Genomic DNA, 57232 nt, shown 5'->3' with positions numbered 1-57232 from the left:
GATGACATGCTGTTCATCCATGCCGGCAGCGGCGAGCTGTTTTGCGACTACGGCCACCTGAGCTACCGCGATGGCGATTACATCCTGATTCCGCGTTCCACCAACTGGCGCATCGAACCGGCTGACACCACCACCATGCTGCTGATTGAAGCCAGCAACGGGGCTTACCAGCTGCCGGACAAGGGCATTGTCGGCCCGCATGCGATTTTCGACGAAGCCATGCTGGATGTCCCGGCCATCGACGATGCCTTCAGGGCGCAACAGACCGAAGACGAATGGCAGGTGGTGATCAAGCGCCACAATGTGCTGTCTACCGTCACCTACCCGTTCAATCCGCTGGATGCCATCGGCTGGCATGGCACGGTCGCGGTGGCGCGCATCAACTGGCGCGACATCCGGCCGCTGATGAGCCATCGTTATCACCTGCCGCCCTCGGCACACAGCACCTTTGTGGCCGACGGCTTTGTCATCTGCACTTTTGTGCCGCGCCCGATCGAATCCGACCCCGGTGCGCTCAAGGTGCCGTTCTATCACAACAACGACGACTACGATGAAGTCATCTTCTACCACGCTGGCGACTTTTTCAGCCGCGACAATATCAAGCCCGGCATGCTCACCTTCCACCCGGCGGGCTTCACCCATGGTCCGCATCCCAAAGCCTTTGCCAAGGCCATGAGCGAGCCGAAGAAATTCACCGACGAAGTGGCGGTGATGATTGATACCCGCAGCGCGCTGGAGCAAGGCCCCGGCCTGCCTGCCGTCGAGTGGACCGGCTACGTGGACAGCTGGAAGCCCAAGACCTGAACCTGACACAGGGCGGCTGGAGCGACACGCCATACCGCCCGTCAAGGAAAGCACACCGATGAAACTAGCCACCTACCGCAATCACACCCGCGATGGCCAGCTGATGGTTGTCAGCCGAGACCTCAGCCATGCCCTTGCGGTACCGCATATTGCCGCCAGCCTGCAGGCTGCGCTGGATGACTGGAGCCGCTGCGAGCCCGCCTTGCAGGAAGTCTATGCCGCCCTGAACCAGGGGACGGTCAACGGTGCCGTCCGCTTTGACCAGTCCGCCTGCCACAGCCCGCTGCCACGTGCCTATCAGTGGGCAGATGGCAGTGCTTACCTGAATCATGTGGAACTGGTACGCAAGGCGCGTGGTGCCGAAGTACCGGCCAGTTTTTATCAGGACCCGCTGATGTATCAGGGCGGCTCGGATACCTTTTTGCCGCCACATGCCGACATTCCGCTGGCCGATGTCAGCTGGGGGCTGGATTTTGAAGGCGAAGTGGCGGTGATTACCGACGATGTCCCGCTGGGCAGCCAGGCTGGCGACTGCGCCACGCATATCCGCCTGCTGATGCTGGTGAATGATGTCACGCTGCGCAACCTGATTCCGGCCGAGCTGGCCAAGGGCTTCGGCTTCTTCCAGAGCAAGCCTGCCACCGCCTTCTCGCCGGTGGCGGTGACCCCGGACGAGCTGGGCCGCGCCTGGCAGGACAGCAAGGTACACCTGCCGCTGCGGGTGGAATACAACGGCAAACTGTATGGCCAGCCGCAGTGCGGGGTGGAAATGCAGTTCAACTTTGCCCAGCTGGTGACGCATGTGGCCAAGACCCGCGCGCTGGCGGCCGGCTCCATTATCGGTTCCGGCACCATTTCCAATCACGACCGTGCCACCGGCTCCTGCTGCCTGGCCGAGCAGCGCATGATCGAGATCATCGAACAGGGCGCACCCGTCACGCCCTTCATGCAGCCGGGTGATCAGGTGCGGATAGAAATGCTGGATACCGATGGCCATTCCATTTTCGGTCGCATCGATCAGAAAGTGATCGCCCATGACTGAGCGTGTCCTGTATGGCTATTACCGCTCCAGTGCCGCTTACCGGGTGCGCATTGCGCTTAACCTGAAAGGCTTGGAATACCGGCAGCAGGCGGTCAACTTACTCAAGGGTGAGCAGCGCGATCCGGCCTATCTGGCGCTCAACCCGCAAGGGCTGGTGCCAGCCTTGCTGGATGGCGGCCAGTTGCTGACCCAGTCGTTGGCCATCTGCGAGTATCTGGACGAGGCCTATCCGGATACGCCAGCGCTGTTGCCGGCCGACCGTTTTGCCCGCGCACGGGTACGGGCGCTGGCCTTGAGCATATGTGCCGATATCCACCCGCTGCACAATGCCCGGGTGCTGAAATATCTGGAAAATGTACTGGCCCAGCCTGAAGCAGAAAAGCTGCAATGGATCCGTCACTGGATTGCCACCGGCTTTGGCGCACTGGAGCAGCAGTTGACGGCGCAGGTGACGCAATATGCCACAGGCGACGTGCCGGGTTTGCTGGATGCCTGCCTGGTGCCACAGGTATTTGCTGCGCGGCGCTTCGGGCTTGATCTGACGCCGTATCCCAATATTGTCCGGATCGATGCCGCGCTGGCGGCCTTGCCTGCCTTTGCCACTGCTCATCCGGCACGGCAGGCCGATGCGGTGTAGTGATCTTGACCCAGCCGGCCCTGAGCCGGCTTTTTTGCCTGCCAAGGCCAAGGCGGAAAATTCCCCCGCATTCTGGCTGTTTTTGAAAAATATCTTGACGCAGTGAGCCGGCTCTGATTTAATGCGTGGCTCTGATGACGCGAAAGCGTAGCAGCGATGGCCAGTTAGCTCAGTTGGTAGAGCAGCGGATTGAAAATCCGCGTGTCCGTGGTTCGATTCCGCGACTGGCCACCACTCACTGCCTTGTTCAGACGGCCAGTTAGCTCAGTTGGTAGAGCAGCGGATTGAAAATCCGCGTGTCCGTGGTTCGATTCCGCGACTGGCCACCAGAATTCACGCAAAAGCCAAGCTCAATGCTTGGCTTTTTGCATTTCTGCTCCCGCTGCAGTGTAGTCCTGCGGCTACATGGCAGTGGGTGTAAAATCGCTTGCTCCCACACTCAAGCGGAGTCCTGCCGTGTACCGTTTCATTGCCTCCGATCTGGACGGCACCTTGCTGGATGAACACCACTGCGTCAACGCGCTGACCGCACAAACCCTGCAACAACTGGAAGCACGCGGTCTGCGCTTTGCGCTGGCCACTGGCCGTCATTATCTGGATGTCAAAGGCATTCGTGATGCGCTTGGGATATCCGCCTATCTGATCAGCTCCAATGGCGCGCGGGTGCATGACCCGGACAATCGCCTGATCCACAGCAGCAATCTGGACCCCACCATCGTGCGCCGTATTGCCCAGCCGGAATTTGCGGCGGGAACCGTGCTGAATTTCTATCTGGACGATGCCTGGCTGATTGACCAACCCTACCAGTACCTGCTGGATTTGCACGCCGACTCCGGTCTGCACTACCAGATTGCGCCCTTGCATCAGCATGCTGGTACGGGCGTGGCCAAGGTGTTGTATATCGCCGACCACACCCATTTGCTGACGGTTGAAGCCAAGCTGCACAAGGCCTTGGGTGACCGTGCCTATATCACCTTCTCGGCAGACAATTGCCTGGAAGTGATGGCACCCGGCGTTTCCAAAGGCCATGCCCTGCAACTGGTGCTGGACGAACTGGCCATCGACACCGCTGATTGCCTGGCCTTTGGTGATGGCCAGAACGATATCGAACTTCTGCAAACCGCAGGCCATCCGCGCGTGATGGCCAATGCCCATCCGCGACTGGCGTCGCAGCTGCCGCTGGCACAAACCGTGGCCAGTAATGTGCAGTCCGGCGTGGCCTTGCATCTGCGGCAGTTGTTTGCTTTGTAGTACATCTGACTTGCCAGATGCATAAACATGAAAGGGCTGCCTCAGGCAGCCCTTTCATGTTTATGGGTTACTTATTGAAAATACAGGCTTGAATGATTGGTAGGATATGGATGGCATTTCCGGAAAATCATTGAGAATGGTACGATGTCGCCAACTTCGATGGTTACTCGATGCGTCTTGCTTGTTGAACGATATCTAATTCTCTTGCAGCGCATTGCTTTGTTTGATAAGTCGTCTTCTATTATATTCAGAGGCTGAAGGGTGCTTCGGTTTTTCATATTCTTAATGGGCTGATCGTGAAAAAATTAAGTAACAGATCCTGGCTATTGTCCCTGAGTGCGCTTGCTTTTATTGCAGTTGTTTATTCAACATACTTGGCATTGGCATATTCTGGGCAGGCACCTCTTGATTTGTATGCATTTAGACAGTCACAAACTGCATTGACTGCGTATTGGTTTTTGCAGGATGGATTCAGGATGTCTTATGAAACACCTGTCGCTGGATTTCCATGGTCAATACCATTTGAATTTCCGATTTATCAATTTATTGTTGCAGTTATATCTCATTGCTTCAGTGTGTCTCTGGATGCGACTGGGCGGATTGTGAGTTATTTGTTTTTCATTTGTTCGGTGGGTTCTGTTTATTCGATTACCAAAAAACTCAACTTGCCATTTGTTGTTTTTATTTTATTTGTTGCGATTGTATTCTCTATGCCCATTTATATATATTGGGGTAGAAGTTTCATGATTGAAACGGCGGCATTGTTTTTCTCACTGATGTCTGTCGTTTATTTTTTGGATTATTTTCAGGGGCGGAGTTCTCTAAAGGTAATTTCTTTGTTTTTGCTGTATGCAACGCTTGCGGTGCTACAGAAGGCAACGACTGCTTTGCCGGTTCTTTTTGTTCTTTCTTTGGTTTATTTTTTCAGGGAAGTGAAGCGTGATGAATCTCTTTTTCAGGTTGTTCTGGGAAAGAAAATGCTGCTGACGGGTGTGCTTTTTATTATTCCTATTCTAATTGGTTATGCATGGGTTTCTTATACGGATAGTGTCAAGATGCTCAATCCCTTGGGTGTTAAGTTGACTTCGGCAGCATTGGCAAAATGGAATTGGGGTACATTGGGGCAGCGCTTTTCCGGTGCGCTGTGGGGGGCTGTGTTCTGGAAACGTATATTTGTTATTAATATGTGCGGAGCACTTGGCCTTTTTATTTGCTTTGTTCCTTTTTTGCTCGGCGTTGGCCGGTATGTCAAAATGGTGATGTTGTGTGCATTGGGGATGGGGTTGGCTCCTTTGCTGCTTTTTACAAATTTGCATATTATTCATGACTATTACCAGTCGGCTAATATTTTGTTTTTTGCTTATGCATTGGCCGTTTCGCTGGGGGCTGGTCTGGCTCCATTACTGGGTGGTGAGGCTGTTCTATTTTCCCTCTTTCTGATTATGTTGTCTAATTATGCTGCTTTCAATTCAAGTTTTGTTCATAGTTTGAAGGCGGTGTTTGATAAAACTAATCGTGATGTTGCTGTTGGTGATGTTTTGAAGAGGGAGTTGCCGGTAGGTAAGGAATTTGTTGCATTTGGTAATGATTGGAGTTCGACATTTTCATATATGTCCGAGCGTAAATCATTTACGGTGCCGGACTGGTTTGATAAATATGGGGAAGTTGTCGAGAAGCCTGAAAATTTCATAAGAAATGGTCAGTTGGGTGGTGTCGTTTCTTGTGGTGGCGTGCGGCCAGATGTGTCTGAGCTTGTCAAGTGGTCTGGAGTGGGGCGCACATGGAAGGTTGGTATTGTGCAGGGCTGTGCAATTGCAACACCATCCCGAGAGTTGAATAACATGCAATGGAAGCCGGTTCATTGTGCCGGTGGGGTTGATTCTGCGGAAGTTATTAAAAAAGATGGCCAGAGATTTGTAAATATCTCAGGCTGGAGTATGTTGCCGGGTAAAAGTGGGCAGCAAGCGGATGATGTATATTTGGCTGTTAAGGATGAACGTGGAAGCGAATCCATATTTCAGGTTTTGTCTATTCCTCGCCCCGATGTGAATAAACATTTAGGAATTTCGGACGGCATTAATACAGGATTTTCCAGAGTATTGTCTGGTGAGATGAGTCCTGTCACATATCAAGTAAAAATTGTTCATGTTAAGGTGGGACAGTCTTATGTTTGTGATGCTGGAAATACAATTCATCTTGAATAATTAAGTTACAAGATAATGTATCTTGGTCAGTTAAGCGCATTTCCCCGGAAGCGGGAAGTGCGCTTTTTACATGCAAGGCCATGCTTTACAGGCTTGGGGACTCAGCCGCAATGTCGTGCTAACAAACTAGGGATGGCAAGTTGTAAAAGCAGGTTCAAGTGCTGACGAGCCCGAGTGTGATCAGCGGCCAGGTTCGGTCACTTTGCCATGGAGGCAGTGAGTTGTTAGCAGCTTGGTCAGCTTTTCCAAGGCCGGAAATATAAAACGCCCGATGTGTTGGATCGGGCGTTTGTGTATGAACTTGAACGATATATGCAGTACGTATCGGGCTGGCGTCAGGAGGTGAGTTGATATGCCACCAGGTAGTCCATTATCAGCCTTTCAGCGCCAGTGCCAGCGCTCCTGCCTTGTCGCCAACGATCAGATGCCAGGTGCCAGGCTGGGTCTGCACGCAGGCCATTACGCCAGCTTCTCGGGCGGCTGCTTCATTCAGGCTGTCGGCTTGCTTCAGCACCACGCGCACACGAGTGTGGGCAATGGCTTCCACCTGCTGCACATTGCCGCGGCCACCCAGTGCGGCCAGGATGGCGGCAGCCGTGGCGGCCAGTTGCGGGTCGGCCGGGCTGGCGGCTACCGCTGCCGGCGCAAGGACTGCCGCAGTGGCTGCGCTGGCAGCTGCAGCAGGCAGTTCGGCATCGTCACCGGCGGTTTTCAGGTAGATCTCCATATCGGTTTTCAGGTTTTCCGACTGCGGTCCGAAAATGGCCTGAATGCCGCTGCCCACTTGTACCACGCCGGATGCACCCATGGCCCTGAGCTTGGCCTGGTCCACCTGGGCCGGGTTTTTCACTGCAATGCGCAGACGGGTGATGCAGGCATCCAGATTGGTGATGTTGCTGCGACCGCCAAAGGCCAGTACCAGGGCGCGGGCGCGCTGGTCTTCGCTGACCGCATCTTGTGCAGCACCATCTTCGTCTTCACGACCCGGGGTTTTCAGGTTGAACTTGAGGATGACTAAGCGGAACACGCTGTAGTAGATGACGGCGTAGATCGGCCCCAGTATGAACACATACCAGGCATGGTGCGATTTGTTGCCGATCAGGTTGAACATCAAAAAGTCGATGCCACCTTGCGAGAAGGTGAAACCCATGTGCATGTCCAGCGAGTTGGCCACAAACTGGGCCGATGCTGCCAGGCAGGCATGGATGAAGTACAGCACCGGAGCCACGAACAGGAAGGCGAATTCGATGGGTTCGGTAATGCCGGTCAGGAAAGAAGTCAGTGCGGCGGAAATCATGATGCCGCCCACTTTCACCCGGTTTTCCGGCTTGGCGGTATGCCAGATGGCAATGGCAGCAGCCGGCAGGCCGAACATCTTGAACAGGAAGGCACCGGACAGCACGCCGGCAGTGGCATCGCCGGCAAAGAAGCGGTTGATGTCGCCGTGGATGTGCTTGCCGCTGGCATCGACAAAGTCGCCCATTTCAAAGAAGAAGGGTACGTTCCAGATGTGGTGCAGGCCAAACGGAATCAGTAGACGCTCGACAAAGCCATATACGGTGGCGGCGGTACGCGGGTCGCTGACCGCTGCCCATTGCGAGAAGGTCTTGATGGCGCCGCCGATGGGGGGCCATACGAAGGAAAGTACCGCGCCCAGCACGATGGCAGCCACGGCGGTGACGATGGGCACAAAGCGCTTGCCGGCAAAAAAGCCCAGATACTGTGGCAGATTGATGCGGTAGTACTTGTTGAACATGTATGCCGCCAGGCCACCGGCCAGAATGCCGCCGAACACACCGGTCTGGATGGATGGCATGCCCATGATGGTGTCGGGTTTCACGCCCAGCAGCCCGGCCATCACGCCCAGCGTGGTGGTCATCACCAGGAAGCCGATGGTGGCGGCAATGGCGGCCACGCCGTCGTTTTCGGTAAAGCCCAGCGCTACGCCCACGGCAAAGATCAGCGGCAGATTGCCGAAGATCACGTCGCCGGCGTTCTTCATCAGCGACAGCACGGCCAGCAGCACGGTGCTTTGGGTGTGGAAGTCGGTTGCACCAATACCCAGCAACAGGCCGGCAACCGGCAGCACGGCAACCGGCAGCATCAGTGCTTTGCCGATTTTCTGTAGAAAAGCGAAGGATTGATCAAACATGATAGTGATTCCTGCGTAATGCTCCCGTCCGGCTCAGCTGGCCGGGAGCCAGCACCGTCCGGGGAAAGCCGGACGGCAGGTTGGTCGCGCTTAGCGCGCCTGTTGTGCCAGATGGGCGCGTACTTCAGCCACCGTGCCCAGTGCTACTACTTGTTGGGCCAGTGCACGGCATTCGTCCATGCTCCAGCGTGCCAGTGTGGCCTTGACGCTAGCCACGGCCGGGGTGCTGACCGACAGCTCGGTCACGCCCAGGCCCACCAGCACCGGGGCCGCACGTTCGTCCGAGGCCAGGCCACCGCACACGCCCACCCACTTGCCGTGAGCGCGGGCACCATCGCAAGTCATGGCAATCATCGCCAGCACGCCCGGATGCAAGGCATCGGCCTGCTTGGCCAACTGCGGATGGCCACGGTCCATCGCCAGCACGTACTGGGTCAGGTCGTTGGTGCCGATGGAGAAGAAATCCACTTCCGGCGCAAAACGCGCAGCCAGGATGGCGGCAGACGGTACTTCCACCATGATGCCTACCTTGACGTCGGCGTGACCGCTGGCAGCTTGCTCTTCGGCCAGAATGGCCTTGGCGGCGCGCAGCTCGTCCAGCGAAGCCACCATGGGGAACATGATGTGCAGACGGGTCAGTGGTGCGGCTTGCAGGATGGCGCGCAGCTGGGTGCGCAGCAGGTCGGGGCGATCCAGGCTGACGCGGATGCCGCGCAGGCCGAGGAAGGGGTTGTCTTCCTTGGGCAGGGGCAGGTAGGACAGCGGCTTGTCGCCACCTACGTCCAGCGTGCGCACCACCAGCGGGCGATCGCTACCCAGCTCGCGGGCCACCGCGCAGTATTCGGCAGCCTGTTCAGCTTCGGACGGGGCGGTGTCGCGGTTGTCGAACAGGAATTCCGAACGCAGCAGGCCCACGCCCTCAGCACCGGCTTTCACGGCATCGCGGGCATCGGCGGCATTGCGGATATTGGCCACCACTTCGATACGGCTGCCGTCGCTAGTACGGCCCGGCTGTTGCGACATGGCCTGTTCGGCAGCACGACGTTCGGCCAGGCGGGCGATGGCGGCTTCGGCTTCGGCCTTCTCGGCGGCGGTCGGCGCAATGTTCAGGGTGCCGGCCGTGCCGTCCAGAATCACTTCACGGCCATCTTGCAGTGCCAGCGCAGCTTGCGAGATGCCGCAGATGGCGGGAATGCCCAGCGAGCGGGCCAGAATGGCCACGTGGCTGGTGGCACCACCGGTACGGGTGCAGAAACCCAGTACCTTGCTCGGGTCCAGTGCCGCGGTATCGGACGGTGCCAGGTCTTCGGCAATCAGGATGGAACCGGCAGGAACATCCAGCTCGCTTTGTTTGACGCCGGCCAGCAAGGCCAGCACGCGGCGGCCCACATCGCGGATGTCGTTGGCGCGTTCACGCAGCAGGGCGTTGTCCTGCGCTTCCAGGCGGGCAGAGTAGGCGCTGAAGGCGGCACGCCAGGCCCAGGCGGCGGATTTGCCATCGGCGAGGCCCGCATAGGTCAGTGCCAGCAGGTCCGGGTCTTGCAGCAGTTCCTGATGCATGGACAGGATGGCGCGCTTGGCCTGGTCTTGCAGCTGGGCCTTGATGGCTTCGATCTGCTCGGCGGCTTCTTCGGTCGCGCGGGTGAAGTTTTGCTGTTCCATCACGCCGGCGGCACCGGCTTCCACCACGTCAAATTCCTGCAGGCGGTGGTGGAAGATGCGGCCAATGGCGATGCCGGGCGAAGCGCCCACGCCAGCCAGCACGCCAGCGCTGTCCTGCTGCACCGGCTGGGTAGTAGCAGGAGCGGGAGCGGCCGGGGCTTCGTCCAGGCTTTCACCGCAGCGGTCCAGCAGCAGTTGGGATAGTTCAGCAATGGCGGCGGCGGCATCGCTGCCGGTGGCCACGACCTGTACCTGATCACCGTTTACCGTAGCCAGGCCCATAATGCCGACCACCGATTTGGCATTGGCCCGCTTGTCGCCCAGTTGCAGTTGGATGTCGGCGGCAAAGCGCTTGGCGGCACTGGCAAACACGGCTGCCGGACGGGCATGCAGGCCGGCCGGGTTGGTCAGGGTGATGGTTTCCGAACTCAGGGTATCGCCTTCCGCCTGGCTGGCGGCTTCTGCGCTGCCTTGCAGGTCCAGCGTCATGATGATGCTCTTGCCCGCCTCTACCAGGCCGCTGGCGCAGGTGAGCTTCTCCACCACTTCGCCATTGGTGATGATGATCTGGGTGAGCAGGCTGGGGGCAGTGCAGGCCACCAGGTCCAGGTCGAAGTCGATCAGCGGCTGACCAGCCTTCACCTGCTGGCCTTGTTCTACTAGCGGTACAAAGCCTTCGCCCTTGAGCATGACGGTGTCGATGCCGATATGCACCAGCACTTCGACACCATTGTCCGAGGTAATGGTCAGCGCATGATGTGCTGTATGGATATTGCTGACGATGCCGGTGACTGGGGCCAGCAGCGAGCAGGAAGTCGGGTCCAGGGAAATGCCGTCACCCACCATTTTGCCGGCGAAAACCGGATCGGGGACGGTATCCAGAGCGACCAGCCACCCGGAAAGGGGGGCCAGAATGTCCAGTCGTGGCGCGGGAGAGCCCATGTGAAACTCCTCAGGAGTTGATTGCAACAGTTATTTTATTACGAGCGATTGTTGGGGCAGGATTAAGCCGCAACTCGGCGCGTAAGGCAAGTGCCTAATCAGCCTGTTAAACGCAAGAATATTGTTATTTCAGGATTAAACCTGTTTTTGCCACTGGATGTGTAGGCAGATTGCAACGCCTGTATGATGCCAATATTGTAATTTAGCTACAGCTTTGATGTGAAACTGGCTTGATGGCCGTCAATAAAATGCATTCTTGCTTGAAGCCACCATGCCACAGTCGTGGCGTGGTGGCCGCAACCATTCAGCATAGCGGGATGCGGCGGTGGAGCAAGCGCGCAGCGCGGCGGGAAATGAAAACGCGACCCGTCTGGCTGGACGGATCGCGTGAAGTGTGGAATGGCGTGACAGATTACTGTTGCGCTGCCCGGCCCGGCTGCTCACCCATGAAGAACAGTGCCAGCGAGCTGGTGATCAGGAAGGCTGAGTATTCCCAGCCGCCCCCCTGATTGGTGAACATCCAGCCATTGGCGCCATGCACCAGTACGATGGTACCGGCCAGCAGCGGCACCAGCGCCAGCGCAACCCAGCGTGCTTTCAGTCCCAGGATCAGCAGCAGACCGCCACCGATTTCAGCTGCCATCGACAGGTAGCCGACAAAACCGGGCAGGCCAAGGCTGGAAAAGAACTGCGCGGTACCGGCCGGGCCAAATACAAACAGCTTGGTGGCACCATGTGCCAGATACATCAGGCCCAGGGATACGCGCAGAATCAGGGCAGAAAGGGCTGGAGAGGTGGTTTGCATGGTAAGGCTCCTGTAGCGGTTAAAGCCCGTATGGGGTGGGCTGTTGCAATGAGGGCATTTGACCATGAGCTGATGGTTGAATAAATATGCTATAAATGAAGAAATTATTTACTAATTGGAAATTATATGGACAGATTCTCGGAAATCCGCGCATTTGTCACCGTGGCGGAGCAGGGCAGCTTTGCCGCCGCGGCCGACAGGCTGGATCTCTCGCGCGCCATGGTCACCAAGCTGGTGTCGGCACTGGAGGCGCGCCTTGGCGTCCGGTTGATGCATAGGACAACCCGTCGCCTGTCGCTAACCGAGGCAGGTGAAACCTATCTGGCGCAGGGCGGGGCCCTGCTTGCCGAGCTGGAGGATCTGGATGCCCTGCTGTCGCAAGGTGCCAGTAAGGCTAGTGGCCGCTTGCGGGTGACGGCACCGGTTTCTTTCGGCATGCGCTTTCTGGGGCGGGCGATTGCCGGCTTCCAGCGCCAGCATCCGCAGGTTGAAGTGGAGCTGTCGCTGAACGATCGCAAGGTGGATCTGGTAGAAGAGGGATTTGACCTTGCAATCCGGGTGTCCAATCTGGCTGACTCCAGCCTGATTGCCCGTCCGCTGGCCAAAGTGCGCGACCGGCTGTGTGCGTCTCCGGATTATCTGCTGCGTCATGGCGTGCCGCAGCACCCGGACGAACTGGCGCAGCATGATTGTCTGATCTACACCCTGACCAGCCAGCCCAATCTGTGGGAATACCAGTGTCTGGACGGCAGCACTGGCAAGGTGCGGGTAAAAGGCAGCTTGCGTGCCAATAATGGCGATATCCTCACCGATGCCGCCATTCAGGGCATGGGGATTACCCGCCAGCCGGAATTCCTGCTGCAGCAGGCATTGGAGACCGGGCAGTTGCAAACCATTCTGGATGATTTCGGCCTGCTGTGTCTGGATGTCTCGGCGGTTTACCCAGTGCGCCGCCATGTGCCAGGCAAGGTACGGGTTTTTGTCGATTTCCTGGTGGAGTTCTTTGCCCAGCAAAAAAACAGCCCATCGTATGACGGGCCGTAAACTGACTGAAAGTGGGATCTGCTGCTGTATCAATGCTTGGCGGGTACGGCATCCGGTTCCGGCAGCACTTCACCGTTCAGCACGCGCTGCATGCGGTCCTGGTCCAGCGCTTTTTCCCAGCGGGCCACCACCACGGTGGCCACACCATTACCAATCAGGTTGGTGATGGCACGCGCCTCGGACATGAAGCGATCCACGCCGATCAGCAGAGCCAGGCCTTCTACCGGCAATTTGCCGCCCAGTGTGGCCAAGGTGGCGGCAAGGGTGATGAAACCGCCGCCGGTGACTGCCGCCGCACCCTTGGAGGTCAGTAACAGCACGCCGATGATGCCCAGCTCTTCACCCAGGCTCAGCTGCACATTGGTAGCCTGGGCAATGAAGATGGCGGCCATGGTCAGGTAGATGGAAGTACCATCCAGATTGAAGGAATAGCCGGTTGGTATCACCATGCCTACTACCGGTTTGGCGCAGCCCAGGTGTTCCATTTTCTTCATCATGCCCGGCAGGGCGGATTCGGACGAAGACGTACCCAGTACCAGCACGATTTCTTCCTTGATGTAGGCCAGAAACTTGAAGATGCTGAAGCCATTGAAGCGGGCGATGGCACCCAGTACCACAAAGACAAAGGCAAAGCAGGTCAGATAGACACAGGCCATCAGGAAGCCCAACTGCTTGAGCGAGCCCACGCCGTACTTGCCGATGGTGAAGGCCATGGCACCAAAAGCGCCGATCGGTGCCAGCTTCATCAGCATGTTGATCACGCCGAACAGGGCATGGGAAAACTCGTCCAGCATCGAAATGACGGTCTTGCCGCTGCTGCCCATGCGGGTAAGCGCCAGGCCCAGCAATACCGAGAACAGCAATACCTGCAGGATTTCACCGCTGGCAAAGGCACCCACCACCGTGTCCGGGATGATGTGCAGCAGGAAGTCCACGGTATTCATGTCCTTGGCTTCCGCCGTGTATTTGACGATTTCCTTGGCATGCAGAGTATGTGGGTCCACATTCAGGCCAGCACCCGGTTGCAGCAGGTTCACCACCACCAGGCCGATTACCAGCGCGAGTGTCGTGACGATTTCAAAATACAACAGGGACTTGACGCCGACGCGACCAACTTCCTTCATGTCGCCCATCTTGGCAATACCCACCACCACGGTGGAGAAGATGATGGGGGCAATCATCATCTTGATGAGCTTGATGAAAGCATCACCCAGCGGCTTCATTTTGGCGGCAGCTTCCGGATAGAAAGCCCCCATCAGTACGCCGATGGAAATGGCAACCAGCACCTGGAAGTACAGGCGCGAGTAGAGCGGAGTTCTGGCTTGCATGTCTGGTCTCTTGTTCTCGGATGTTCGGAGGTTGAGCGTTGTTCCGGACCCTGTCTGGATCCTGTTGTTGCCTACATCCTAGCAAGCGATTGGTTTTAGGCTAATTGCTGATATCCCTAAGCTGAATGGATTGAACGGATAGTCGGCCAAAAACAGTTGATAAGCATAGCGTTGGTGCTGAATGGGTAACTGTACTTTGTGCCTGCTTTGATCCGTTGTGCATTTCCGGGTAACGCGAAAAAATCACAGCTTTACTCAAAAGCATTCTTGGTTCTGGCTGCACAAGCGGGACTGACCGGCAACAGTGGCCGTGTCATCCGGGAGTTGTGGCAATGGATGCCGTCGTTGCTTGGTGGACTGCATGTTCACTGCCAGTTAAAGGAAAAACCCATGGTTAATGTCGACTCGATCCCTGTTGAAGTGCGCGAGCGCATCCATAATGTTGCATCAGACCTGTACGCCAAAAATGGTCACCAGTCATTTCCTGCGCTGGACGAAGTCCGCAAATGTGCAAATGTCGATATGAACGTGGCCAGCCTGGTACTCAGGGAATGGCGCAAGATCCAGCCTGTCAGCCCCGAGCCGCTGGGCAACAAGCTGCCCGTCCCTGTAGAAGAAGCAGGACTGGTGGCAATTCAGGCTGTCTGGATGCATGCCCAGCAGTTTGCAAATCAACATCTGCGTACTGCGCAAGCCGGCTGGCAGACTGAGCGGGATGAGCTGGATGCCCTGCGAGCCGAGCTGGCTGATGCATTTGAACGTCAGGCGGCCGAGCTGGAGGCCACCAGCCAGCAACTGAGCATGGTATTGGCACTGAATACACGGCAACAGCAAGAGCTGGAGCGTGCGGCTCCGCGCCTGGATGAATCGGCCAATCGTCTGGGGCAGACCGAATCGCGTCTGGTCGGGGTCGAGCGTGAGTTGAGCGAGACGCATGAGAAGCTGGCGCAGTCTTACGATGAGTTGCGCGCGCTACGTCAGCAATGTGATGAACTGCGCAAGGAGTGCGATGTGCTGCGCAAGCAGCAAACAGCACTGCAAGAAGAGCTGCGTGTACAGCGTTCTGACAAGGAAAGTGCACACCGTGCCGTGGCCAGCTTGCGCCAGCAATTGCAGGAGTTCACGACAGAGCGCGCTGGCGAATCTGCCTCCGCAGCATCCGCCCCTCCTGCTACTGCCACTGTTCCTGCTGCGGCAAAAGAACAAAGCGATCTTGAAGCTGCAGCATATGGTCAGTCAGTGACGGGGAGACTTGCAACGTCGTCACGTGCGGCAGACATGATTGTCCGATCGCGCTAGGGCGCATGCTTTGCATGCGCTTTCATTCATTCTTGGATATCAGGCTTGAACATCATTGTCTGATAGCCAGTGTCACCCCTGCACAGTTTAATGAAACTGGCGGATATACGACGCCACGCCACCCAGCAGCATTTCAATCGAAATCGCTGTCAAAACCAGGCCCATCAATCGTTCCAGTGCTGTGATGGCCTGCTCGCCCAGCAATTTTTGCAAGCGTCCGGAAAACAGGAACACCACGGTGGTTACCAGCATGCAGATGGTGAGTGCGCCTATCCACTCCAGCATGCGCGATGGCTCGCGGGTGGACATCAGCAATACCGTAGCCATGGCAGAAGGCCCGGCAATCAGCGGAATGGCAATCGGCACGATGAAGGGTTCGCCATGCATCTTGTCACTGCCGAACACGCTGCCGCCCTCGCTGGGGAAAATCATCTTCAGTGCAATCAGGAACAGGATCACCCCGCCCGCCACCTGCATCGACTGATCGGTCAGGTGCATCACGTCCAGAAAATTGCGGCCGAAAAACATGAAAGTCAGCAGAACCAGAAAGGCGATCATGCATTCGCGGTACACCACTTTCTTGCGGCGCTCCGGTTTTACCTGCTTGAGCGCGGAGATGAACAGCGGAATATTGCCTAGTGGATCGGTAATCAGGATCAGCAAGACCGTGGCGGAAATGAAAGAAGTTTGCATGGTGGTGTCGACGTGTTGGTAGAGGTGATGTTCTGTCTATAGTGACAGCTATTATCTTGATAGTTAGTTTTTGGGAAAAATGCTATTGCAATCAAGTGCTCATTGGGATATCTGAAATGGGTGGTGACCATAATTTTTCAAAGCTGTAGTTTGTTAACTTTGAAATATTTGTTTCACTGTTTCGTTTTGGGAGTTTTATGCCATGGCTCGTAATATGAATTCTAATTTTTATGTGATGCTAGGTATTGGTGCGAATGCCTTGTGGGGGGCGGCCTTTATTGTTCCGTATGCCTTGCATGACTTTCCTTCGGAGTTGATCACCATTTTTCGTTATTTTGTATATGGTGTTACTTCGATTGCTGTTTTGCTGTTGTTGGGTTTGGGTAATGTCAGAATTTCATTTCCCATTTTCATGGCGGCAAATGTAATCTCATTTTGTGGTAATGTGGGTTATTATCTTTTCTTGACCTTTGGTATCAAATATAGTGGTTTTGTCTATCCAGCGCTTATTATTGGCTTGTTGCCTGTTTCTGTCATCTTGTTTGGTGCATCTCAAGACAAGGGCCAGTCAGTGCTTGGCTTGCTGCCAGGTATTGGTTTGATTGTTTTTGGAATTGTATTGATTAATTTTTTGAGTGTGAATGATGCATCAGGCCTCACGCTGGATGCTGATCATGTTCGCGGCATTGTTTTTTCATTGATGGCTTTGTCGTTGCTTACAATATATTGCATTGCTAATGCCCGCTTTCTTAAGTCTAACATCGGTATTTCTTCATTGCGCTGGGCGGGTTTGTTGGGTATTTGCGCTTTATTGCAAAGTCTCCTGCTTACGCTCTTTGCCTATGTATTCGTCGGCCATGATATGTCAGTGTTCACAGCTTATTCTGCTGACAGGTTAATCGCCTTCATGCTTGGTGTGGTGTTCTTGGGTGTCTTTGTATCTTATGTGGCAATGTGGTTGTGGAATGTGTCGTCACGCCATATTTCCAGCATTGTGGCAGGGCGAGTGCTGTGTCTTGAGACCATTTTTGCGCTTGCCTACGGTTATATGCTGGATGCGCGCATGCCCCACTCATTCGAATTGCTTGGTATCTGCCTTATTGTGTCGGGTGGCTATCTTGTCCAGTGGTGTGCAGGGAAAGCAGGCCTGGAGGTGTGATGCATGACGGCAAGACAGGTAGCCTATTGCGATGTAAGCGAATATGAAGATGGACAAGGCCCGGCGATGCCGGGCCTTGTCCATTGTGGCTAATGCGTCTTATTCGGCAGCGCGGTCATCTGCGTTGGTATCATCTGCCGTCGGTTTCTCGCGGCGGGCACTGCCAGCCACCATGGGGATGGCAAACAGACGGCAGGGCAGCGAGCCGTTGAACAGCGGGGTGCGGCGCTTGACCGACAGGTGGATCAGGTCGGACAGGCGCAAGTCGCCGGTAAAGAAGTGGGCAGTCCAGCCGGCAAAGTAAGCCTTCAGCCAGTCGCCCAGTTGCGGGTACAACTCGGCCAGCGCGTCCTGTTCGTCCATGCGCACGCCATAGGGCGGGTTGGTGACGATAAAGCCGCTGTCGGCAAACGGGCGTGCTTCCAGGATGTCCTGTGCCTGCAATTCGATGGCATCGGCCAGGCCGGCGCGTTGCAGGTTGGCACGGGCAATCGGCAGCATGTTGCGGGCACGGTCGCTGCCCTTGATGGCGAGGTCGCGTACCGGCAGTTCGGCAGCGCGGGCTTCGCTCAGCAGCGCTTCCCAGGACAGGGCGTCAAATTCGCGCAGGCGCTGGAAACCAAAGCGGCGGTTGCGACCCGGCGCGCGTTTGAGCGCGATGTCGGCCGCTTCCACCAGGAAGGTGCCACTGCCGCACATCGGGTCCAGCAACGGCTGGCTGCCATCGTAACCGGCAATCAGCAGAATGCCGGCCGCCAGGTTTTCCCGCAGCGGTGCTTCGCCGGTTTCCTCGCGCCAGCCGCGCTTGAACAGCGGCTCGCCGCTGGTATCCAGGTAAATGGTGGCATGGTCGCGGGTGAGGAAGGCGTGGATGCGCATGTCCGGCGTGCGGGTGTCCACATTGGGACGACCAGCATTGGCCTGACGGAAGCGGTCGCACACGGCGTCCTTTACCTTGAGCGAAACAAAATCCAGGCTGCGCAGTTGTGCGCCAATGGCATCGGTTTTTACCTTGATGCTGCGCGATACGTCGAACCAGCGCGGCCAGTCAATCTGCATGGCCAGCTGGTAGATGTCGCTTTCCTGCTGGTAAGCGCCTTCGGCCAGCTTCAGCAGCACGCGGCTGGCAGTGCGGCTGTAGAGGTTGGCCTTCATCATGATGTCGGCGTCGCCACGGAAGGCCACCCCGCCGTCCACCTTGCTGACATCGTTGGCACCCATTGCGTTCAGCTCGGCCACCAGTGTCATTTCCAGGCCGCGCGGGCAGGGGGCGAACAAGGCCAGTTGCTTGTCGCGCAGGCCGGTCAGCGCATACACCGCTTGTGCGGCCAGCTTGTCGTTCCATGCCGGTTTGTCCGCACTTCTGGCTTGGCGGCTGTCGTGCTGGCGCGGGTCGCGCTCCATGCGTCGAGGGCTGTCAAAAGGCTTGAGGCTGGCCGGGGAGTTGCTGCGCTCGCGCGGCTCCCAGCTGCGTTCATGGCGGGCATCGCGACGCGGGCTGTCCTCGCGCTGGAAGCGCTCACGCGGTGCACTGTCTTCCCGGCGTTCGGCCGGTTTGGCGAACAGTTTGCGCGGTGCGTTTTCCTGCGCCGGTTCGTCGCGGCGGAAGCGGTTTTCCCGTTCGACAGCCGGTGCCGGCAGGATTTCCGGGTCGTAGTAGCTGGCTGCGTCATGGCGTTCGGCACGGCGCGGGGCTTGTTCGCGTGGTGCTTCCTCTCGGCGGAAGTGATTGTCACGCGGCGCACTGTCATCACGACGCTCGGCCGCTTTGGAGAACAGTTTGCGCGGTGCTTGTTCCTGCGCCGGTTCGTCACGGCGGAAGCGGTTTTCGCGCTCGGCAGTCGGTGCCGGCAGAATTTCCGGGTCGTAGTGACGGGTGGCATCATTGTGCTCGAAGCGGCGCGGAGCCTGTTCACGCGGCTGCTCGTCACGGCGGAAGTGCTTGTCACGCGGGGCGCTGTCTTCACGATGCCCGGCTGGTTTGGCGAACAGCTTGCGCGGGCTTTGCTCGCTGGCTGCCGGTGCGGCAGGGGCATGGTCACGTTCCGGCTGACGCTCCATATTATGGCGTGCCGGCTTGTGCTCGATCTGACGATCCGGTTGGCTGTTCAGCGGTTTGCGGCCAGACGGGCCGCGGTCACGCTGATAGCTGCGTTCGCCATCCGGGCGGCGCGATTCATGTAGATCGCCACGGTTGTCGGCCGGATGCAGGCTGCGCGGTGCCGAAGCATCGCGCTCGCGCGGCGGGTAAGGCTTGCGTTCGCGGTCATCACGGTTGAACGGTTTGCGTTCGCCGTCACGCTGTTCGAAACGGCGCGGCTCGCCATCGCGTGGCGGATAGGGCTTGCGTTCGCGGTCGTCACGGTTGAACGGCTTGCGCTCACCATCACGCGGCTCGAAACGGCGCGGCTCGCCATCGCGTGGCGGGTAAGGCTTGCGCTCGCGGTCGTCACGGTTGAACGGCTTGCGCTCACCATCACGCGGCTCGAAACGGCGCGGCTCGCCATCGCGCGGCGGGTAAGGCTTGCGCTCGCGGTCGTCGCGGTTGAACGGCTTGCGGTCACCGTCACGCGCATCGAAACGGCGCGGCTCGCCATCACGCGGCGGATAAGGCTTGCGCTCGCGGTCGTCACGGTTGAACGGCTTGCGGTCACCGTCACGCGCATCGAAACGGCGCGGCTCGCCATCGCGCGGCGGATAAGGCTTGCGTTCGCGGTCGTCACGGTTGAACGGCTTGCGTTCACCGTCACGCGCATCAAAGCGGCGCTGTTCTCCTTGGCGTGGCGGCTGGCCGGCGGCCGGACGGCGGGAGGAGTAAGGATCACGCGGGCCATCGGCCGACGGTGCTTTTTTCTGGATGATAGGTCCCTTGGCCGTGCCATCGGCGGGTGCGGCGGCACTACCAGCGGCAGGCTGAGCGGGGGAGGTGTCGCTGCTGCTGACATCGCGGCGCAGATTGGCGCGCTGGCGTGAACGGAAAGTGGCCATGGGTACATCCTTCAGATAAGCAAGCTTTAAGCAATCTTCCATTTTACCTTATTTGCAGGCGCACTGCTTGGTGCTGCTCCGTCTTTCAGGTAGCATGTCCGGTTCCCTTTTGTTTTGGCGCGGCTTTGCCATGTTGCAGGATTCATTTGCCACCCGTCTGGTGGCCTGGCAGGAACAGCAGGGCCGGCACGATCTGCCCTGGCAGGTGAGTGACCCATACCGGATCTGGTTGTCCGAGATCATGCTGCAGCAAACGCAGGTTACTGCGGTGCTGGGCTACTACGCGCGCTTTTTGCAGCATTTTCCTGATATTTCCAGCCTGGCGGCAGCGTCCGTCGATGAGGTGCTGGCCTTGTGGAGCGGCCTGGGTTATTACAGCCGGGCACGCAATCTGCACAAGGCGGCGCGCATGGTGATGGAGGAGTTTGGCGGCAGCTTTCCCTCCCGGCGCGAGGAAATCCAGCGCCTGCCTGGTGTCGGGCGTTCCACGGCGGCTGCAATTGCCGCCTTTGCCTTTGGTCAGCGCGAAACCATTCTGGATGGCAATGTCAAACGTGTGCTGACACGTTGCTTCGGCATCAGCGGTTTTCCGGGCGAGAAGGCAGTGGAAAACCGGCTGTGGACGCTGGCAGAATCTTTGCTGCCGTCAGATGGTGCACAGATGACTGCCTACACCCAGGGTTTGATGGATCTGGGTGCCACCGTGTGCGGTCGCAAACCGGCCTGTACCGTCTGCCCGATGGTGGACGGTTGCATGGCCGCACAGCAGGGGCGTACCCATGAGCTGCCCACGCCGCGTCCGAAGAAGGCCGTGCCCACCCGTCACACCGTCATGTTGCTGGCACAGCATGGCGACAAGGTGTGGCTGGAGCGTCGCCCGCCCAGCGGTATCTGGGGCGGCCTGCTGTCGCTGCCTGAATTTGCCGACTCCATGGCGGTGGAAAGCTGGCTGGCCGAGCAGGGCAGTGGTGATGTGCTGCCCTCCTGGCCAGAACTGGAGCATGTGTTTACCCATTTTCGCTTGATCATTACCCCGGTGCCGGTGCGGCTGGATACGCTGACCAGCAACCGGGTGCAAGAGACCGCCGGGCAGTGGCTGCCTGTGGCCCAGGCGCTGGATGCCGGCTTGCCGGCACCGGTAAAGCGCCTGCTGCAGCGCCTGTCGGCCTGAGCAGCGGTCTGTCGGTGTTCATTTTTTGCGCAGCATGGCTGCCCAGGTGTGAGATATGGTTTCCGTAGTGCGTTCAATGGCCGATACCCTGGCCGATGCGGCCGACCCTAAACGGTGGCTGGAGCAGATGTCAGCTTCCTTGCCCGAGGCCGAAGCCAGCTTGCTGGCACGCGCCTTTGATGCCGCGCGCGAGCTGTACCGCGGCAAAGGGCTGGTGAGCACCGGTGAGGACCTGTTCAGCCATGCGGTTTCTGCCGCGGCCATTGTGGCCGACCTTAACCTGCTGACCGACGCCATTGTCGCCACCCTGCTGTTTGCCGTGCCGGACCACAAGCCGGACTGGCAGGGCTGGATGACGGAAAACTTCGGCCAGACCGTGACCGTGCTGGTGGACGGCGTGGGCGGTGTGCGCCGCATTACCGAGCTGGCGCGCATCGACAAGCTGGAAACCCCGGAAGAGCGCGCCCGCCAGGCAGAAACCATGCGCAAGATGCTGCTGGCCATGGTGGCCGACATCCGTGTGGTGCTGATCAAGCTGGCCTGGCGTACCCAGACCATGCACTACCTGCCCCATGTGCACGATGAGGCGGTGCGCCGTGCCATCGCCATTGAAACGCTGGAACTGTTTGCCCCGCTGGCCAACCGCCTGGGTGTATGGCAGATCAAATGGGAGCTGGAAGACCTGGGCTTCCGCCATACCGAGCCGGACAGCTACAAGAAAATTGCCAAACTGCTGGACGAGCGCAGGCTGGAGCGCATCGACTATATCGGCCGCGTGCTGGACACCCTGCGCGCGGAACTGAAAGCAGCAGGGGTCAAGGCCGATGTTGCCGGGCGGCCCAAACACATCTTCTCCATCTGGAAAAAGATGAAGAAGAAAAAGCTGGATTTCAGCGAGCTGTACGACATCCGCGCCGTGCGCATCCTGGTGGACAAGCTGCCGGACTGCTACACCGCGCTTGGCATCATCCACGGCATGTGGCAGCCGATTCCCGGTGAGTTCGACGACTACATCTCCCATCCCAAGGCCAACAACTACCGCAGCTTGCACACAGCGGTGATCGGTCCGGAGGACAAGGCGCTGGAAGTGCAGATCCGCACTTTCGAAATGCACGAACATGCCGAATTCGGCGTGGCCGCGCACTGGCGCTACAAGGAAGGCGGCAAGGGCGATGCGCAGTACGAGGAAAAGATTTCCTGGCTGCGCCAGCTGCTGGACTGGCGCGAGGAAATGTCCGACCGCGAAGGCCTGGCCGAAGCCTTCAAGACCGAGTTGTTCTCCGACACCATCTACGTACTGACGCCGCAAGGCCGGGTGCTGGCGCTGCCGCATGGCGCCACCCCCATCGACTTTGCCTATGCCATTCACACCGGCCTGGGCAACCGTTGCCGGGGTGCCAAGGTGGAAGGGCAGATCGTGCCCTTGTCCACGCCGCTGCAAAACGGCCAGCGCGTGGAAGTGCTGACCGCCAAGGAAGGCGGCCCTTCGGTCAACTGGCTGCACGATGGCTGGGTGAAAAGCCACCGCGCCATTTCCAAGATTCGCCAGTATATCCGCATGCAGAATGCGGACACGGTGCGCGAAACCGGCAAGCAGCTGTTCGAGCGCGAGCTGGCCCGCCACCCGCACCAGCAGCCTAATCTCACCCTGCTGGCAGAAAAACTGGGTTACGCCAAGCTGGACGAGGTGTACGGCGCGATGGGGCATGGTGAACTGAGCACCCGCGCTGTCGCCAACGCCATTGCCAGCTTTGCCCCGCCACCGCCGGTGGATGTGGAACCGGAAAGCATCATCCGCGCCAGTCGCGGCGGTCATGACGCTGGCGGCATCCTGATCGAAGGGGTGGACAACCTGATGACGGTACTGGCCAAGTGCTGCAAGCCGGCACCGCCGGATGCCGTGGTGGGCTTTGTCACCAAGGGCCGTGGCATTTCCATTCACCGCACCAATTGCCTCACCCTCAAGCGGCTGTCGGCTGATGTGCCGGAGCGGTTGATTGCCGCCGGCTGGGGCGATCAGAAAAGCAGTGTGTTTCCGATTGATATCGAAGTGGTGTCACTGGATCGCGGTGGCCTGCTACGCGATATTTCCGACGTGCTGTCTCGCGAAAAGCTCAACCTGATTGCGGTGCACACCCTGTCGCGTGATATGCGCGCCAAGATGCGCTTTACCGTGGAAGTACGCCAGGTGCAGGACATCAGCCGTGTGCTGGCGCGCATGATGGAGTTGCCTGGCGTCACCGATGCGCGTCGGGTGTAATCCCCAGTCATGAGCGAACCGTTTTGCGGTGCCAAGGCAGCGTTGTTTTATCAGGACAGCCTGCTGGTGTATCTGCGGGATGACAAAGCGGGGCTGCCCTTTGCCGCCTGCTGGGATTTTCCCGGCGGCGGGCGCGAAGGGCAGGAGAGCCCGTTTGCCTGCCTGCAACGCGAAACGCGGGAAGAATTCGGTATCCTGTTACGGCCTGTACAAATTCTCTGGCAGCGCAGTTATCTCAGCTGGCACCAGCCGGGGGTGGTCAGCTTTTTCATGGCTGGCCAGTTGAATGCCAATCAGGTGCAAGCTATCCGTTTTGGTGACGAAGGTCAGTGCTGGGGCTGGATGAGTGCGGCAGACTATCTGGCGCAAACTGCCGCCGTGCCGTATTTGCAGCAGCGCCTGCGGGATTTTCAGGTCGCCGGGCAAGGTTAGTGCAGCCTGATGCACTGCACATTGCTTTCAGCTGAAGATATTTCCATAATCTAGCCCTTGCTCCGCCGGCATGGCCAGCCTGCCATTGCCGCCGTACGGATGCCCAACCGAGCCGGAACCCATGTCAGAACTCACAATCGCGGCACGCCGTGCCCTGTCCATGATGGACCTCACCACCCTTAACGATGACGACACCGATGACCGGGTGATTACCCTGTGCCAGCAAGCCGGCAGCAGCGCCGGCACGGTGGCGGCAGTCTGCGTCTATCCCCGTTTTGTCGCACTGGCGCGCCGTACGCTGGATGAGCTAGGCCTGTCGCAGGTTAAGGTGGCCACGGTGACCAACTTCCCGGCCGGTGGCGATGATATTGCCGTGGCTGTGGCCGAAACCGAGGCTGCCATTGCCGCCGGGGCGGATGAAGTAGACGTGGTGTTTCCGTATCGTGCCTTGCTGGCCGGCAAGGCCGATGTCGGTGCGGAGCTGGTGGCCGCTTGCAAGGAAGCCTGTGGCGACAAGCTGCTCAAGGTCATCATCGAAAGCGGTGAACTCAAGGATGCACGGCTGATCCGCGAGGCCAGCCTGATTGCCATCGCTGCCGGTGCCGACTTCATCAAGACCTCCACCGGCAAGGTAGCGGTGAATGCCACGCTGGAAGCCGCCGGCATCATGCTGGCCGCCATCCGTTCCACGGGTGCCCGTTGTGGTTTCAAGGCAGCCGGGGGCGTGCGCACTGCCGCAGAAGCCGCCGAATACATCGATCTGGCTGAGCATCTGCTGGGCGAACCGTGGGTGACGGCGCAGCATTTCCGCTTTGGTGCCTCCAGCCTGCTGGCCAATCTGCAGGCCGAAATCGGCGGAACGGCAGCGGCAGCAGGCAGTGGCTACTGAGTACTGAGCTGCCGCCGATCCATATCATTCTGGCCGAAGCCCGTCTTCGGCCTTGTCTTTTCGGGGCCAGTTTTCAGCCCCTTTCTTGCAGGAGTGCAGCATGTTTTTGCCGCAGGAAGTGATACGCAAGAAGCGCGATGGACAAACACTGTCTGACCAGGACATTCAGCAGTTTGTCGCCGGCATTACCGACAACAGCGTAGCCGACAGCCAGATTGCCGCCCTGGCCATGGCGGTGTATTTCCGCGGCATGGAGCTGGAAGAAAACGTCGCCCTGGCCATGGCCATGCGTGACTCGGGACGCTGTCTGCACTGGGACGACCTGCACCTGCCCGGGCCGGTGCTGGACAAGCACTCCACCGGTGGCGTGGGGGATGTGGTGTCGCTGATGCTGGGCCCGCTGATTGCCGCCTGTGGCGGCTTTGTGCCGATGATCTCCGGCCGTGGCCTCGGTCATACCGGCGGCACGCTGGACAAGCTGTCGGCCATTCCCGGCTACAACCCGTTTCCCACACCGGAGCGCCTGCGTCAGGTGGTGCGCGAGGTCGGCGTGGCCATCATCGGCCAGACCGCTGACCTGGCCCCGGCAGACCGCCGCTTTTACGCCACGCGTGACATTACCGCCACGGTGGAATCCATCGCCCTGATCACCGCCTCCATCCTGTCGAAAAAGCTGGCAGCCGGGCTGGATGTGCTGGTGATGGACGTCAAGGCTGGTAGCGGGGCCTTCATGCCGAGCATGGAAGCCTCCATCGCGCTGGCCGAACGCATTGTCCATGTCGGCAATGGCGCTGGTGTGCGCACCAGCGCACTGATTACCGACATGAGTCAGCCGCTGGCCTCCACGGCAGGTAATAGTCTGGAAACGCTGGAAGCGCTGCGCTATCTGCGCGGAGATGCCCGCAACCCGCGCCTGCACGCCGTCACCATGGCCTTGTGCAGTGAAATGCTATTAGCCGGAGGGCTGGCCACCAACGAAAATGATGCGCGCCAGCGACTGGAGCAGGTTCTGGACTCTGGCCATGCTGCAGAGATTTTTGCGCGCATGGTGGCCGAGCTGGGTGGGCCGGCAGATTTTGTCGAGCACCATCAGCGTTATCTGCCGGCAGCACCGGTGCTGCGCCCGGTCTATGCTGAGCGCAGCGGCTTTGTCGCCGCCATGGACACCCGAGCCCTGGGCATGGCGGTTTGTGCGCTGGGTGGCGGTCGTCGCCTGGCCAGCGACCAGTTGGACTACCGGGTCGGCCTGACACAGTTTGTCGAACTGGGACAGTGGGTGGCAGCCGATCAGCCTTTGTTGTTGATTCATGCTGCCGATGAATGTGGAGCCGACGAAGCCGCCCGCCGCATCCGCAGTGCCATTCGCCTGAGCGAGGCAGCACCAGCGACCTTGCCACTGGTCTATCAGACCATCCACTGCCGCTGAGCGCAGGAGACTACATCATGCAACGCGCCATCATCCTGATACTGGATTCGCTGGGCATCGGTGCTGCTGCCGATGCGCCGCAATTCGGCGATGCCGGCAGCAATACCCTGGGCCATATCGCCATGGAAGCTGCTGCTGGCCGTGCCGACAAGGGCCGCAGCGGCCCGCTATACCTACCCAATCTATCAAGGATGGGGCTGGGCCATGCCTGCCAGCTGTCATCCGGCTACTTCCCGGCAGGTATGGACCAGACCGCACCGATAGCCGCTTACGGCTATGCCCGCGAGCTGTCCAGCGGCAAGGACACCCCGTCCGGTCACTGGGAAATCGCCGGAGTGCCAGTACTGTTCGACTGGGGTTATTTCACGGACAAGGACAACAGCTTTCCCGCCGTCTTGCTGGATGAAATTGTCAGCAAGGCCGGGCTGGCCGGTTATCTGGGCAACTGCCATGCCTCCGGCACGGAAATTCTCGATCTTCTGGGCGAAGAGCATATGCGCACCGGCAAGCCGATTTTCTATACCTCGGCCGACTCGGTATTCCAGATTGCCTGCCACGAAGAAAGCTTTGGCCTGGAGCGGTTATACCAGCTGTGCCAGATCGCTCGTGCGGCGCTGGAACCCTACAATATCGGCCGCGTCATTGCCCGTCCGTTTGTGGGGGAAGGCAAGGGGGGCTTCGTGCGTACCGGTAACCGCAAGGACCTGGCACTGCCGCCGCCTGCTGCCACGGTGCTGCAAAAGGCGGCTGAGGCCGGCGGGCAGGTGGTATCCATTGGCAAGATCGCCGACATCTACGCCCATGTCGGCATTACCGAACAGCACAAGGCCACCGGTTTCGACCAGATCTGGGATGCCACGCTGGCGGCCATGCGTGATACCTCAGGGCGTGCCATCATCATGGCCAATTTCGTTGATTTCGATTCCAGCTACGGCCACCGCCGCGACATTGCCGGTTACGCCCGGGCGCTGGAGGAGTTTGATCGACGCCTGCCTGAGGTGATGGCTGCCTTGCAAGCAGACGATATCCTGATTCTTTCCGCCGATCACGGTTGTGATCCCACCTGGCCTGGCAGTGATCATACCCGTGAGCATATTCCGGTGCTGTGCTACGGCCATACGGTTAGGCCTGGCAACATCGGTGTCCGCACCACCTTTGCCGATATCGGCCAGAGCGTGGCCAGCCATCTGGGCCTGTCTGCCATGGATTACGGCATCTCATTCCTGAACTGAACCCCGCCACAAGGAGACACACCATGGCTACCCCGCATATCAATGCCCACAAAGGCGATTTTGCCGAAACCGTGCTGATGCCCGGCGACCCACTGCGCGCCAGGATGATTGCCGAAACCTTTCTGGACGATGCCAAGGAGGTCACCAGCGTGCGCAATATGCTGGGCTACACTGGCAGCTACAAGGGCAAGCGCTTGTCAGTGATGGCGCACGGCATGGGCATTCCCTCGGCCAGCATCTACACCACCGAACTGATTCAGCACTATGGGGTGAAGAACATCATCCGGGTTGGTTCCTGCGGTGCCGTTACCGCCAAAACCCAGCTGCGCGAGCTGTATATCGCCATGGGCGCCTGTACCGATAGCAAGGTTAACCGCATGCGCTTCAATAACCACGATTTTGCCGCCATTGCCGATTACACCTTGCTGCGCACGGCAGTGGATACCGCGGCCCAGCTGGGGCGCAGCGTATCGGTGGGCAATGTGTTTTCCGCCGACCTGTTCTACGGAGTGGAACCCACCATGCTGGAAGTGCTGGAACGGATGAACGTGCAGGTGATGGAAATGGAGCTGGCCGGCATCTATAGCGTGGCGGCACAGTATGGTGCCCGTGCGCTGGGCATTCTTACCGTGTCAGACATCATCCCCACTGGCGAAGCCGCCACTGCGGAAGAGCGGCAAACCACCTTTCACGAAATGATGGAACTGGCGCTGGAAACAGCCATCAAGTTGTAAGTAATTAGTAATGCTGCGGTGCGTCATCCGGCAGCCCCCAAACAGGGTTTTCTGGCTGTAAACTGCAGCGGAAAGCAACTTTTCTGCTTGATCTTCAGAGTGGAAACTACGTTTTCATTAAAAAATTCATTGAATATCAATGTGTTGTGATGTTGTTGTATCTGATGCGATTTTTTTAGTGCAGTGCACAAAAAATACTTGCCAAACTACTGATCGGTACTGATAATGAAACCTGCATCAGGACGTGGCATGCAATGTGTGCGTTTTGGTGTTGTCTCCTCCATCCTCCTTCTTTTAGGTGGAACTTGGCGCAATCAAAATGGATTGCGCTTTTTTTTTGCCCTGCGCATGCACAACCCGGTGCAATCAAGTATCTTCCTGCGCTGTATGGCGTTTTTTTGCTGCTGCTGTGGCAAAAAAGGCCGCATTCCTGCCCCGTTTCAGCATTGTCATTTGCTTTGTTACACAATGGTTTGACAGTGGGAAGGGCACTGCATTAGAATCCGTAACTTTCAAGAATTACGATGGAAGAGTTCCATGAAGACCTTTTCTGCCAAGCCGCATGAGGTTAAGCGCGAGTGGTTCGTGGTCGACGCCGAAGACAAGGTGCTGGGTCGCCTCGCCGCCGAAATCGCTCACCGCCTGCGTGGCAAGCACAAGCCGGAATACACTCCGCACGTTGATACCGGTGACTACATTGTTGTAGTCAACGTTGACAAACTGCGTGTTACTGGTACCAAAGCGCTGGACAAGAAGTACTACCGTCACTCCGGTTACCCGGGCGGTATCTACGAACGCAACTTCACCGAACTGCAAAACCAGTTCCCGGAGCGCGTTCTGGAAAAAGCCGTTAAAGGCATGCTGCCGAAGGGTCCGCTGGGCTACGCCATGATCAAGAAGCTCAAGGTGTACGCTGGTACCGAACATCCGCACACTGCCCAGCAGCCCAAAGTGCTGGAATTTCGTTTTTAAGGCATAGAGAATGAACGGTAAATACTACTACGGCACCGGCCGTCGCAAGAGCTCCGTAGCTCGCGTGTTCATGCAAAAGGGTAGCGGCCAGATCATCGTTAACGGCAAGCCGGTTGACGAATACTTCTCCCGCGAAACCGGTCGCATGGTTATCCGCCAGCCGCTGGTTCTGACCGAAAACACCGAATCCTTCGACATTAAGGTTAATGTTGTTGGTGGTGGTGAAACCGGCCAGGCAGGTGCTATCCGTCACGGTATCACCCGCGCTCTGATCGACTTCGACGCAGTTCTGAAGCCGGCTCTGTCCGCTGCAGGCTACGTAACCCGCGATGCGCGTGAAGTTGAACGTAAAAAAGTCGGCCTGCGCAAAGCTCGCCGCGCCAAGCAGTTCTCCAAGCGTTAATCGCCGGATTCCTGTTTATGCAAAAGCCGCCTCCGGGCGGCTTTTTCTATTTCTGTCGTTGCACTTTCCCCAGCACAGATGCCCTGTCTGTTGCCTTGCTAAATTCTGACTGTCGTCTTTTCCCCGCACTTTCGCAATTGCTGTTCATGAAAATATCACCCTATTAACAGCAATGTCTTTAAGCTGTCATTTAAATTGATTAGTTTACAAAGAAAATGCCAGAGAGTTTAACGGGTTTACCCCCGTGCTTACACCGTGTATGGTGGCCCCCTTTTGTCTTTGTGGCCTGCCCTTCCGGGCGGGCTGGTAGCAGCGTGAAACCGCTGTTGCCAATCTGCTGATCTACAGGAAACTCCGATGTCTTTGAAGCAACGTTTGCTGGCTTTTGTCGCTATTTTGCTGGTGGTGGTCATTACCGTGCTGGCGGTACTGTCCTATCAGCGCATGCGCACGGAAATCATCGAAGGCATCCGGCATGAGCTGGATGCCGCCATGCAAGGAAGCCGCAGCGCACTGGGCAACTGGCTGGCCCAGCGCAAGGATGCCGTAGAGGCTACTGCCTCTGCGCTGGTGAGCAACGGCGATATCCTGCCCCAGTTGCAGGAGGGCAAGACGGCTGGCAGGTTTGATCAGCTGTTTGCCGGTTATGCCGACAAGCGCATGATTTACCATCTGGCAGAAAAACATGCACCGGAAGGTTACGACCCGACATCACGTCCCTGGTACAAGCAGGCTGCAAGTGCCAGCTCCGGCATTGTTACCGAGCCCTATGTGTTTGCCAGTACCAAAAAACTGGGGGTGACGGTGGCATATCCCTTGCTGCGTAATCAACAGCTGCAAGGCGTGGTGGGCGGTGATATTTCGCTGGAAGGCATTATTGGCCTGGTACAGGGGATCAAGCTGCGTGGCGATGGCTATGCTTTCCTGGCAACCCGCAACGGTAAGATCGTTGCCCATCCCGCTGCGGACAGTGCGCTCAAGCCGGTGGCTGAGGTGATGCCAGGCCTGGATGCGGCTTTGCTGCAGCAGGCGGATGAGCATGGCAAGCTGGAGGAGCTGGAAATCGGCGGCCGTGCTGTTTTCCTGCAGTTGACGCCGGTGCCTGGATCGGACTGGGTGCTGGGCAGTGTAGTGGACAAGTCGGCCATTCTGGCTCCGCTGCAGGGCTTGTTGATCACGCTGGTAGTGGCCGGTCTGCTGTGTAGTATTCTGGCCATTGTGTTGGCGCAATTGGCACTTACCCGCCTGCTGCGTGGCCTGGTGCGCTTGCGTGATGCCTTGCTGGAAATCTCCAGCGGCCATGCTGATCTGACCCACCAGCTGCAAGTGGAGCAGCAGGATGAAATCGGCCAGACCGCCGAGGCATTCAACCGCTTTGTGGCCAGTCTGCGCCGCATGTTCATTGATGTGCGCGAGCATGCCGTTTCGCTGAATGGCGAACTGGATAGCCTGAAACAGGTGACCGATACCGTGGCCAGCCAGTCGGAGCGGCAGTCGGAGGTTTCCAGTGCTGCCGCAGCCACCATCGAGCAGATCACGGTCAGCATCAATCACATTGCCGACAATGCGGCGATGGCAGAGCAGGCAGCCAGCGACACCGGCACCACCTCGGCCCATTCCGCCCAGGCGGTAAGCAGGCTGGCGGACGATATTGCCAATATTGCCGAGGAAGTCGGTCATCTGGATGGAGCACTCAATGCTTTGGGTGAACGTTCCGGGCAGATGAATACCATTATTGGGGTAATCCGCGACATTGCCGACCAAACCAATCTGTTGGCGCTCAATGCGGCGATCGAGGCGGCTCGCGCCGGCGAGGCCGGTCGCGGCTTTGCCGTAGTGGCGGATGAAGTACGCAAGCTGGCCGAGCGCACGGCCAAGGCGACCGTGGAAATTGGCCAACTGATTGATGCTACCCATGGCGATATCAACACTGCGCTGGATGATATGGCTGGCACGCAGCGCTCGGTGGCCAGCGGCGTGGAGGCATCCCGCATGGTGGCGCAGGATATGTCCGGCATTCAGGGCCGGATTGCCCAGGTTGTCGGTGCCATTCACGATATTGCCGATTCCACGCGCGAGCAGTCAGTGGCCACCAACGAGATGGCACGGGCGTCGGAGCAGGCCAACCGGGCCACCATCGAAACCGATCAGGCGGTACAGGGTGCGATGCAGACCGTGGCTGAATTGCATCGGCTGTCGTCCGATCTGCAAGCCATGGTAGCCCAGTTCCGCCTGTAAATATCCGGCCTGCGCCGAGCGGGCCAGATCAATGTTGCATCGCGCCAGCATAGTCCTTAGACTGTCGCTTTTGCGACGTTTATTTACACAAGGAAGTACAGCATGATCAAGGTGGGCATCGTCGGCGGTACCGGTTATACCGGTGTCGAACTGTTGCGTCTTCTGGCCGGGCATCCCGGTGCCGAGGTGGTGGCCGTTACCTCGCGCAAGGAAGCGGGCATGAAAGTGGCCGAGATGTTCCCCAGCCTGCGCGGTCGCGTGGATGTGGCCTTCTCTGCACCGGATGAAACCGCGCTGGAGCAATGCGATGTGGTGTTTTTTGCCACCCCGCACGGCGTCGCCATGGCGCAGGCGCGCGAGCTGCTGGCCGCTGGTGTAAAAGTGATCGACCTGGCTGCCGACTTCCGCCTGAAAGACCCTGCCGTATTCCAGCAATGGTATGCGATGGAGCACAGCTGCAGCGACCTGCTGGCCGAGGCCGTATACGGCCTGCCGGAAGTCAACCGTGATGCCATTCGCGCCGCCCGCCTGATTGGCATGGCCGGCTGCTATCCCACTTCTGTACAGCTGGGCTTGCTGCCGCTGCTGGAAGGCGGCAAGCAGCTGATTGATACTCAAACCCTGATCGCCGACTGCAAGTCCGGTGTGTCCGGTGCCGGTCGCAAGGCTGAAGTCGGTGCCCTGCTGGCCGAAGCAGGCGACAACTTCAAGGCCTATGCCGTGAAGGGCCATCGTCATTCCCCGGAAATCGAGCAAGGCTTGTCGGCCATTCACGGCGGCCCGGTCAAACTGACTTTTGTGCCACACCTAACCCCGATGATCCGTGGCATCCACTCCACCATCTACGCCCGCATCAAGCCGGAGGCGCTGGACACCGACTTCCAGACCCTGTTTGAACAGCGCTATGCCGGTGAGCATTTTGTCGATGTGCTGCCGGCTGGCAGCCACCCGGAAACCCGTAGTGTACGTGGCTCCAATACGGCGCGCATTGCCGTGCATCGGCCGGGCAATGGCGATCTGCTGATCATTCTGGTGGTGGAAGACAATCTGGTGAAAGGTGCATCCGGCCAGGCGGTGCAGACCATGAACCTGATGTTCGGCCAGCCGGAAAACGCCGGTCTGGACATTGTTCCCCTGCTGCCTTGATCGCGCTGGTGATTGAATATTGGCCATTCGCCCTGATATCCGACTAAAATAGTAGGTGAATGGCCGCAAGGCCGAAATCGATTTGCGAGGTGAACCATGTCCGAGACTACCGAAATGCCGACCCCGATCAACTTTACCGACAGCGCCTGCAACAAGGTGCTGGACCTGATCGCGGAAGAGGGCAATCCTGATCTGAAACTGCGCGTGTTCGTGACCGGCGGTGGCTGCTCCGGCTTCCAGTACGGTTTTACATTTGACGAAATCGCCAATGAAGACGATACCGCTATAGAGAGAGACGGTGTCACTTTCCTGGTTGACCCGATGAGCTACCAGTATCTGGTGGGTGCCGAGATTGACTATCAGGAAAGCCTGGAAGGCTCCCAGTTTGTCATTCGCAACCCGAATGCCACCACTACCTGCGGTTGTGGTTCTTCCTTCTCGGTGTAAACCGGCGGGACGACAAACAGGAGTAGAATGAAAACCCGGGCTCAGGTCCGGGTTTTTTTGTATCGGGGGAAACAAGATGAATAAACTGCCGCCACTGGTATTACCCAAGGTCGAATTCAATCGCGAATTCAATTTCAGCGACGCCGATTTCGAGCGTATTCGCAAGCTGATCTACAAAGAGGCCGGCATCTCGCTGAACCCGTCCAAGAAGGACATGGTGTACGGCCGCTTGGTAAGACGCATCCGCGAGCTGAAACTGGCCACCTTTGCCGCCTATGTGGATTTTCTTGAGTCGGTAGCGGGCAAGCGCGAATTCGAGCAGTTTGTGAATGCCCTCACCACCAATCTCACCTTCTTCTTCCGGGAAGAACATCACTTCCCCATTCTGGCGGATCAACTAAAGCAAAGGGCGGCCGCCGGTGCCAGCGAGCTATCCATCTGGTGCGCGGCATCTTCCACCGGCGAAGAACCGTATTCGCTGGCCATTACCGCGCTGGAAGCCTTTCCGCATACTAGCAAGCCGGCAATCAGCATCATGGCCACCGATCTGGATACCAGCGTGCTGGAAACCGGCCGCAAAGGCATTTATCCGGAAGACAAGATTGCCCGCCTGCCGCCCGGTCATGCCCACAAGTATTTCGACAAATTGCCGGATGGCACCTATCAGGCCAAGGCGGTGTTGCGCAATATGATTACCTTCCAGCGGCTGAACCTGATCGAAAACAACTGGGCGCTGCGCAAGCAGTTTGATGCCATTTTCTGTCGCAATGTGATGATTTACTTCGACCGCGATACCCAGTTTGCCGTGCTGAAGAAATTTGCGCCGCTGCTCAAGCCCGATGGCCTGCTGTTTGTCGGCCACTCGGAAAACTTCTATTTTGCCTCGGACTATTTCCAGCTGCGTGGCAAGACGGTTTATCAGCACGCACCGAAAAAGTAGCGTTTCCCCCATTGAGCCCTGCTGCGCTGCGGCGTAGTATCCGGGGTCTCAATCGGCTTAGCCGGACGGGCAAGCATGGCTTGCCCGTTGTCACGTCTGCTGGAGTCAACATGAAGGTAGCAGTGCTGGGGTCGGGTGTAGTGGGAGTATCCACTGCCTGGTTTCTGGCCCGTGCAGGGCATGAGGTAGTGGTGTTGGACCGTGCCAGCGGACCGGCGCGGGAAACCAGTTTTGCCAATGGCGGCCAGATATCTGTCAGCCAGTCCGAACCCTGGGCCAACCCGGCCGCCCCCTGGCAAATCCTGCAATGGTTGCTGCGCGACGATGCTCCGCTATTGTTCCGCCTGCGGCTGGATCCGGCCCAGTGGCGCTGGTGCTGGCAGTTTCTGCTGGAGTGCCGCGGCAGCCGTGCCGAACGCAATATGCGCCAGATGCTGGCGCTGGGCCGCTACAGCCGCGATACCCTGCAGCTGCTGCGCGCCGAACTAAATCTGGATTACCAGCAGCAGACCCGTGGCATCGTGTCGCTGTTTCACACTCAGCGCCAGCTCGACGAAGCCGCCCATGTGGCCGCGCAAATGCGCGAGCTGGGCATGGACAAGCACATCATCAGCCGTGAAGAACTGGCACGCATCGAACCGGCGCTGGCCGGCATTGCTCCCGCCCTGGCCGGTGCCAGCTACTGTCCGTCGGACGAATCCGGCGATGTCCATTTGTATACCTGCGCCATGGCCGAGCATGCCGCCCGTGCCGGGGTGGAGTTCCGCTTCAATACCCGCATCAATGCGCTGGAAACTGACAATGGCCGTATCAGCGGCGTGTCGGTCAATCTGCCGGAGGGCAATTACCGCCGCGTAACAGCAGATGCCTATGTGCTGGCGCTGGGCAGTTATTCGCCCTTGCTGGCGGCACCCTTGGGGCTGCGCCTGCCCATCTACCCGTGGAAGGGCTATTCCGCCACCTTGCCCTTGCGCGACCCTGCCACGGCCCCGCTGGCCAGCATTACCGATGAAGCCTACAAGGTGGTGATCTCCCGTCTGGGCACGCGGCTGCGCATTGCCGGGACGGCAGAGCTGGCAGGTTACTCCAGCAGCCTGAATGCGGTGCGCTGTCAGGCCTTGATCAAGCGTGGCCAGGCCTTGATGCCCGAGGTGGCCGACTGGGATGCCGCCGAGTTCTGGAGCGGCTTGCGCCCGGCCACACCGGGCAATGTGCCGCTGATTGGCCGCAGCCGCTATGCCAATCTTTACTTCAATACCGGTCACGGCACGCTGGGCTGGACCGAAGGAGCGGGCAGCGGCAGGGCGCTGGCGGAAATCATCAGCGGCTGCACCCCGCCGATTGACTTTGCCTTTCAGGGCATTTGATCCGGCGCAGCGGGTAGCATGGCAGCAATGCTAAAATGCCGGCCTGGATTATCCCATTTTCTAACTGGAGTCGGACCATGCGTATCGGAACCCCGCACAGCGCCACTGCGCTGCGTGTCATGCTGCTGGGCAGCGGCGAGCTGGGCAAGGAAGTTGTCATTGCATTGCAGCGCCTGGGGGTGGAAACCATCGCGGTGGACCGCTATGCCGGCGCCCCAGCCATGCAGGTGGCACATAGCAGCCATGTCATCAATATGTCGGATGCCGCCGCGCTACGCGCGCTGGTGGAACAGGTGCGCCCGCATCTGATCGTGCCGGAAATCGAAGCCATTGCCACCGAAGAGCTGCTGCGCATCGAGGCTGATGGTCTGGCTGAGGTAATCCCCACCGCACGTGCCACCAACCTCACCATGAACCGCGAAGGCATCCGCTGTCTGGCGGCGGACGAGCTGGGCCTGCCCACTTCGCCGTTTGCCTTTGCTTCCTCGCTGGACGAATTGCAGCAGGCCATCGACGCTGGCATCGGCTACCCCTGCCTGGTGAAGCCGGTGATGTCCTCCAGCGGCAAGGGTCAGTCCCTGTTGCGTGGGCCGGATGATGTGGCCAAAGCCTGGGAATATGCCGTCAGTGCCGGCCGTGTGGACAAGGGCCGGGTGATTGTCGAAGGTTTCATCGACTTCGATTACGAAATCACCCAGCTCACCGTACGTGCCAGCGATGGTCAGGGCGGTATTGCCACCCACTTCTGCGACCCCATCGGCCATCTGCAAAAGAACGGCGACTACGTGGAGAGCTGGCAGCCACAGCCGATGAGCGAACTGGCACTGCTGCGCGCGCGTGAAATGGCCAAGGCCGTGACCGATGCACTGGGCGGACGTGGCCTGTTCGGGGTGGAGCTGTTCGTCAAGGGCGATCAGGTATGGTTTTCCGAAGTCAGCCCGCGCCCGCACGATACCGGGCTGGTGACACTGGCCACCCAGCGCTTCTCCGAATTCGAACTGCATGCGCGCGCCATTCTGGGCTTGCCGGTGGATGCCAGCCTGCGCAGTGCCGGTGCCTCTGCAGTGATTTACGGTGGCATGGAAGAGCAGGGCATTGCCTTTGAAGGCGTGGCCGAAGCACTGGCGGTGCCGGGTGCCGACCTGCGCCTGTTCGGCAAGCCGGAAAGCTTTGTCCGCCGCCGCATGGGCGTGGCGGTGGCCCAGGCCGATGATGTGGCCACTGCGCGTGAGCGTGCCTTGCTGGCCGCTTCGCTGGTCAAGCCGGTAAAGGACTGAGCCATGCAGGAAATGACGCCATACGAGCTGATGGGTGGTGAAGGCGTGGTGCGCTGGCTCACCAACCGCTTCTACGACATCATGGACAGCGACCCTTCGGTCAAGGTGCTGCGCGACATGCACCCGGCTGATCTGGCCGGTTCGCGGGAAAAGCTGTTCATGTTCCTGTCCGGCTGGCTGGGCGGGCCTGGCTTGTACATGGAAAAGTTTGGTCATCCGCGCCTGCGCATGCGCCACATGCCGTTTGCCGTGGACGGGGAAATGCGCGACCAGTGGATGCAGTGCATGACCCAGGCAGTGAATGAACTGCTGGTGGAGGACTGGCTCAAGGCCAAGCTGCTGGAAGCCTTCTATAACACCGCAGACTTCATGCGCAATCAGGAAGAGTAAGCGCCGGTCTGATTCAGCGTAACCGGATAACCCTCTGCACGGTCATTGCCGGCAGAGGGTTTTTGTTTATCTGTTGTCGGGCAACGGCGGAATGGAATAAGTACCGGTGACATGGGCCACCGGCTCGTCACTGCCCGCGGAGTACAACAGCACCTCGCCCACGGCCAGGCGCTTGCCTAGCTTGAGGATGCGGCCTTCGGCAATCACATCTTCCTGCGGTGGCTTGCGCAGGAAATTGATATTCAGGCTGGTCGTCACTGCCAGTTCCACCTTGCCTATCATGCCCAGCACCACGGCATACAGGGTGGCATCGGCCAGCGCCATCAGGGCCGGGCCGGCAATGGTGCCACCGGGGCGGATCAGGTCGGGGTTGAAGTGCATGCGCATGCGGGCGGTGCCATGGGCAATGTCCTCGGTACGCATGCCGAACAGTTTGACCAGCGGCAGTTCGCTGTCGATCAAGGCCTGGAACTCTGCAACGCTGATCTGGCTCATGGTTGGCTCTGGTGATGGCAGGGCACCATGGTGCATGACCATTACGTCAACGTCAATTTGCCGTCATCATCCATGACTGCGATGGCGGCCAGGACAATCCGTGGTGAAATTCTCAGCGCGGACGGTGACCACGCTCGATCAGCACGCCAACGCGGCGCACACCGGGCAGAATGCCCAGCTTGGTGACGGAAACCTGTACCCAGGGCGCGCCAAAGTCTTCGCGAATCACTTTGGCGATATATTCGGCCAGCGCTTCGAGCAGCAGGAAGTGCTGTTCGGACAGTGCCTTGCGCAAGCGTTCCACCACCACGCCATAGTGAATGGTGTCGCCGATATTGTCGGTGTGGCAGGGCACTTCACTGGGAATGCCGATTTCCAGGTCGATTTCGATGGTTTGCGGATTTTTCCGCTCCCACTCATAAACACCGATAATGGTGTCGGCGCGTACTTCGCGCAGGAAAATGATGTCCATTGCTATGCCGGGAGTTGGGCTTTGTCGCCCGATACCGTAAAATCCGAAGCCTTCTATTCTAATGGATACACCATGACCACGACAGCATTTGCCTTCATTGTTGCGGCCTACCTGCTGGGCTCGCTGTCTTTTGCCGTGATCGTGAGCAAGGCCATGGGCATGGCCGACCCGCGCAGCTACGGCTCCGGTAATCCCGGTGCCACCAATGTCCTGCGTTCCGGCAAAAAGATTGCCGCTGTGCTTACCCTGCTGGGTGATGGGGCCAAGGGCTGGGTGGCGGTGGCGCTGACGGCCTGGTTCGGCCCGCGTTATGGCCTGGGTGAACAGGCCATTGCCATGTCGGCACTGGCGGTGCTGATCGGCCATATGTGGCCGGTATTCTTCGGCTTCAAGGGCGGCAAGGGGGTGGCTACAGCGGTGGGCGTGCTGTTCGGTTTCAATATCTGGCTGGCGCTGGCCGCCATTGCCACCTGGCTGTTCATGGCCTTTGTGGTGAAGATCTCCTCACTGTCCGCCATCGTCGCCTGCGTAATGGTGCCGGTCTACGCCTATTTCATCACCGGCCCGTCTTCACCTTATTTTGGTACCTGCATCATCATCGCCATTCTGGTGATTCACCGTCACAAGTCCAACCTGATCAAGCTGTTGACCGGGCAGGAAGGCCGGATAGGCGAGAAAGCTGCTGGCAAAGGCGACAAGCAGGCCTGAGTCCTGTCTCGACCCGGATGCAAAAAGCCCGCACATGCGGGCTTTTTTATTTGTACTGCCTGCTGCGGGCTAACCGTCCGACAACACCTTGACGTGGGCCGTCACGCTGCGTGCCAGCGAGGACAAATCATAGCCGCCCTCCAGCACCGAGACGATGCGGCCATCGGCGTACTGGTCGGCAATCTGCATCAGGTGGCGGGTCACCCACTCGTAGTCAGCCTCCACCAGTCCCAGTGAGCCCATGTCATCCTCGCGGTGGGCATCAAAACCGGCAGAGATGAAAATCATCTGCGGCTTGAAGTCGTGCAGGCTGGGCAGCCACACGTTTTCCACCACTTCGCGGAATTCCCGCCCGGTGCTGCCAGCCTTGAGCGGCACGTTCACCATGTTCGGCCCCTCCGGGTTGTCACCGCAGTAAGGGTAGAAGGGGTGCTGGAAGATGGACACCATCATCACGCGCGGGTCGTCACGGAAGATGTCTTCGGTGCCATTGCCGTGATGCACGTCGAAGTCGATCACGGCAATCCGCTCGAACTTGTAGGTGGACAGCGCATGGGCAATGCCGACGGCGATATTGTTGAAGAAGCAAAAGCCCATCGCCTTGTCGTGTTCGGCATGATGGCCCGGCGGGCGAATGGCACAGAAGGCATTGGGAGCCTTGTCCTCGCACACCAGTTCCACTGCCTTGATCACCGCACCGGCGGCGCGACGTGCGGCAGGCAGGGTGCCCGGTGCCATGGCGGTATCCGGGTCCATGCGGAAGGTACCGACACTGGGCGCACAGGCTTCGATGTATTCCACATAGCGTGGCGGGTGCACCCGGGCCAACTGCTGCTCGGTGACTTCCGGCGCTTCCACCTCATGTAGGCTGTCGTAAATCTGTGCTGCCATCAGTTGATCCTTGATGGCAACCAGGCGCTCCGGGCATTCCGGGTGGCCTACCCCCATATTGTGCTGCAGGCAGACAGGATGGGTGATGTAGGCAGTGAGTCCATTTCTCTGTAGACGGTTTTTTAGCCAAGTTAACACGAGCGTTTCCTTGTTGCGTACGATTGTTTGCGTACAATGGACGCGAGTTTTATCTTTATGTATTTTCGATAAATACTGCGCGCAACCGGGTCCAAATGCAATCACTCAGCCTTGCCTATCGTCAACTCAACACGCTTATTCTGGGCAAGCCCCGCGCTATCCGGCTGGCGCTGGCCTGTCTGATTGCCCGTGGCCATCTGCTCATCGAGGATCTGCCCGGGGTGGGCAAAACCACGCTGGCGCATGGCCTGGCTGCAGTACTTGGCCTGCATTACCAACGCGTGCAGTTCACCAGCGATCTGCTGCCAGCCGATATTCTGGGCGTAAACATCTACCAGCGTGAAACCGGCAGCTTCCGCTTTCATCCGGGGCCGGTGTTCAGCCAACTGCTACTGGCCGACGAAATCAATCGTGCCTCGCCCAAGGTGCAATCAGCCTTGCTGGAGGCCATGGAGGAGCGCCAAGTCTCCATTGATGGCGAGAGTCATCCGTTGCCAACACCGTTTATTGTGATCGCCACCCAGAATCCTTCCGAGCAACTGGGGACTTTTCCACTGCCCGAGTCGCAGCTGGATCGTTTCCTGATGCGTATTGCGCTGGGCTATCCGGCGGCAGAGGCCGAGCGCGCATTACTCTTGGGCCAGGACCGTCGAACCTTGCTGGATGACATCACCCCTTGCCTGAGTGACGATGGCTTGTTGCAGTTGCAACAAAAGGCTGCTGCACTGACCGTGACGTCAGATCTGGCCGACTATGTGCTGGCCCTGTTGCAGGCAACGCGTCAGGACCGTAGCTATCTGGCAGGTCTCAGTCCGCGCGCAGGGCTGGCCCTGCTGGCCGCAGCCCGTGCCTGGGCCTTGCTGGAAGGGCGTGATCATGTGCTGCCGGAGGATGTGAAAGCCATTTTTCCGGCTGTGGCCGGACACCGGCTAGGTTTGAGCGGAGACGCTTCTGCCAGCCTGACTGCACTGCTGGAACATGTTGCCATTCCGTAAGCCATTGCGCGGCTGGTGGTTGCGCCGTCTGCCGAAGGAATCCGTTTGCCGCTTGGGGCAGCGGCGTATCTATTTGCTACCCACCCGCTTTGGCCTGTTGCTATTGCTGGTGGCTGCTGCGGTATGGGTGGGTGCGTTGAACTACGCGGTCAGCCTGGCTTATGTGCTGGCCTTCTGGTTGCTTGGTTTATTGCTGGTGGCTGTGCTGATGGCTTATCGTCAGCTGTCCGGCCTGCAACTGCAGGTGCAGGAGAGTGAAGGGGCGTTTGTTGGGCAGTTTGCCGACTGCCGTCTGCGTCTGCTCAATACCACGGCAATCACTCGCCAGCTGCTATTGCAGTCCGAGCAGGGTGGAGAGTGTGTGCCCTGTACGCTGGCGGCCATGGCCGAACAGTCGGTGACCGTTGTGCAGCTGCTCAAGCGGCGTGGCCGCCATGCCTATCCCGCTATCCAGCTGTGGAGCACTGCCCCTTTTGGGCTAATCCGGGCATTTTCATGGTGGCGGCCGGATGCGTCCTTGCTGGCCTATCCGCTTCCCTTGCCTGATCGCGAACATCAGGACTGCCATCATGAAAATGGGCGGGGCCGTAATCGTGGTGATGACGAGGAGGATTTTTCCCATCTGGGAGAATACCGTCAGGGGGATACACCGCGGCAGATTGCCTGGAGTGTGCTGGCCCGGCGTGATGTATTGGCCAGCAAACGTTTTGCCAGCCAGCCACGCGGTCAGGCATTGCATCAACTGGCATGGCAGGACTATCCGGCGACGCTGGATGTGGAAAGCCGGCTTTCACGATTGTGCTGGAGGGTGTTGCAGTGTGAGAAAGCCGGCCAGCATTACCGCTTGCACTTGCCCGGTTGCATGGTGGAGCCATGGCCGGGACAGCGCGAGCAGGCATTGGCGGCATTGGCCGAATTCAGGTTGCCCGTATGAGGCTGGCCCAGTTCCGGCAAGGTGAAATGGCGGTATTGCTGGCCCTGGCGCTGGTGATGCTGCCGTTATTGCTGCATCTCCCCTCTTGGTTGCCCATGCTGGTACTGACCATGCTGCTGGTTCGTGGCTTCTTGCTGCAGCGCCAGAACCAATTGCCATCGCTGTGGCTGTTATTGCCGCTGCTGGGTTTATCAGTATTTGGCTTGTGGCTTAACCTGAATACCCTGATCGGGCGTGAGGGCGGGGCGGCCTTGCTGGTTCTGTTGCTGGGATTCAAGAGTTTCGAATCACGCCAGCAACGGGATTGGCAGGTGCTGCTGGCACTGGGTTTTTTTCTGGCAGCAATTCCACTGCTGTTTGACCAGTCCCCACCGTCTGCGCTGTGGCTGATTGTCAGTCTATTGGCACTGACCTGGGCCATGCTGCGGCTGGCTGGAGGTGCAGTACAAGGGGCTGCTGGTATGGCAGCTCAGGCCTTGTTGTTGTCCCTGCCGTTGATGCTGGTCCTGTTTGTGGTGATGCCGCGCCTGCCTGGGCCGCTGTGGAGCATGCCGCATGAACAGCATGTTGCCAGCACCGGGCTGTCTGACAGCATGGAGCCCGGCAGTATCAGCCAGTTGGTGCAGCAGCAAGAGCCAGCGTTCTCGGTTGTGTTTGACGGCCAGCCACCCGCACATGAGCAGCTGTACTGGCGCATCATGATTTTTGATGATTTTGATGGCCGGCGCTGGCAAAGCGTACACGGCCAGACGCGGGAGCAAATACAGCTGGCAGGGGGCGAAAAGGTGCGTTATCGCCTTACCGGCAAGCCTTCCAGATCACGATTGCCCCTGCTGGATTACCCGCTGGCCGCACCAGCAGAAGGAAGACTGGAGCCGGGGGGGCTGTTCAAGCTGGCTAGTGATCAGGACGATGTACTGCGCATCTCGGGTGAGAGCCTGGTTGGCAGTCATTATCTGAGTGAGCTAAGTCGCAGCGATCAGGACTTCTACCGTCACCTTCCGCCCGGAAATCCTGCCAGCCGCCAACTTGCCATGCAGTGGCGTAGCCAAAGTAGTGACAGTGCCGGTTTTGTGCGCGAGGCCCTGTTGCACCTCCGCCTGGGCGGTTTTGCCTATACGTTGAGGCCGCCTTTGCTGGAGGGAGACAACAGTATCGATGCTTTTATGTTTTCCACGCGGCAGGGCTTTTGCGAACACTATGCATCGGCCTTTGCTTTCATGGCGCGGGCTGCCGGTATTCCTGCCCGGGTAGTAACCGGCTATCAGGGAGGTCAGTTCAACCCGCTTGGCCGTTTCTGGCAGGTACGTTCTTCCGATGCGCATGCCTGGGTTGAAGTCTGGCTGGCTGAAAGCAGAGAGTGGTTACGGGTTGACCCAACCGCGGCCGTTGCGCCGGAACGGGTCAGCCAGGATCTCGGGCAGAGCATTCCTGCAATGCAGGCCCAATTACCGGTATTCGGTAGTCGCATGCCAGCATGGATGGTGCGTGTGCAGCAGGGCTGGCAAGCCGCCGGTTTTGCCTGGCAGCAGTGGGTTGTCGGTTACGATGCCTCGCGGCAATTGAGTCTTTACCGCTGGTTGGGGCTGGGCGAGATCGTCGACAGTGCATCTGTTGTGCGAGCGCTGTTATGTGGAGTGGTGCTTGCTGGCTTGCCATTGCTGTGGTGGTGGTGGCGGAGCACGGAAAGTGTGCCTTTGCAGGAAGGGCGTTCGCGGCTGGAACGTGCTCTACAGCAGCAGGGTATCATCCTGTTACCCAGCGATGGCCCGCTGGATATGCTGAACAAGGCCAGAGGTTTGCCTGCTCCTGCCTATCGCGAACTCAAGCAGTTGTGCAAGGACTACGCTGCAATGCGCTACCAGAACACGGCATTGTCACAACAGCAGGCGCGCTTATGGTTGCGCAGGGTCAAGATTTTCTCTACCGATCTGGCGAGAGGGAAGTTGCGCTAGGGGGGCTGAGGTATTGGTGGTCCGGCGTACTTTTGCTATTGCCTGCTGGCTGCTACATGACCTGCCTAAAGTATCTAAACAGAAACCCCGCCATGGCGGGGTTTCTCCTTGTATCACCGTTTTCGGTGCTATAGCAGGAAGTCGCGGGAGATACCCTTGCGACGCAGGATACGACGCAGTTGTTCCAGGCCTTCAATCTGGATCTGGCGTACTCGCTCCCGCGTCAGGTTCAGCGCAGCTGCCAGTTCTTCCAGCGTGCAGATTTCATGACCATTCAAACCATAACGGCGCTCGATCACCATGCACTGCTTGTCATTCAACTGGGCCAGCCAGTCTTTGACAAACATTTCCAGCTGGTTGTTGTGGAGCTGAATTTCCGGTTCTTCATGCTGCTCATCCGGAATCGATTCACCAATCGACAGCATGGGGTCGATATCCAGCGGTGCGTCCAGCGAAGCCATGCGTTCGTTCAGGTTCATCACCTTGCGGACATCTTCCACCGGCTTGCCTACCTGATGGGCAATTTCATCCAGAGTAGGCTCACGTCCCATCTGGCTTTCCAGATAGCGTGATGCCCGCAGATAGACGTTCAGTTCCTTGATGACATGGACTGGCAGGCGGATGGTGCGCGACTGGTTCATGATGGCACGTTCGATGCTCTGGCGAATCCACCACGTGGCGTAGGTAGAGAAGCGAAAGCCACGCTCGGGGTCGAACTTTTCCAGCGCATGCATCAGACCGATATTACCTTCTTCGATCAGATCGAGCAGGGCAAGGCCACGGTTGATGTAATGCTTGGCAATGTTCACGACCAAGCGCAGATTGTGCTCGATCATTTTTTGCCGGGCGTCGAAGTCACCTGCGACAACACGGCGAGCCAGTTCCAGTTCCTGGGCTGGGGTCAGCAGCGCATTGTTTCCGATATCGTTCAGATAAATCTGGGTGACATCAGCAACTTCTTCTGTAACGCTCTGGCGCTCGGCTGCCTCTTCGGTTTCGGCTTCGGCAGCAGCTTCTTCGGCAACTTCTTGTTCAAGAGCTTCCTCTTCTTCGAGGATATCGCTGTCTTGGTTCATAACTCCCCCCGCTACGGTGGCTCCTGGCAGGGGAAGATACCCCTGGTCAGGACTTGTGGTCTAGGTACTGCATCGGATCAACCGGTTTCCCGAAGCGGCGGATCTCGAAGTGCAGTTTTACCTGATCGGCATCGGTATTGCCCATTTCGGCAATCTTCTGCCCTTTCTTGACACTCTGTCCCTCCTTAACAAGCAACTGACTGTTGTGGGCATACGCTGAAAGGAATGTCTTGTTGTGCTTGATGATGATCAGCTTGCCATATCCCCTCAAGCCATTCCCGCTATAAACAACTTTGCCATCTCCGGCGGCAATCACGCTTTGACCTGCGCGACCGCTGATATCAACCCCTTTGTTGCTGTCCGAATAACCGCGGATCAGCTTGCCTTCAGTTGGCCAAGCCCAGGCGACTGCGTCTTCACTGACTGCTGGCTGGGATTTTTCTTCAATTTTGTTTTTATTTTCCGATATTGCAGCAGGTGTACTACTGTCCTTTTTGTCGGACTGAACTGCCGGAGCCGATGCATTGCCCATTTTCACCGGGACAGTTTTTTTTGCCGTGCTGCCTTCGCTTTGCTGTGCCAGCGTTTTCGCAGCTTCTTCCGTGTATGGCAGCTTCAGTGCTTTCGGGTAGTTCTTGCTGCTGGCTACCGGGGTGCCACTTTCAACGACAACTTTCTGTTGCGGTTGCGCCACCGCAGTGCTTTCCTGAGGCGTTGCTGCCGCTGGCGGCGTCTGGCTGTCCTGCGTACCCGGAGGTGTCAGGCGCAATACCTGACCCACCTTGATACCGGTGTCCGGCAGATTGTTCCAGGCGGCGACATCCTTGTATTTCAGCCCGTTATTGAGCGAAATACGGAACAGGTTTTCGCCTGGCTGCACAATATGCGTCTTCTCACCAGCACCGCTTGTTGCCGGTTTGGCAACAATGCTGCCACTACTTTTGTACGGGGTCGCCACCGCCACATCTGCGGGTGGCGTTATCGCGGCCTTGTTTGCCGTGGTGACTGCGGCAACGGGTGCCGGGCGGGCGGACTCAACCGGTGCTGCCTGTTGTGCCATGCTGCTGCAGCCAGCCAGAACGGCTGTTGTCAACGTTGCGGCAAACCAGTGCTTTGAATGCTGTTTATGCATGCCTGTAGATTTTATATGTCAGTTAGTTGGGTTTTGTAAATTGTCAGACCGGGTATGTGTTGTGTTTTTGCAAGACTTAGTTACGACCGGGCAAGAGTGGTACGAATTTCACCGGATCAAGCCGTGTTTTCTGCAAGCCCTGGGGTGTTTTTTCCAGCAGCCACAAATACTGTTCTGTTTCACCGACCGGCATGATCAATCTGCCACCTTCTGCCAGTTGTTCAACTAGCGCTTCCGGGATATTGCGTGCCGCTGCCGTCATGATGATGCCTTCGAACGGGGCCGCTTCTGGCAGGCCAAAGTGGCCATCTCCATGGACAAGCCGGGCATGGACTAGCTTGGCTGCACGCAAATTGCGTCTTGCTTTGTCCAGTAGCGCACCGAGTCGTTCAATGGAATAAACTTCGGCTCCAGTCTTCAGTAGTACGGCTGTCTGATAACCACATCCGGTTCCGATTTCCAGCACCTTGCCCGGTTTGCGGCCTGTCAGCAGGATTTCTGTCATCTTGGCGACTGTAAGCGGCTGGGAAATGGTTTGGGCATGGCCGATGGGTAGTGACACATCGTCATAGGCACGGGTGGCCAGTGCCTGATCGACAAACAGATGACGCGGCACGTCTGACATGGCGGTCAGCACACGTTCATCCTGTACGCCGGCCTGGCGCAGGCGTTCTACCATGCGCTTGCGGGTTCGGTCAGACAGCATGCCGTAAGCCTGGTTGTCTTGTGTCACGGATGAAGCCATGTAGTGATTCCGTCCAATTGGCCGTATGCGGTTAAATCCAGCATCAGCGGGGTGACCGAAACATGTTTGCCTGCAATGGCGGCAAAGTCGGTGCCGGGGCCTGCATCCTGTGCGCAGCCGACCGGGCCTACCCAGTATATCGTTTCCCCGCGAGGATTCTTGGCTTTGATAACCGGTTCGGCATGATGTCTGCGTCCCAGTCGTGTGACTTGCATGGATTGCAGCTGATCGACTGGGATGTCTGGAACGTTGACATTCAGCAGCACTGGCTGGATCAGCGGCTGCGCCTGATGGCGTGCCAGCAATGCCTCAATCACGTGGGCCGCTGTGCCGAAGTGCTGGCCACTGTAGCCGGCCAGCGAGATGGCAATGGACGGAATGCCAAGCAGGAAGCCTTCAGTAGCGGCAGCTACGGTGCCTGAGTAGATGGTGTCATCTCCCATATTGGGGCCATGGTTGATGCCGCTGAATATCATGTCCGGACGAAAATCCAGCAAACCGGTTACCGCCAGATGGACGCAGTCGGTTGGCGTACCGTTGACATAATGAAAGCCGTTGGCAGCCTGACGTACGGTCAACGGTCGATCCAGGGTCAGCGAGTTGCTGGCACCACTGCGATCGCGTTCGGGTGCCACGACGACGACTTCACCATGACGTGCCAGCGTTTCCGCCAGGGTGCGGATGCCGGGAGAGAAATAGCCATCGTCATTGCTGATCAGGAACTTCATGCTGTGCTTCCAGGTTGGACGCATGATTGTATCGCTGCCGCGCTGTGGTGGAAAACCTTCATGGCATGACAGGTAAAGAAAAACCCGCCGTAGCGGGTTGGTTTGATCAGGCGTAATAGCGCTGGCTGAATTCCAGCATCCGTTCGATGGGAATGCGGGCTGCATCCATCTGTTCGGCGCTCAGGTAATCGATATGCAGGCCTTCGCCCTGCTGGGCGCGCTTTACGGCATCGATGGTGTTCATCTTCATATAGGGACAGGAATTGCACTGGCAACCGGCATAGATTGGTGCCTGGCGCAGGTCCAGATCGGGGCGGGCCAGTCCCATGTTGTACAGGATGCCATCTTCAGTGGCGACGAAGATAACCGCCTTGCTGTCTCCCTGGAAGGCCTTCACCCAGTTCAGCATGCCGGAAGTGGAGCCGACATAATCGGCTTTCTTCAGCACCGGCAGTGGGCTTTCCGGGTGGGCAATCAGGTATTTCTCACCGGAAGCTGCAGCGAAAGCCTCTTCCAGCGCAGCTTCGTTGAATTTGTCGTGTACTTCGCACACGGCAGACCACAAGGGCATGTCGTAGCCGTACTGGTCGTTCAGGTAGCCACCCATATTGCGGTCGGGCGAGAAGATGACTTTTTTGCCTTCCGCATACAGGTGGGCAATGATGTCGTCCACATTGCGGCTGGTGACGATCCAGTCAGACAGTGCCTTGTGTTCTGCACTGGAGTTGATGTACGACACATGAACGTGGTCCGGGTGGCTTTCGCGCCATGCCTTGAGTGCCGTGACGTCGGTCTGGGTGACCAGCGAACAGGTGGATCCTGCATCCGGCAGGATCACCTCTGCCTGTGGGTTGAGGATTTTGGCGGTTTCGGCCATAAAACGCACGCCGGCAAACACGATGATGTCGGCATTGGCTTCTTTGGCAAACAGCGACAATTCCAGGCTATCGCCCACCTTGTCGGCCATTTGCTGGATTTCAGGCTGGGTATAGTAGTGGGCAAGGGTGACGACACGCTTCGTCATGATGAGCTGACTCCTGCTCGCCCTGCATCAGGTTGCAGGCGGCTGAATGAATATATTGCAATGCAACGTACTAGGGTTGCCAAATCGCAAGATTAGCAATATTGCAGTGCGATTACCACCTGCAAGCATGGTTACTCCCAATGGTGGCCAATCGGCTTTGCTATAAAATTCATTTGGTACAGGCTTGCCCGAGGTCAACATGACAATATGATGGCTGCGGCAGCATGGAGATGGCTTGCAGGTGGGTATGCAATTGCAGCAGAAATCCTGTCCATGGGAAGACTGAGAGTTTCACCTTGTTGTGCATTGCACAATACTGTCGCAACATGCCGGAATGAAAATGAATTTTCCGTGGCAAGTACGCATTTGCCATACAGAATGCAGCCAGCAGGCCGATGCTTGTGCAGGTTGCCGGCATCTGCCGACCTCTTGTCACTTGAATTAACAGAACGGGAACCGCTTCCATGAGGCCTCATTACCTAACTCCGCTGTTTTCGCCGCGCACTGTTGCGGTTGTTGGTGCCAGCGATACGCCGGGGTCGATCGGCCAGGCCGTGTTTGCCAATCTGCTGGCTGGCAATTTTCAAGGCAAGCTGTTCCCGGTCAATCTGAATCACAAGGTGGTGGGGGGAATTCCTGCCGTTCCTTCGGTACGCCTGATCGAACCCGCAGTTGACATGGCTGTAGTGTGTACTGCCATTCGCACATTGCCGGCCATCATCAAGGACTGTGGCAAGAAGGGCATCAAGGCAGTATTGCTGGCCAAGGAGTTTTCCGACAGCGAACAGCTGGAACGGGAAATCCTCAACGAATCGGTATCGATTGCCCGCCATTACGGCATCCGTGTACTGGGGCCGAATGTATTGGGCCTGATGCGACCGGTGGCCGGTTTCAACGCCACCAATTACACCAGCAAGGTACGGCCGGGAAACATGGCGCTGGTGTCGCAGTCCTCCGCCTTGTGCACGGCCATGCTGGATTGGGCGGATAGCAAGGGCATCGGATTTTCCAGTGTTATTTCGGTTGGGGAGGCTTTGGATGTCGATTTCGGCGAGATTCTGGATTACCTGGTAGCAGATAACTTTACCCAGGGCATTTTGTTGCATGTACACCACATTCACCACGCCCGCCGCTTTATGAGCGCACTGCGGGCTGCCGCCCGTACCAAGCCGGTAGTGGTGATCAAGTCCGGTCGCTACCAGGATGATGTCACTGGGGTGACGCATTCGAGCAATCTGATTGAAAGTGGTGACGTATTTGATGCCGCACTGTCCAGAGCCGGTGTGCTGCGTGTGTCATCCATTGCCCAACTGTTTACCGCAGCCAAGGTGTTGGCAGCCAATTTCCGGGTGAATGGCAAGCGACTGGCCATTGTCACCAACGGCATCGGCCCGGGTGTGCTGGCGGCTGATAGCGCCTACACCAACGGGGTGGAGCTGGCCAAGCTTAGCGACACCACCATGGAGCTGCTCAACAATGCCTTGCCGCGCAACTGGTCGCATGGCAACCCGATCGACCTGATCGGTGATGCCAGCCCGGTTCGTTTCCGTACCGCGGTAAAAGCCTGTATTGATGACCCCAATGTCGATGGCGTGCTGGTGATCTTTACCCCGCAGGCCGGTACTGATCATTTGACTACCGCACAGTTGATGATTGGTTTGCAGCGCGAGTCCAGCAAGCCGATGTTCCTGTCCTGGCTGGGCGATGCCAAGGTATCGGAAAGCCGTGATCTGTTTTCCAAGGCCAAATGTGCCCACTTCCGTGCTCCAGAATATGGCATCGAAGTATTCCGCAACCTGGCGTCCTATCACTACAACCAGCAATTGCTGCTACAGACGCCCGGACCTCTGGAAGGCAAACGTGCCGCACCGGACTTGCTGCGGGCCCGAGCGGTAATTGCCGGTGCCATGGCCGAGGGGCGGACCATCCTTTCCGAGCGGGAGTCCAAAGAGGTACTGGCTGCCTTCCGTATCCCGGTTAATCCTACCTTGCTGGCACGTACTGAAGACGAAGCCGTGGTGCTGGCTGAACAGATCCACTATCCGGTGGTGTTGAAGATCGATTCCGCAGACATCATTTACAAATCCGATGTTGGTGGTGTGGAACTCAACATCAGTAATGAGGCCACATTGCGGGCAGCCTTCCGCGGTATTCTGGAGCGTGCGCGCCAAGCCATGCCGGAAGCGCGTATCGACGGCATTTCGGTACAGCCGATGCGTAAACGCCGCTTTGCGCGCGAGGTGATGGTGGGCGTGACGCATGACAGCTCTTTTGGCCCGGTGATTACCTTTGGTGCCGGCGGTATTGCGGTGGAAGTGATGCATGACCGCGCGCTGTCCTTGCCACCACTGAACCAGTACCTGGTGGGCAGCATGATACGCAAGACCCGTATCGGCCAGTTGCTGGGTGCCTTCAAGAACCTGCCAGCGGTGGATATGGATGAGCTGGTTGATGTGCTGCTGCATGTGTCGGAGATGGTGTGCGAGCTGCCAGAGCTGCGCGAGATGGACATCAACCCGCTGGTGGCCGACGAAAAAGGCGTCATCGCACTGGATGCGCGCATCATCGTCGAACCCTTGAAGCCGGATGTTAAACGCTACGGCCACATGGCCATCATGCCTTACCCGACGCATATGGTACGCAGCGCCACGCTGACTGACGGCATGAAGGTGACTATTCGTCCGGTGCGGCCGGAAGATGCCGAAATGCAGCAGGAATTCGTGCGTATGCTGTCGGACGAAAGCCGTTACAACCGCTACATGTCCAGCATCAAGCAGCTGTCGCAAACAATGCTGGTGCGTTTTACCCAGCTGGACTACGACCGCGAAATGGCTCTGGCCATGACTTGCGAGACAGAGAACGGTGAAGAACAGCAAGCCGTGGCCCGTTTCATTACCGATCCGGACAATGAAGGCTGCGAGTTCGCCCTGGAAGTGGCGGACAAATGGCAGGGCAAGGGCATTGGCTACATCCTGATGAACGCCTTGTTCGATGCCGCTCGCGAGCAAGGATTGACGGTAATGCGCGGGGAAGTGCTGGCCGGCAACAAGGGCATGCTCAAACTGATGCACAAGCTGGGCTTTACCGTGGAAACCCATCCGGAAGACCGGGCGCTGACCATCGTCACCAAAATCCTCTAAGCCATCAGGATGCTTGTTGCAGGCAGATTGCAGACTCGTGGTGTGGTTTTTTTCGTCAAAGCAGGGGTCTTCTGCTGACCGATAACGGGCGGCAGGACTGGCAGGCGTATTAAGCGCTTGCAAGATAAGGGAAAAGTGCCATAGAATCGTGGGCTTTTCTACGATACCGTTTTTATCTAAGGACAATCGACAATGGTAGTGATTCGTCTGGCACGTGGCGGCGCCAAGAACCGTCCGTTCTACAACATCGTGGTGACCGATTCCCGTAACCGTCGTGACGGTCGCTTCATCGAGCGCGTTGGCTTCTACAACCCGGTAGCTAACGAGAAGGAAGAGCGCGTGCGCCTGACTTCCGATCGTCTGAACTACTGGATTGGCGTTGGTGCTCAGGTTACCGACGCTGTAGCCAAGCTGCTGAAAGAGCAGAAGGTTGCTGCCTAATCGTTCGTTGACTCAACTAACGGACTAAGGCGCATGCGCAAAGAAGATCTCGCCTTGATGGGGTTTGTGCGTGGCGCCTTCGGTATCAAGGGCTGGATCAAGGTTCAGGCCGATACCGAATACGCTGACGGTCTGTTTGACTACCCGGTCTGGTGGCTGGGCAAGGATGACAGCTGGAAGCCGTACACATTTGAAAACGGGGCGGTGCAGCCCAAGGGCTTGTCCGTAAAGCTGCAAGGCATTGAAGATCGCGACACGGCGGAAGCCCTGCGTGGTCTGCAAGTTGCCGTTCCCCGTAGTGAATTGCCGGAAGCTGGCGCTGACGAATATTACTGGTCCGATCTGATCGGCTTGTCTGTCGTCAATCAGCAGGGTGTGGTGCTTGGCAAGGTGACCGAATTGATGGAAACCGGTGCCAACGACGTATTGGTGGTAGAAGGCGAACACGGCCAGCGGCTGATTCCCTTCGTCGGCCAGTTTGTACTGGATGTCAGTCTGGCTGAGGCCCGCATTTCGGTGGACTGGGGTCTGGACTACTGATGCATATCGATGCCATCACGCTGTTTCCGGAAATGTTCGATGCCATCGCCCGCTTCGGTGTAAGCCAGCGGGCGCTTGATTTGGGCATTTGGGATTTCCAGAAATGGAATCCACGCGATTTCACCCATGACAACTATCGCCGTGTGGACGATCGTCCCTACGGTGGTGGGCCTGGCATGCTGATGCTGATCGAACCGCTGGAAGCTGCCATTACGGCGGCCAAGGCTCGTCAGCAGGCAGCAGGTGTCAATGAGAGCCATGTTATTTACCTGTCACCGCAAGGACGTGCCTTGACGCACGAAAAAGCGGTGGAGCTGTCCCAACGTCCTGGCCTGATTGTGTTGTGTGGCCGTTATGAAGGGGTGGACGAGCGCTTGATCGAGCGCCAGGTGGACGAGGAAGTTTCCATTGGCGACTACGTGTTGTCCGGTGGCGAGCTACCGGCCATGGTGCTGATGGATGCGGTCATCCGGCTGCTTCCTGGCGTTCTCAATGATGCCCAGTCTGCTTATGAAGACTCATTTGTGAACGGACTCCTTGATTGTCCGCACTATACCCGACCCGAAGACTATCAGGGCATGCGGGTGCCGGATGTACTCATGTCCGGAAATCATGCACTGATTGCTAAATGGCGACTCAAGCAGGCGCTGGGAAGGACGTGGCAACGTCGACCAGAGCTATTGCAGGGCCGCTCTTTGACAAAACAGGAATCTCGGCTGCTGGCAGAGTACCAGCAGGAACAAGATATCCGTAAAAAACCGGAGTAACACATGGATCTGATCCAGAAACTCGAGCAAGAAGAAATCGCCCGCCTGGGCAAAACCATCCCGGAATTCGCTCCTGGCGATACCGTCGTGGTGAATGTCAAGGTAAAGGAAGGTAACCGCGAACGTCTGCAGGCTTACGAAGGCGTTGTTATCGCCAAGCGTAACCGCGGCCTGAACAGCTCTTTCATCGTGCGCAAGATGTCCGCCGGTGAAGGTGTTGAGCGTACTTTCCAGACTTACTCCCCGCTGGTGGCTTCCGTTGAAGTGAAGCGCCGTGGTGACGTACGTCGCGCCAAGCTGTACTACCTGCGTGGTCGTACCGGCAAGTCCGCACGTATCAAGGAAAAACTGCCGGCTCGCAAGCAAGGCTGATCCTGATACCGTCAGGTATGATGAAAGCGCAAGGTTTACACCTTGCGCTTTTTTTATGTCTTCTGCCAGGAAACCCTGCATGACTACGGAAAGCATAGACCGGTTTCTGGATCATCTGTGGCTGACCGATGGCTTGTCCGCCAATACCCTGGCGGCTTATCGCCGCGATCTGGCCAAAATGCAAAAGCAGCTGCAAAGCCAGGACAGCACGCTGGAGTCAGCCAGCCACGCCCAGCTACAGCAGGCGCTGCTGGCAGGTGTGGAGCGGGAGAAACCTGCGACGCGAGCCAGGCAGCTGTCCTGTCTGCGGCGCTATTACCAGTACCTGCTCGGAACGGGGCAGCGGAATGACGACCCCAGCTTGCATCTGGATAACCCCAGGCTGGGGCAGCGGCTGCCCAAAACCCTGTCTGAAGCGCAGGTCGAGCTATTGTTGCAGGCACCCGACGTGGAAACGCCGCTGGGACTGCGCGACCGGGCCATGTTCGAGGTGCTGTACGCAACCGGTTTGCGCGTGTCCGAACTGGTGGGGCTGACGCTGCAGCAACTGGACATGGTGACGGGCCTGATCATCACCCGTGGCAAGGGCAACAAGGAGCGTATGGTGCCCTTGGGAGAGATTGCACTGGAATGGCTGGAGCGCTACTTCAGGGAAGCCCGTGTGCTGCTGTTGGGTGGAGCACAGTGCGATGCCGTATTTGTCACCCAGCGCAAGGCGAGGATGAGCCGGCAGATGGCCTGGCATCTGATTGCCAGCTATGCCAGTGCGCAAGGTTTGCCACCGGTGGGGCCGCATATGCTGCGACACGCTTTTGCCACGCACCTGGTGAACCATGGGGCCGACCTGCGTGTTGTCCAGTTGTTACTGGGGCATTCGGATATTTCCACCACGCAGATCTACACCCATGTTGCCCGTGAGCGGCTCAAGCAGCTACATGCCCAGCATCACCCGCGTGGTTGACGGTCGTGCTCAGTAAAAGAAAACGCCCGCATCTGCGGGCGTTGTGCGGTAAGGCGCAATATCCGCCTTATGCCGGCTCTGCAGCCAGGGGCTCGGTATCAAACTGAAGCTCGACGACATCCTGATCATTGATGTCGACCGTGACTTCGCCACCATTGGTCAGACGGCCAAACAGCAGCTCGTCTGCCAATGCTTTGCGGATGGTGTCCTGAATCAGCCGTGCCATCGGACGCGCACCCATCATCGGGTCAAAACCTCGCTTGGCCAGGTGGGTGCGCAGCGCATCGGTAAAGTGGATTTCCACTTTCTTGTCGCTGAGCTGGTGCTCAAGCTGCATCAGGAACTTGTCCACCACCTGCATGATGATCTGCTCATCCAGCATCTTGAAGGATATGGTGGCATCCAGCCGGTTACGGAATTCCGGGCTGAACAGGCGCTTGATGTCTGCCATTTCATCACCGGTTTCCTTGGACTGGGTAAAGCCTAGTGTCGGCTTGGACATAGTCTCGGCCCCGGCGTTGGTGGTCATGATGATCACCACATTGCGGAAATCGGCCTTGCGCCCGTTGTTGTCCGTCAGGGTGCCGTGATCCATCACCTGCAACAGTACATTGTAGATGTCAGGATGAGCCTTTTCGATTTCGTCCAGCAGCAAGATCGCATACGGATGCTTGTTGATGGCCTCGGTCATTTGGCCACCCTGCTCGAAACCGACATAGCCCGGCGGTGCGCCGATCAGCCGGCTTACAGCATGGCGTTCCATGTACTCCGACATGTCGAAGCGGATCAGTTCCACGCCCAGCACATAGGCGAGCTGTTTCGCGACCTCGGTCTTACCCACACCGGTGGGGCCGGAGAATAGGAAGGAGCCGATCGGCTTGTGCGGATTGCCCAGTCCGGAACGTGTCATCTTGATGGCTGTGGCCAGGCTTTCGATTGCCTTGTCCTGACCGAATACCACATTCTTCAGATCGCGCTCCAGATTCTTCAGCACATTCTTGTCATCGCTGGAGACGGTTTTAGGCGGAATGCGCGCGATCTTGGCCACGATCTCTTCGATTTCGGACTTGTTGATTACCTTTTTCTGCCTGGACTTGGGCAGAATCTTCTGTGCTGCTCCAGCTTCATCAATCACGTCAATTGCCTTGTCCGGCAGATGGCGGTCATTGATGTAGCGGGCGGACAGCTCGGCTGCGGTAGTCAGCGCCGACTGGGTGTACTTCACGCCATGGTGTGCCTCGAAACGTGATTTCAGACCCTTGAGAATTTCGATGGTCTGCTCCACGGTTGGCTCGGCAACGTCTATTTTCTGGAAGCGCCGGGACAGGGCGTTGTCCTTCTCGAAAATGCCGCGGTATTCGTTATACGTGGTGGCACCAATGCAGCGCAGGCTGCCGTTGGACAGCGCCGGCTTCAGCAGGTTGGACGCATCCAGTGTGCCACCGGAGGCGGCACCAGCACCGATGAGGGTGTGAATCTCGTCAATGAACAGGATGGCGTGCTCGTCCTCGGTCAGCTGCTTGATGACGGCTTTCAGGCGCTGCTCGAAGTCGCCACGGTACTTGGTGCCGGCCAGCAGGGCACCCATGTCCAGTGCATACACGGTGGCCTTGGACAGCACGTCCGGCACCTCGTTGTTGACGATGCGCCGCGCCAGACCTTCGGCAATGGCCGTCTTGCCCACGCCGGCTTCACCCACCAGTAGCGGGTTGTTCTTGCGGCGGCGGCACAGGATCTGCACGGTACGTTCCAGCTCGTGCTCACGACCGATCAGTGGGTCGATCTTGCCGTCGCGGGCTTGCTGGTTGAGATTCTGGGTGTAGTTTTCCAGAGCTCCGCCCGGGCCGGTAGCCTGTTCCTCTCCATCGGACTCGTTATGCTGGTCACGCGGCTCCGGTGGGTGTTGTGGCGAGCGCTGCTTGGTGATGCCATGCGAAATGAAATTGACCACATCCAGCCGCGAAATACCCTGCTGATGCAGGTAGTAGACAGCATGAGAGTCTTTTTCGCCGAAAATGGCCACCAGAATGTTGGCACCGGTCACTTCCTTCTTGCCGGAAGACTGGACATGCAGAATGGCACGCTGAATGACACGCTGGAATCCCAGTGTGGGCTGGGTTTCAACCTCGGTTTCCCCCGGAACGGTCGGCGTGTGTTCGTCAATAAAGTCGCCCAGCTGTTTTTTCAGCTGGTCGAGGTTGGCCCCGCAGGCCCTCAAGACATCGGCGGCGGAGGGATTGTCTATCATGGCAAGCAGCAGATGCTCCACGCTGATGAACTCGTGGCGCTTGCGCCTGGCGTCCATGAATGCCATATGCAGGCTTACTTCAAGCTCCTGGGCAATCATCAGTTTTCCTCCATTACGCACTGAAGCGGATGCTGGT

At 58.1% G+C, this 57232-nt stretch carries 51 protein-coding genes and 2 tRNA genes (1 of these 53 cut by a window edge); 37 read left to right on the top strand and 16 right to left on the bottom strand.

Features of this window, described 5'->3' with window-relative positions:
• From QVF59_RS04470 to QVF59_RS04440, 7 genes are all read left to right on the top strand, one after another.
• Positions 1-804 carry the 3' portion of a homogentisate 1,2-dioxygenase gene (locus tag QVF59_RS04470; RefSeq protein WP_287877608.1) on the top strand. Its footprint begins 327 nt before the window's first position, so the window shows 804 of its 1131 coding nt (coding positions 328-1131); its start codon lies beyond the left edge, outside the window; it ends in the stop codon at positions 802-804.
• A gap of 58 nt (positions 805-862) precedes the next feature.
• A complete protein-coding gene (locus QVF59_RS04465; RefSeq protein ID WP_287877606.1) occupies positions 863-1846 on the top strand; it encodes a fumarylacetoacetate hydrolase family protein in 984 nt (327 codons plus the stop codon).
• Positions 1839-2483 carry a maleylacetoacetate isomerase gene (gene maiA, locus QVF59_RS04460; RefSeq protein ID WP_159874926.1) on the top strand — a complete coding sequence of 215 codons (645 nt, stop codon included), beginning with the start codon at positions 1839-1841 and terminating at the stop codon, positions 2481-2483. Before QVF59_RS04465 ends, maiA begins: the two co-directional genes overlap by 8 nt.
• 158 nt (positions 2484-2641) lie before the next feature.
• Positions 2642-2717: transfer RNA gene (locus tag QVF59_RS04455), tRNA-Phe, on the top strand.
• 19 nt (positions 2718-2736) lie between these two features.
• A tRNA-Phe gene (locus QVF59_RS04450) sits at positions 2737-2812 on the top strand.
• A 127-nt stretch (positions 2813-2939) separates the two neighbouring features.
• On the top strand, positions 2940-3734 hold the full coding sequence (locus QVF59_RS04445) for a Cof-type HAD-IIB family hydrolase (RefSeq protein WP_287877604.1): 795 nt from the start codon (positions 2940-2942) through the stop codon (positions 3732-3734).
• Between the two features lie 296 nt (positions 3735-4030).
• The gene (locus QVF59_RS04440) at positions 4031-5938 is read left to right on the top strand and encodes an ArnT family glycosyltransferase (protein WP_287877602.1); all 1908 of its coding nucleotides are present in this window, start codon (positions 4031-4033) and stop codon (positions 5936-5938) included.
• Positions 5939-6311: 373 nt separating this feature from the next.
• Here QVF59_RS04440 and ptsG read toward each other — a convergent pair whose 3' ends face one another.
• From ptsG to QVF59_RS04425, 3 genes are all read right to left on the bottom strand, one after another.
• Entirely contained in the window at positions 6312-8090 is a 1779-nt protein-coding gene (gene ptsG / locus QVF59_RS04435) for a PTS glucose transporter subunit IIBC (protein WP_287877600.1), read from the bottom strand.
• Positions 8091-8180: 90 nt separating this feature from the next.
• Complete coding sequence (ptsP, locus tag QVF59_RS04430; RefSeq protein WP_287877599.1) at positions 8181-10694, bottom strand: phosphoenolpyruvate--protein phosphotransferase; 2514 nt, start codon at positions 10692-10694, stop codon at positions 8181-8183.
• A 412-nt stretch (positions 10695-11106) separates the two neighbouring features.
• Positions 11107-11499, bottom strand: a complete 393-nt coding sequence (locus QVF59_RS04425; RefSeq protein WP_287877597.1) for a DoxX family protein — start codon at positions 11497-11499, stop codon at positions 11107-11109.
• Between the two features lie 126 nt (positions 11500-11625).
• Between QVF59_RS04425 and QVF59_RS04420 the strand changes: the two genes are divergently transcribed.
• Complete coding sequence (locus QVF59_RS04420) at positions 11626-12543, top strand: LysR family transcriptional regulator (RefSeq protein WP_287877595.1); 918 nt, start codon at positions 11626-11628, stop codon at positions 12541-12543.
• A gap of 29 nt (positions 12544-12572) precedes the next feature.
• Here the strand turns inward: QVF59_RS04420 and QVF59_RS04415 are convergent, their stop codons facing one another.
• The gene (locus QVF59_RS04415) at positions 12573-13871 is read right to left on the bottom strand and encodes a dicarboxylate/amino acid:cation symporter (protein ID WP_159874932.1); all 1299 of its coding nucleotides are present in this window, start codon (positions 13869-13871) and stop codon (positions 12573-12575) included.
• 390 nt (positions 13872-14261) lie between these two features.
• Between QVF59_RS04415 and QVF59_RS04410 the strand changes: the two genes are divergently transcribed.
• On the top strand, positions 14262-15170 hold the full coding sequence (locus tag QVF59_RS04410; RefSeq protein ID WP_287877592.1) for a DNA-binding protein: 909 nt from the start codon (positions 14262-14264) through the stop codon (positions 15168-15170).
• An 87-nt stretch (positions 15171-15257) separates the two neighbouring features.
• Here QVF59_RS04410 and QVF59_RS04405 read toward each other — a convergent pair whose 3' ends face one another.
• Positions 15258-15863, bottom strand: coding sequence for a MarC family protein (locus QVF59_RS04405; protein ID WP_159874934.1), 606 nt, complete (start codon positions 15861-15863; stop codon positions 15258-15260).
• Between the two features lie 202 nt (positions 15864-16065).
• Here QVF59_RS04405 and QVF59_RS04400 point away from each other — a divergent pair, with 202 nt between their 5' ends.
• Positions 16066-17022 carry a DMT family transporter gene (locus QVF59_RS04400; protein ID WP_287877590.1) on the top strand — a complete coding sequence of 319 codons (957 nt, stop codon included), beginning with the start codon at positions 16066-16068 and terminating at the stop codon, positions 17020-17022.
• A 99-nt stretch (positions 17023-17121) separates the two neighbouring features.
• Here QVF59_RS04400 and QVF59_RS20825 read toward each other — a convergent pair whose 3' ends face one another.
• Positions 17122-20010 carry a THUMP domain-containing protein gene (locus tag QVF59_RS20825; RefSeq protein WP_353851328.1) on the bottom strand — a complete coding sequence of 963 codons (2889 nt, stop codon included), beginning with the start codon at positions 20008-20010 and terminating at the stop codon, positions 17122-17124.
• A gap of 133 nt (positions 20011-20143) precedes the next feature.
• Between QVF59_RS20825 and mutY the strand changes: the two genes are divergently transcribed.
• The 17 genes from mutY (at position 20144) to QVF59_RS04310 (ending at position 37334) form a co-directional block, all read left to right on the top strand.
• Positions 20144-21181 carry an A/G-specific adenine glycosylase gene (mutY, locus tag QVF59_RS04390; protein ID WP_287877780.1) on the top strand — a complete coding sequence of 346 codons (1038 nt, stop codon included), beginning with the start codon at positions 20144-20146 and terminating at the stop codon, positions 21179-21181.
• Between the two features lie 55 nt (positions 21182-21236).
• Positions 21237-23441, top strand: coding sequence for a RelA/SpoT family protein (locus QVF59_RS04385; protein ID WP_159874936.1), 2205 nt, complete (start codon positions 21237-21239; stop codon positions 23439-23441).
• A 9-nt stretch (positions 23442-23450) separates the two neighbouring features.
• Entirely contained in the window at positions 23451-23873 is a 423-nt protein-coding gene (locus QVF59_RS04380) for an NUDIX hydrolase (RefSeq protein WP_287877587.1), read from the top strand.
• 121 nt (positions 23874-23994) lie between these two features.
• Positions 23995-24762 (top strand): deoxyribose-phosphate aldolase, encoded by a 768-nt coding sequence (gene deoC, locus QVF59_RS04375; protein ID WP_287877586.1) that lies wholly within the window; start codon positions 23995-23997, stop codon positions 24760-24762.
• A gap of 100 nt (positions 24763-24862) precedes the next feature.
• Positions 24863-26188, top strand: a complete 1326-nt coding sequence (gene deoA / locus QVF59_RS04370; protein ID WP_287877585.1) for a thymidine phosphorylase — start codon at positions 24863-24865, stop codon at positions 26186-26188.
• A 17-nt stretch (positions 26189-26205) separates the two neighbouring features.
• The gene (locus QVF59_RS04365) at positions 26206-27420 is read left to right on the top strand and encodes a phosphopentomutase (protein ID WP_287877584.1); all 1215 of its coding nucleotides are present in this window, start codon (positions 26206-26208) and stop codon (positions 27418-27420) included.
• A gap of 23 nt (positions 27421-27443) precedes the next feature.
• Positions 27444-28154 (top strand): purine-nucleoside phosphorylase, encoded by a 711-nt coding sequence (deoD, locus tag QVF59_RS04360; RefSeq protein WP_159874941.1) that lies wholly within the window; start codon positions 27444-27446, stop codon positions 28152-28154.
• Between the two features lie 225 nt (positions 28155-28379).
• Positions 28380-28631 (top strand): hypothetical protein, encoded by a 252-nt coding sequence (locus QVF59_RS04355; protein WP_287877583.1) that lies wholly within the window; start codon positions 28380-28382, stop codon positions 28629-28631.
• 60 nt (positions 28632-28691) lie between these two features.
• Positions 28692-29126, top strand: coding sequence for a 50S ribosomal protein L13 (gene rplM, locus QVF59_RS04350; RefSeq protein ID WP_045846621.1), 435 nt, complete (start codon positions 28692-28694; stop codon positions 29124-29126).
• A gap of 10 nt (positions 29127-29136) precedes the next feature.
• Positions 29137-29529 carry a 30S ribosomal protein S9 gene (gene rpsI / locus QVF59_RS04345; RefSeq protein ID WP_045846620.1) on the top strand — a complete coding sequence of 131 codons (393 nt, stop codon included), beginning with the start codon at positions 29137-29139 and terminating at the stop codon, positions 29527-29529.
• 357 nt (positions 29530-29886) lie between these two features.
• The gene (locus QVF59_RS04340; protein WP_287877582.1) at positions 29887-31767 is read left to right on the top strand and encodes a methyl-accepting chemotaxis protein; all 1881 of its coding nucleotides are present in this window, start codon (positions 29887-29889) and stop codon (positions 31765-31767) included.
• Positions 31768-31869: 102 nt separating this feature from the next.
• A complete protein-coding gene (gene argC, locus QVF59_RS04335) occupies positions 31870-32913 on the top strand; it encodes an N-acetyl-gamma-glutamyl-phosphate reductase (protein WP_287877581.1) in 1044 nt (347 codons plus the stop codon).
• A 96-nt stretch (positions 32914-33009) separates the two neighbouring features.
• Positions 33010-33360: an iron-sulfur cluster insertion protein ErpA gene (gene erpA / locus QVF59_RS04330; protein WP_159874944.1), complete on the top strand. Its 351-nt coding sequence runs from the start codon at positions 33010-33012 to the stop codon at positions 33358-33360.
• Between the two features lie 76 nt (positions 33361-33436).
• Positions 33437-34300: a CheR family methyltransferase gene (locus QVF59_RS04325; RefSeq protein WP_287877580.1), complete on the top strand. Its 864-nt coding sequence runs from the start codon at positions 33437-33439 to the stop codon at positions 34298-34300.
• 110 nt (positions 34301-34410) lie between these two features.
• Positions 34411-35667, top strand: a complete 1257-nt coding sequence (locus QVF59_RS04320) for a D-amino acid dehydrogenase (RefSeq protein WP_287877579.1) — start codon at positions 34411-34413, stop codon at positions 35665-35667.
• A 77-nt stretch (positions 35668-35744) separates the two neighbouring features.
• A complete protein-coding gene (gene purT, locus QVF59_RS04315) occupies positions 35745-36944 on the top strand; it encodes a formate-dependent phosphoribosylglycinamide formyltransferase (protein WP_062789094.1) in 1200 nt (399 codons plus the stop codon).
• A gap of 3 nt (positions 36945-36947) precedes the next feature.
• Positions 36948-37334 (top strand): group II truncated hemoglobin, encoded by a 387-nt coding sequence (locus tag QVF59_RS04310; RefSeq protein WP_045846613.1) that lies wholly within the window; start codon positions 36948-36950, stop codon positions 37332-37334.
• Positions 37335-37400: 66 nt separating this feature from the next.
• On the opposite strand, the gene QVF59_RS04305 is transcribed toward QVF59_RS04310, so the two are convergent.
• Together QVF59_RS04305 and QVF59_RS04300 are read right to left on the bottom strand one after the other, a co-directional pair.
• The gene (locus QVF59_RS04305; RefSeq protein ID WP_045846612.1) at positions 37401-37829 is read right to left on the bottom strand and encodes a PaaI family thioesterase; all 429 of its coding nucleotides are present in this window, start codon (positions 37827-37829) and stop codon (positions 37401-37403) included.
• 112 nt (positions 37830-37941) lie between these two features.
• Positions 37942-38301 carry a dihydroneopterin aldolase gene (locus QVF59_RS04300; RefSeq protein ID WP_045846611.1) on the bottom strand — a complete coding sequence of 120 codons (360 nt, stop codon included), beginning with the start codon at positions 38299-38301 and terminating at the stop codon, positions 37942-37944.
• Positions 38302-38373: 72 nt separating this feature from the next.
• On the opposite strand from QVF59_RS04300, the gene plsY reads away from it, so the two are divergent.
• The gene (plsY, locus tag QVF59_RS04295) at positions 38374-39009 is read left to right on the top strand and encodes a glycerol-3-phosphate 1-O-acyltransferase PlsY (RefSeq protein WP_287877578.1); all 636 of its coding nucleotides are present in this window, start codon (positions 38374-38376) and stop codon (positions 39007-39009) included.
• Positions 39010-39078: 69 nt separating this feature from the next.
• Here plsY and QVF59_RS04290 read toward each other — a convergent pair whose 3' ends face one another.
• A complete protein-coding gene (locus QVF59_RS04290; RefSeq protein ID WP_287877577.1) occupies positions 39079-40038 on the bottom strand; it encodes a histone deacetylase family protein in 960 nt (319 codons plus the stop codon).
• Positions 40039-40133: 95 nt separating this feature from the next.
• Here QVF59_RS04290 and QVF59_RS04285 point away from each other — a divergent pair, with 95 nt between their 5' ends.
• From QVF59_RS04285 to QVF59_RS04275, 3 genes are read left to right on the top strand one after another with little or no spacing between them, the layout of a single operon-like run.
• The gene (locus QVF59_RS04285) at positions 40134-41033 is read left to right on the top strand and encodes an AAA family ATPase (protein ID WP_287877576.1); all 900 of its coding nucleotides are present in this window, start codon (positions 40134-40136) and stop codon (positions 41031-41033) included.
• The gene (locus QVF59_RS04280) at positions 41017-41967 is read left to right on the top strand and encodes a DUF58 domain-containing protein (protein WP_287877575.1); all 951 of its coding nucleotides are present in this window, start codon (positions 41017-41019) and stop codon (positions 41965-41967) included. The genes QVF59_RS04285 and QVF59_RS04280 overlap by 17 nt, the downstream gene beginning before the upstream one ends.
• A complete protein-coding gene (locus tag QVF59_RS04275; RefSeq protein ID WP_287877574.1) occupies positions 41964-43922 on the top strand; it encodes a transglutaminase TgpA family protein in 1959 nt (652 codons plus the stop codon). The genes QVF59_RS04280 and QVF59_RS04275 overlap by 4 nt, the downstream gene beginning before the upstream one ends.
• Positions 43923-44050: 128 nt before the next feature.
• On the opposite strand, the gene rpoS is transcribed toward QVF59_RS04275, so the two are convergent.
• The 6 genes from rpoS to QVF59_RS04245 form a co-directional block, all read right to left on the bottom strand.
• Complete coding sequence (gene rpoS / locus QVF59_RS04270) at positions 44051-44998, bottom strand: RNA polymerase sigma factor RpoS (RefSeq protein WP_287877573.1); 948 nt, start codon at positions 44996-44998, stop codon at positions 44051-44053.
• Positions 44999-45044: 46 nt separating this feature from the next.
• Positions 45045-45779, bottom strand: a complete 735-nt coding sequence (locus QVF59_RS04265; RefSeq protein ID WP_502866793.1) for a peptidoglycan DD-metalloendopeptidase family protein — start codon at positions 45777-45779, stop codon at positions 45045-45047.
• Positions 45780-46206: 427 nt separating this feature from the next.
• Positions 46207-46875: a protein-L-isoaspartate(D-aspartate) O-methyltransferase gene (locus QVF59_RS04260; protein ID WP_159874955.1), complete on the bottom strand. Its 669-nt coding sequence runs from the start codon at positions 46873-46875 to the stop codon at positions 46207-46209.
• Positions 46860-47603, bottom strand: coding sequence for a 5'/3'-nucleotidase SurE (gene surE, locus QVF59_RS04255; RefSeq protein WP_287877572.1), 744 nt, complete (start codon positions 47601-47603; stop codon positions 46860-46862). The genes QVF59_RS04260 and surE overlap by 16 nt, the downstream gene beginning before the upstream one ends.
• A 106-nt stretch (positions 47604-47709) precedes the next feature.
• Entirely contained in the window at positions 47710-48627 is a 918-nt protein-coding gene (gene nadA / locus QVF59_RS04250) for a quinolinate synthase NadA (RefSeq protein ID WP_159874957.1), read from the bottom strand.
• A 169-nt stretch (positions 48628-48796) separates the two neighbouring features.
• Positions 48797-49093, bottom strand: a complete 297-nt coding sequence (locus tag QVF59_RS04245) for a hypothetical protein (RefSeq protein WP_287877571.1) — start codon at positions 49091-49093, stop codon at positions 48797-48799.
• On the opposite strand from QVF59_RS04245, the gene QVF59_RS04240 reads away from it, so the two are divergent.
• The 6 genes from QVF59_RS04240 to xerD all read left to right on the top strand — a co-directional run bounded on the left by QVF59_RS04240 (position 49092) and on the right by xerD (position 54848).
• Positions 49092-51767 (top strand): bifunctional acetate--CoA ligase family protein/GNAT family N-acetyltransferase, encoded by a 2676-nt coding sequence (locus QVF59_RS04240; RefSeq protein WP_287877570.1) that lies wholly within the window; start codon positions 49092-49094, stop codon positions 51765-51767. The genes QVF59_RS04245 and QVF59_RS04240 overlap by 2 nt on opposite strands.
• 192 nt (positions 51768-51959) lie before the next feature.
• Entirely contained in the window at positions 51960-52208 is a 249-nt protein-coding gene (gene rpsP, locus QVF59_RS04235; protein ID WP_045846601.1) for a 30S ribosomal protein S16, read from the top strand.
• Between the two features lie 33 nt (positions 52209-52241).
• Positions 52242-52748 carry a ribosome maturation factor RimM gene (gene rimM / locus QVF59_RS04230; RefSeq protein WP_502866792.1) on the top strand — a complete coding sequence of 169 codons (507 nt, stop codon included), beginning with the start codon at positions 52242-52244 and terminating at the stop codon, positions 52746-52748.
• Positions 52748-53515, top strand: a complete 768-nt coding sequence (gene trmD, locus QVF59_RS04225; RefSeq protein ID WP_159874961.1) for a tRNA (guanosine(37)-N1)-methyltransferase TrmD — start codon at positions 52748-52750, stop codon at positions 53513-53515. Before rimM ends, trmD begins: the two co-directional genes overlap by 1 nt.
• Before the next feature lie 3 nt (positions 53516-53518).
• Positions 53519-53887, top strand: a complete 369-nt coding sequence (gene rplS / locus QVF59_RS04220) for a 50S ribosomal protein L19 (RefSeq protein WP_045846598.1) — start codon at positions 53519-53521, stop codon at positions 53885-53887.
• Positions 53888-53966: 79 nt separating this feature from the next.
• On the top strand, positions 53967-54848 hold the full coding sequence (xerD, locus tag QVF59_RS04215; protein ID WP_287877569.1) for a site-specific tyrosine recombinase XerD: 882 nt from the start codon (positions 53967-53969) through the stop codon (positions 54846-54848).
• Positions 54849-54915: 67 nt separating this feature from the next.
• Here the strand turns inward: xerD and clpA are convergent, their stop codons facing one another.
• Positions 54916-57195: an ATP-dependent Clp protease ATP-binding subunit ClpA gene (clpA, locus tag QVF59_RS04210; RefSeq protein WP_287877776.1), complete on the bottom strand. Its 2280-nt coding sequence runs from the start codon at positions 57193-57195 to the stop codon at positions 54916-54918.
• Positions 57196-57232 lie beyond the last annotated feature (37 nt).

Source organism: Aquitalea sp., from assembly GCF_030150775.1.
Lineage (GTDB): Bacteria > Pseudomonadota > Gammaproteobacteria > Burkholderiales > Chromobacteriaceae > Aquitalea > Aquitalea denitrificans.
Note: the sequence above shows the minus strand (reverse complement) of the source record. Positions and strands in the feature narration are given on the sequence as shown.

Excerpts from the sequence above, each read along its gene's own strand:
- QVF59_RS04300 (WP_045846611.1), bottom strand. The coding sequence starts at position 38,301 with ATGGACATCATTTTCCTGCGCGAAGTACGCGCCGACACCATTATCGGT.
- maiA (WP_159874926.1), top strand. The coding sequence starts at position 1,839 with ATGACTGAGCGTGTCCTGTATGGCTATTACCGCTCCAGTGCCGCTTAC.
- QVF59_RS04410 (WP_287877592.1), top strand. The coding sequence starts at position 14,262 with ATGGTTAATGTCGACTCGATCCCTGTTGAAGTGCGCGAGCGCATCCAT.
- deoC (WP_287877586.1), top strand. The coding sequence starts at position 23,995 with ATGTCAGAACTCACAATCGCGGCACGCCGTGCCCTGTCCATGATGGAC.
- QVF59_RS04310 (WP_045846613.1), top strand. The coding sequence starts at position 36,948 with ATGCAGGAAATGACGCCATACGAGCTGATGGGTGGTGAAGGCGTGGTG.
- QVF59_RS04280 (WP_287877575.1), top strand. The coding sequence starts at position 41,017 with ATGTTGCCATTCCGTAAGCCATTGCGCGGCTGGTGGTTGCGCCGTCTG.
- rpsI (WP_045846620.1), top strand. The coding sequence starts at position 29,137 with ATGAACGGTAAATACTACTACGGCACCGGCCGTCGCAAGAGCTCCGTA.
- rimM (WP_502866792.1), top strand. The coding sequence starts at position 52,242 with ATGCGCAAAGAAGATCTCGCCTTGATGGGGTTTGTGCGTGGCGCCTTC.
- QVF59_RS04305 (WP_045846612.1), bottom strand. The coding sequence starts at position 37,829 with ATGAGCCAGATCAGCGTTGCAGAGTTCCAGGCCTTGATCGACAGCGAA.
- ptsG (WP_287877600.1), bottom strand. The coding sequence starts at position 8,090 with ATGTTTGATCAATCCTTCGCTTTTCTACAGAAAATCGGCAAAGCACTG.
- argC (WP_287877581.1), top strand. The coding sequence starts at position 31,870 with ATGATCAAGGTGGGCATCGTCGGCGGTACCGGTTATACCGGTGTCGAA.
- trmD (WP_159874961.1), top strand. The coding sequence starts at position 52,748 with ATGCATATCGATGCCATCACGCTGTTTCCGGAAATGTTCGATGCCATC.
- deoA (WP_287877585.1), top strand. The coding sequence starts at position 24,863 with ATGTTTTTGCCGCAGGAAGTGATACGCAAGAAGCGCGATGGACAAACA.
- QVF59_RS04405 (WP_159874934.1), bottom strand. The coding sequence starts at position 15,863 with ATGCAAACTTCTTTCATTTCCGCCACGGTCTTGCTGATCCTGATTACC.
- clpA (WP_287877776.1), bottom strand. The coding sequence starts at position 57,195 with ATGATTGCCCAGGAGCTTGAAGTAAGCCTGCATATGGCATTCATGGAC.
- QVF59_RS04260 (WP_159874955.1), bottom strand. The coding sequence starts at position 46,875 with ATGGCTTCATCCGTGACACAAGACAACCAGGCTTACGGCATGCTGTCT.
- xerD (WP_287877569.1), top strand. The coding sequence starts at position 53,967 with ATGACTACGGAAAGCATAGACCGGTTTCTGGATCATCTGTGGCTGACC.
- QVF59_RS04385 (WP_159874936.1), top strand. The coding sequence starts at position 21,237 with ATGGTTTCCGTAGTGCGTTCAATGGCCGATACCCTGGCCGATGCGGCC.
- QVF59_RS04415 (WP_159874932.1), bottom strand. The coding sequence starts at position 13,871 with ATGCAAGCCAGAACTCCGCTCTACTCGCGCCTGTACTTCCAGGTGCTG.
- QVF59_RS04320 (WP_287877579.1), top strand. The coding sequence starts at position 34,411 with ATGAAGGTAGCAGTGCTGGGGTCGGGTGTAGTGGGAGTATCCACTGCC.
- QVF59_RS04285 (WP_287877576.1), top strand. The coding sequence starts at position 40,134 with ATGCAATCACTCAGCCTTGCCTATCGTCAACTCAACACGCTTATTCTG.
- rpoS (WP_287877573.1), bottom strand. The coding sequence starts at position 44,998 with ATGAACCAAGACAGCGATATCCTCGAAGAAGAGGAAGCTCTTGAACAA.
- QVF59_RS04245 (WP_287877571.1), bottom strand. The coding sequence starts at position 49,093 with ATGGAAGCGGTTCCCGTTCTGTTAATTCAAGTGACAAGAGGTCGGCAG.
- rplS (WP_045846598.1), top strand. The coding sequence starts at position 53,519 with ATGGATCTGATCCAGAAACTCGAGCAAGAAGAAATCGCCCGCCTGGGC.
- rpsP (WP_045846601.1), top strand. The coding sequence starts at position 51,960 with ATGGTAGTGATTCGTCTGGCACGTGGCGGCGCCAAGAACCGTCCGTTC.
- QVF59_RS20825 (WP_353851328.1), bottom strand. The coding sequence starts at position 20,010 with ATGGCCACTTTCCGTTCACGCCAGCGCGCCAATCTGCGCCGCGATGTC.
- QVF59_RS04365 (WP_287877584.1), top strand. The coding sequence starts at position 26,206 with ATGCAACGCGCCATCATCCTGATACTGGATTCGCTGGGCATCGGTGCT.
- deoD (WP_159874941.1), top strand. The coding sequence starts at position 27,444 with ATGGCTACCCCGCATATCAATGCCCACAAAGGCGATTTTGCCGAAACC.
- nadA (WP_159874957.1), bottom strand. The coding sequence starts at position 48,627 with ATGACGAAGCGTGTCGTCACCCTTGCCCACTACTATACCCAGCCTGAA.
- QVF59_RS04380 (WP_287877587.1), top strand. The coding sequence starts at position 23,451 with ATGAGCGAACCGTTTTGCGGTGCCAAGGCAGCGTTGTTTTATCAGGAC.
- QVF59_RS04325 (WP_287877580.1), top strand. The coding sequence starts at position 33,437 with ATGAATAAACTGCCGCCACTGGTATTACCCAAGGTCGAATTCAATCGC.
- QVF59_RS04400 (WP_287877590.1), top strand. The coding sequence starts at position 16,066 with ATGGCTCGTAATATGAATTCTAATTTTTATGTGATGCTAGGTATTGGT.
- QVF59_RS04465 (WP_287877606.1), top strand. The coding sequence starts at position 863 with ATGAAACTAGCCACCTACCGCAATCACACCCGCGATGGCCAGCTGATG.
- QVF59_RS04425 (WP_287877597.1), bottom strand. The coding sequence starts at position 11,499 with ATGCAAACCACCTCTCCAGCCCTTTCTGCCCTGATTCTGCGCGTATCC.
- purT (WP_062789094.1), top strand. The coding sequence starts at position 35,745 with ATGCGTATCGGAACCCCGCACAGCGCCACTGCGCTGCGTGTCATGCTG.
- plsY (WP_287877578.1), top strand. The coding sequence starts at position 38,374 with ATGACCACGACAGCATTTGCCTTCATTGTTGCGGCCTACCTGCTGGGC.
- QVF59_RS04340 (WP_287877582.1), top strand. The coding sequence starts at position 29,887 with ATGTCTTTGAAGCAACGTTTGCTGGCTTTTGTCGCTATTTTGCTGGTG.
- rplM (WP_045846621.1), top strand. The coding sequence starts at position 28,692 with ATGAAGACCTTTTCTGCCAAGCCGCATGAGGTTAAGCGCGAGTGGTTC.
- surE (WP_287877572.1), bottom strand. The coding sequence starts at position 47,603 with ATGAAGTTCCTGATCAGCAATGACGATGGCTATTTCTCTCCCGGCATC.
- QVF59_RS04420 (WP_287877595.1), top strand. The coding sequence starts at position 11,626 with ATGGACAGATTCTCGGAAATCCGCGCATTTGTCACCGTGGCGGAGCAG.
- ptsP (WP_287877599.1), bottom strand. The coding sequence starts at position 10,694 with ATGGGCTCTCCCGCGCCACGACTGGACATTCTGGCCCCCCTTTCCGGG.
- QVF59_RS04275 (WP_287877574.1), top strand. The coding sequence starts at position 41,964 with ATGAGGCTGGCCCAGTTCCGGCAAGGTGAAATGGCGGTATTGCTGGCC.
- QVF59_RS04240 (WP_287877570.1), top strand. The coding sequence starts at position 49,092 with ATGAGGCCTCATTACCTAACTCCGCTGTTTTCGCCGCGCACTGTTGCG.
- erpA (WP_159874944.1), top strand. The coding sequence starts at position 33,010 with ATGTCCGAGACTACCGAAATGCCGACCCCGATCAACTTTACCGACAGC.
- QVF59_RS04355 (WP_287877583.1), top strand. The coding sequence starts at position 28,380 with ATGAAACCTGCATCAGGACGTGGCATGCAATGTGTGCGTTTTGGTGTT.